General features: G+C 43.8%; 43 protein-coding genes and 1 pseudogene (2 of these 44 only partly in view). 17 read left to right on the top strand and 27 right to left on the bottom strand.

Annotated elements, in window-relative coordinates; all coding sequences use genetic code 11:
* The 4 genes in view from ccoP to ccoN are tightly spaced (at most 12 nt apart) and all read right to left on the bottom strand, a layout consistent with a single transcriptional unit that may run on beyond the window.
* Positions 1-717, bottom strand: partial view of a cytochrome-c oxidase, cbb3-type subunit III gene (gene ccoP / locus EDI28_RS04395; RefSeq protein WP_128782594.1) — the 5' portion only. It extends 264 nt beyond the left edge of the window; only the first 717 of its 981 coding nucleotides appear in the window; it begins with the start codon at positions 715-717; its stop codon lies off the left edge, out of view.
* A gap of 5 nt (positions 718-722) precedes the next feature.
* Positions 723-896: a cbb3-type cytochrome oxidase subunit 3 gene (locus tag EDI28_RS04390; protein WP_128782593.1), complete on the bottom strand. Its 174-nt coding sequence runs from the start codon at positions 894-896 to the stop codon at positions 723-725.
* A 9-nt stretch (positions 897-905) separates the two neighbouring features.
* A complete protein-coding gene (gene ccoO, locus EDI28_RS04385; protein ID WP_128782592.1) occupies positions 906-1,517 on the bottom strand; it encodes a cytochrome-c oxidase, cbb3-type subunit II in 612 nt (203 codons plus the stop codon).
* A gap of 12 nt (positions 1,518-1,529) precedes the next feature.
* Complete coding sequence (gene ccoN, locus EDI28_RS04380; RefSeq protein WP_128782591.1) at positions 1,530-2,957, bottom strand: cytochrome-c oxidase, cbb3-type subunit I; 1,428 nt, start codon at positions 2,955-2,957, stop codon at positions 1,530-1,532.
* Between the two features lie 273 nt (positions 2,958-3,230).
* Here ccoN and EDI28_RS04375 point away from each other — a divergent pair, with 273 nt between their 5' ends.
* Positions 3,231-3,674, top strand: coding sequence for a hypothetical protein (locus EDI28_RS04375; protein WP_128782590.1), 444 nt, complete (start codon positions 3,231-3,233; stop codon positions 3,672-3,674).
* A 73-nt stretch (positions 3,675-3,747) separates the two neighbouring features.
* Here the strand turns inward: EDI28_RS04375 and EDI28_RS04370 are convergent, their stop codons facing one another.
* Positions 3,748-4,473, bottom strand: a complete 726-nt coding sequence (locus tag EDI28_RS04370) for an SDR family oxidoreductase (RefSeq protein ID WP_128782589.1) — start codon at positions 4,471-4,473, stop codon at positions 3,748-3,750.
* Between the two features lie 157 nt (positions 4,474-4,630).
* On the opposite strand from EDI28_RS04370, the gene EDI28_RS04365 reads away from it, so the two are divergent.
* The 5 genes and pseudogenes from EDI28_RS04365 (at position 4,631) to EDI28_RS04345 (ending at position 11,820) form a co-directional block, all read left to right on the top strand.
* Positions 4,631-5,809: an FIST signal transduction protein gene (locus EDI28_RS04365; RefSeq protein WP_128782983.1), complete on the top strand. Its 1,179-nt coding sequence runs from the start codon at positions 4,631-4,633 to the stop codon at positions 5,807-5,809.
* A 3-nt stretch (positions 5,810-5,812) separates the two neighbouring features.
* A complete protein-coding gene (locus EDI28_RS04360) occupies positions 5,813-7,897 on the top strand; it encodes an ATP-binding protein (protein ID WP_128782588.1) in 2,085 nt (694 codons plus the stop codon).
* A gap of 479 nt (positions 7,898-8,376) precedes the next feature.
* Positions 8,377-9,043 (top strand): annotated as a pseudogene (locus EDI28_RS04355) (helix-turn-helix domain-containing protein); the annotation flags it as partial.
* 424 nt (positions 9,044-9,467) lie between these two features.
* Complete coding sequence (locus EDI28_RS04350; RefSeq protein ID WP_128782587.1) at positions 9,468-11,063, top strand: BCCT family transporter; 1,596 nt, start codon at positions 9,468-9,470, stop codon at positions 11,061-11,063.
* A 373-nt stretch (positions 11,064-11,436) separates the two neighbouring features.
* Positions 11,437-11,820 carry a response regulator gene (locus tag EDI28_RS04345; RefSeq protein WP_233353265.1) on the top strand — a complete coding sequence of 128 codons (384 nt, stop codon included), beginning with the start codon at positions 11,437-11,439 and terminating at the stop codon, positions 11,818-11,820.
* 280 nt (positions 11,821-12,100) lie between these two features.
* Here the strand turns inward: EDI28_RS04345 and EDI28_RS04340 are convergent, their stop codons facing one another.
* Complete coding sequence (locus EDI28_RS04340; RefSeq protein ID WP_233353264.1) at positions 12,101-12,820, bottom strand: PilZ domain-containing protein; 720 nt, start codon at positions 12,818-12,820, stop codon at positions 12,101-12,103.
* Between the two features lie 318 nt (positions 12,821-13,138).
* Here EDI28_RS04340 and EDI28_RS04335 point away from each other — a divergent pair, with 318 nt between their 5' ends.
* Complete coding sequence (locus EDI28_RS04335; RefSeq protein WP_128782585.1) at positions 13,139-13,384, top strand: hypothetical protein; 246 nt, start codon at positions 13,139-13,141, stop codon at positions 13,382-13,384.
* Positions 13,385-13,406: 22 nt separating this feature from the next.
* Here the strand turns inward: EDI28_RS04335 and EDI28_RS04330 are convergent, their stop codons facing one another.
* The 4 genes from EDI28_RS04330 to matP all read right to left on the bottom strand — a co-directional run bounded on the left by EDI28_RS04330 (position 13,407) and on the right by matP (position 15,342).
* On the bottom strand, positions 13,407-13,892 hold the full coding sequence (locus tag EDI28_RS04330) for a PaaI family thioesterase (RefSeq protein WP_128782584.1): 486 nt from the start codon (positions 13,890-13,892) through the stop codon (positions 13,407-13,409).
* 57 nt (positions 13,893-13,949) lie between these two features.
* Entirely contained in the window at positions 13,950-14,363 is a 414-nt protein-coding gene (locus EDI28_RS04325) for a PPC domain-containing DNA-binding protein (RefSeq protein ID WP_128782583.1), read from the bottom strand.
* A 122-nt stretch (positions 14,364-14,485) separates the two neighbouring features.
* Positions 14,486-14,791, bottom strand: a complete 306-nt coding sequence (locus EDI28_RS04320; protein WP_128782582.1) for a DUF3634 family protein — start codon at positions 14,789-14,791, stop codon at positions 14,486-14,488.
* Between the two features lie 92 nt (positions 14,792-14,883).
* Positions 14,884-15,342: a macrodomain Ter protein MatP gene (gene matP / locus EDI28_RS04315; protein WP_128782581.1), complete on the bottom strand. Its 459-nt coding sequence runs from the start codon at positions 15,340-15,342 to the stop codon at positions 14,884-14,886.
* Positions 15,343-15,657: 315 nt separating this feature from the next.
* On the opposite strand from matP, the gene EDI28_RS04310 reads away from it, so the two are divergent.
* The 3 genes from EDI28_RS04310 (at position 15,658) to EDI28_RS04300 (ending at position 18,753) form a co-directional block, all read left to right on the top strand.
* Complete coding sequence (locus tag EDI28_RS04310) at positions 15,658-17,367, top strand: AAA family ATPase (RefSeq protein WP_128782580.1); 1,710 nt, start codon at positions 15,658-15,660, stop codon at positions 17,365-17,367.
* A gap of 69 nt (positions 17,368-17,436) precedes the next feature.
* Positions 17,437-17,952 (top strand): bifunctional 3-hydroxydecanoyl-ACP dehydratase/trans-2-decenoyl-ACP isomerase, encoded by a 516-nt coding sequence (fabA, locus tag EDI28_RS04305; RefSeq protein ID WP_199287361.1) that lies wholly within the window; start codon positions 17,437-17,439, stop codon positions 17,950-17,952.
* 309 nt (positions 17,953-18,261) lie between these two features.
* Positions 18,262-18,753: a peptidylprolyl isomerase gene (locus tag EDI28_RS04300; RefSeq protein WP_128782578.1), complete on the top strand. Its 492-nt coding sequence runs from the start codon at positions 18,262-18,264 to the stop codon at positions 18,751-18,753.
* A gap of 87 nt (positions 18,754-18,840) precedes the next feature.
* On the opposite strand, the gene rmf is transcribed toward EDI28_RS04300, so the two are convergent.
* The 10 genes from rmf to pepN all read right to left on the bottom strand — a co-directional run bounded on the left by rmf (position 18,841) and on the right by pepN (position 37,006).
* Entirely contained in the window at positions 18,841-19,014 is a 174-nt protein-coding gene (gene rmf, locus EDI28_RS04295) for a ribosome modulation factor (RefSeq protein ID WP_128782577.1), read from the bottom strand.
* Between the two features lie 171 nt (positions 19,015-19,185).
* Positions 19,186-21,333 carry a DUF3466 family protein gene (locus tag EDI28_RS04290; RefSeq protein ID WP_128782576.1) on the bottom strand — a complete coding sequence of 716 codons (2,148 nt, stop codon included), beginning with the start codon at positions 21,331-21,333 and terminating at the stop codon, positions 19,186-19,188.
* Positions 21,333-23,261: an ATP-binding cassette ATPase Uup gene (uup, locus tag EDI28_RS04285; protein WP_128782575.1), complete on the bottom strand. Its 1,929-nt coding sequence runs from the start codon at positions 23,259-23,261 to the stop codon at positions 21,333-21,335. The genes EDI28_RS04290 and uup overlap by 1 nt, the downstream gene beginning before the upstream one ends.
* Positions 23,248-23,496, bottom strand: coding sequence for a glutaredoxin family protein (locus tag EDI28_RS04280; RefSeq protein WP_128782574.1), 249 nt, complete (start codon positions 23,494-23,496; stop codon positions 23,248-23,250). Before EDI28_RS04280 ends, uup begins: the two co-directional genes overlap by 14 nt.
* Positions 23,497-25,635 carry a bifunctional 23S rRNA (guanine(2069)-N(7))-methyltransferase RlmK/23S rRNA (guanine(2445)-N(2))-methyltransferase RlmL gene (gene rlmKL, locus EDI28_RS04275; RefSeq protein ID WP_128782573.1) on the bottom strand — a complete coding sequence of 713 codons (2,139 nt, stop codon included), beginning with the start codon at positions 25,633-25,635 and terminating at the stop codon, positions 23,497-23,499.
* Positions 25,636-26,726: 1,091 nt separating this feature from the next.
* Positions 26,727-27,266, bottom strand: coding sequence for a cell division protein ZapC (locus EDI28_RS04270; protein ID WP_128782572.1), 540 nt, complete (start codon positions 27,264-27,266; stop codon positions 26,727-26,729).
* Between the two features lie 246 nt (positions 27,267-27,512).
* Complete coding sequence (gene pyrD / locus EDI28_RS04265) at positions 27,513-28,523, bottom strand: quinone-dependent dihydroorotate dehydrogenase (RefSeq protein ID WP_128782571.1); 1,011 nt, start codon at positions 28,521-28,523, stop codon at positions 27,513-27,515.
* 282 nt (positions 28,524-28,805) lie between these two features.
* Positions 28,806-33,635, bottom strand: a complete 4,830-nt coding sequence (locus EDI28_RS04260) for an NAD-glutamate dehydrogenase (protein ID WP_128782570.1) — start codon at positions 33,633-33,635, stop codon at positions 28,806-28,808.
* 419 nt (positions 33,636-34,054) lie between these two features.
* Positions 34,055-34,276 (bottom strand): DUF2835 domain-containing protein, encoded by a 222-nt coding sequence (locus EDI28_RS04255; RefSeq protein WP_128782569.1) that lies wholly within the window; start codon positions 34,274-34,276, stop codon positions 34,055-34,057.
* Positions 34,277-34,381: 105 nt separating this feature from the next.
* On the bottom strand, positions 34,382-37,006 hold the full coding sequence (pepN, locus tag EDI28_RS04250; RefSeq protein ID WP_128782568.1) for an aminopeptidase N: 2,625 nt from the start codon (positions 37,004-37,006) through the stop codon (positions 34,382-34,384).
* Positions 37,007-37,504: 498 nt separating this feature from the next.
* Here pepN and pncB point away from each other — a divergent pair, with 498 nt between their 5' ends.
* Entirely contained in the window at positions 37,505-38,701 is a 1,197-nt protein-coding gene (pncB, locus tag EDI28_RS04245) for a nicotinate phosphoribosyltransferase (protein WP_128782567.1), read from the top strand.
* A gap of 85 nt (positions 38,702-38,786) precedes the next feature.
* Here the strand turns inward: pncB and EDI28_RS04240 are convergent, their stop codons facing one another.
* The 4 genes from EDI28_RS04240 to EDI28_RS04225 form a co-directional block, all read right to left on the bottom strand.
* On the bottom strand, positions 38,787-39,449 hold the full coding sequence (locus tag EDI28_RS04240; protein WP_128782566.1) for a hypothetical protein: 663 nt from the start codon (positions 39,447-39,449) through the stop codon (positions 38,787-38,789).
* A gap of 232 nt (positions 39,450-39,681) precedes the next feature.
* Positions 39,682-41,682 (bottom strand): carboxy terminal-processing peptidase, encoded by a 2,001-nt coding sequence (prc, locus tag EDI28_RS04235; protein ID WP_128782565.1) that lies wholly within the window; start codon positions 41,680-41,682, stop codon positions 39,682-39,684.
* Between the two features lie 17 nt (positions 41,683-41,699).
* A complete protein-coding gene (gene proQ, locus EDI28_RS04230) occupies positions 41,700-42,344 on the bottom strand; it encodes an RNA chaperone ProQ (protein ID WP_128782564.1) in 645 nt (214 codons plus the stop codon).
* A 109-nt stretch (positions 42,345-42,453) separates the two neighbouring features.
* Positions 42,454-42,912: a free L-methionine (R)-S-oxide reductase MsrC gene (locus EDI28_RS04225; protein ID WP_128782563.1), complete on the bottom strand. Its 459-nt coding sequence runs from the start codon at positions 42,910-42,912 to the stop codon at positions 42,454-42,456.
* Between the two features lie 84 nt (positions 42,913-42,996).
* Here EDI28_RS04225 and EDI28_RS04220 point away from each other — a divergent pair, with 84 nt between their 5' ends.
* The 5 genes from EDI28_RS04220 (at position 42,997) to EDI28_RS04200 (ending at position 51,409) form a co-directional block, all read left to right on the top strand.
* The gene (locus EDI28_RS04220; protein ID WP_128782562.1) at positions 42,997-44,829 is read left to right on the top strand and encodes an ABC transporter ATP-binding protein; all 1,833 of its coding nucleotides are present in this window, start codon (positions 42,997-42,999) and stop codon (positions 44,827-44,829) included.
* A 72-nt stretch (positions 44,830-44,901) separates the two neighbouring features.
* Positions 44,902-46,098, top strand: coding sequence for a paraquat-inducible protein A (locus EDI28_RS04215; protein WP_128782561.1), 1,197 nt, complete (start codon positions 44,902-44,904; stop codon positions 46,096-46,098).
* Positions 46,079-48,706 (top strand): MlaD family protein, encoded by a 2,628-nt coding sequence (locus EDI28_RS04210; protein WP_128782560.1) that lies wholly within the window; start codon positions 46,079-46,081, stop codon positions 48,704-48,706. The genes EDI28_RS04215 and EDI28_RS04210 overlap by 20 nt, the downstream gene beginning before the upstream one ends.
* A 176-nt stretch (positions 48,707-48,882) precedes the next feature.
* A complete protein-coding gene (gene rsmF, locus EDI28_RS04205; protein ID WP_128782559.1) occupies positions 48,883-50,313 on the top strand; it encodes a 16S rRNA (cytosine(1407)-C(5))-methyltransferase RsmF in 1,431 nt (476 codons plus the stop codon).
* A gap of 502 nt (positions 50,314-50,815) precedes the next feature.
* Positions 50,816-51,409, top strand: a complete 594-nt coding sequence (locus EDI28_RS04200) for an FMN-dependent NADH-azoreductase (RefSeq protein ID WP_128782558.1) — start codon at positions 50,816-50,818, stop codon at positions 51,407-51,409.
* A 94-nt stretch (positions 51,410-51,503) separates the two neighbouring features.
* On the opposite strand, the gene EDI28_RS04195 is transcribed toward EDI28_RS04200, so the two are convergent.
* Positions 51,504-52,763, bottom strand: coding sequence for a MipA/OmpV family protein (locus EDI28_RS04195; protein ID WP_233353292.1), 1,260 nt, complete (start codon positions 52,761-52,763; stop codon positions 51,504-51,506).
* A gap of 744 nt (positions 52,764-53,507) precedes the next feature.
* On the opposite strand from EDI28_RS04195, the gene EDI28_RS04190 reads away from it, so the two are divergent.
* The gene (locus EDI28_RS04190; protein ID WP_128782556.1) at positions 53,508-56,372 is read left to right on the top strand and encodes a C25 family cysteine peptidase; all 2,865 of its coding nucleotides are present in this window, start codon (positions 53,508-53,510) and stop codon (positions 56,370-56,372) included.
* 151 nt (positions 56,373-56,523) lie between these two features.
* On the opposite strand, the gene EDI28_RS04185 is transcribed toward EDI28_RS04190, so the two are convergent.
* On the bottom strand, positions 56,524-57,180 hold the full coding sequence (locus EDI28_RS04185; RefSeq protein WP_128782555.1) for a hypothetical protein: 657 nt from the start codon (positions 57,178-57,180) through the stop codon (positions 56,524-56,526).
* A 461-nt stretch (positions 57,181-57,641) separates the two neighbouring features.
* Positions 57,642-57,671, bottom strand: partial view of a carboxymuconolactone decarboxylase family protein gene (locus tag EDI28_RS04180; RefSeq protein ID WP_128782554.1) — the final stretch only. 315 nt of this gene lie beyond the right edge of the window; only the last 30 of its 345 coding nucleotides appear in the window; its start codon lies beyond the right edge, outside the window — the gene reads right to left on this strand; the stop codon is at positions 57,642-57,644.

Here is a 57,671-nt window from a genome sequence, read left to right as displayed (position 1 = left end):
GTTTACTTTACGTCCAGACATACCAAGCACATAGGTAGTAACTTCTTTGACACCATCTTTACCAAGTGAATCAATCCAAGCTGGCATTACACCATGGCGACCGGTCATGATAGTTGTTTTGATAGTTTCAGCTTCACCACCATACAGCCAAGCATTGTCAGTTAGGTTAGGATAACCTAGCTGACCACGAGCATCCGAACCATGACACTGTGCACAGTTTTGGATGAACAGGCGCTGGCCAACTTTAATCGCTTCTGAATTTGCGGCGATTTCAGTGATTGGACGAAGTACATTACCTGACTCGTCATAAGCCAATGTCTTAAAGGTTTCACCAAACTTAGCTTGCGCTTCATCTAGCTCTTTAGCGTACTGGTTCAGACGCTGCTCTTTTTGAGCATTAGCAATAGCCAGTTTCGATTCTTCAACAGAACGAACTGTTTGGTCAGAACTCTGCCATCCCAAGATACCTTTGTAGTTACCTAGACCCGGGTACAAGACTAAGTACAGAAGGCCGAAGATGATGGTGCCCCAAAACATATAGGACCACCATTTCGGTAGTGGGTTGTTGATTTCACGAATACCATCGTATTCGTGACCCATGTCTTCACCTTCCTCAACGCCCATTTTGTCTTTGCTACACCAGACGAGGATAGTAGCTATACCAAAAATGGTGCCAAGCGTGATGATTGTTATCCATAGACTCCAAAATGTAGTCATGCTTCCTAGCTCCTGTCTTTCTCACGCGTTGCCAAATCTTGCTCTTCATCAGCAAATATAAGGTTGGCTGCTTCATCGAAACGCGATTTTTGGCGTTTACTGTAAGCCCAAAGGACAATACCAATAAAGCTTGCGAACAGAATTACTGTCCAAATGCTATGAATGGTTCCAATATCCATGGTGCCTCCTTATTTCATTGCGTGACCAAGCGACTGAAGGTAAGCAATAATTGCATCCATTTCAGTCTTGCCCTTCACTTCTTCACCAGCATTCGCAACTTGTTCTTCGGTGTATGGAACTCCAAAGATGTCACGGAAAACAGCTAGCTTGTCGGAGGTTAACTTGCCATCAAGCACGTTTTCTTCCAACCAAGGGAAACCAGGCATATTTGACTCAGGAACTACTGCACGTGGATCACGAAGATGGACACGGTGCCAGTCGTCAGAGTAACGATCACCAACACGCGCCAGATCAGGACCTGTACGCTTTGAACCCCATAGGAAAGGGTGTTCCCATACACTTTCACCCGCAACAGAGTAGTGTCCGTAGCGTTCTGTTTCAGAACGGAAAGGACGAACCATCTGGCTGTGGCAAACGTTACAGCCTTCACGGATGTATATGTCACGACCTTCCATTTCTAACGCTGTGTAAGGGCGAAGATTTTCTACTGGTTCAGTAGTTTGGTCTTGATACAGTAGCGGCGTAATTTCTACCAGTGCACCAAAGCTAATAGCGATAACGATAAGTATCGCTAGAAGGCCGACATTTTTTTCTACAATTTCATGACGATTATTAGCCATTGTCGGAACTCCTTATGCTGGTTGCTCAGTTGCTTTTAGGCTTTCTTTTGGCGCAGAAATTGTCTTATAAGCGTTGTATGCCATTAGGAACATACCCGTTAGGAAGACCGCACCGCCCAAGAAACGAACGAAGTAGAATGGATAAGAAGCCTGTAGAGATTCCACGAAGCTGTAAGTCAATGTACCGTCAGTGTTAACCGCACGCCACATCAACCCCTGCATTACACCAGAAATCCACATTGCTACGATGTACAGAACTGTACCAATGGTTGCCAGCCAGAAGTGAACGTTGATCAACTTGACAGAGAACATACGCTCTTGGCCGAATAGCTTAGGAATTAGATGATAAACCGCACCGATAGAAACCATTGCAACCCAACCTAACGCACCAGAGTGAACGTGACCGATTGTCCAGTCAGTATAGTGAGAAAGGGCGTTTACTGTCTTAATAGACATCATCGGGCCTTCAAAGGTAGACATTCCGTAGAAAGACAGTGAAACCACCAAGAATCGTAGGATTGGGTCGTAGCGAAGTTTGTGCCATGCACCCGACAGCGTCATGATACCGTTGATCATACCACCCCAAGACGGAGCAAATAGGATCAGAGACATCACCATACCTAGAGACTGAGTCCAGTCAGGTAGAGCTGTATAGTGCAAGTGGTGAGGGCCGGCCCAGATATACAGGGATACCAATGCCCAAAAGTGTACGATAGACAGGCGGTAAGAGAATACTGGACGACCTGCCTGCTTAGGTACGAAGTAATACATCATACCCAGGAAACCGGCTGTCAGTAGGAAACCTACTGCGTTGTGTCCGTACCACCATTGAATCATCGCATCCACTGCACCGGAATAAATCGAATACGACTTAGTCATCGACACAGGGATAGCCATGCTGTTCACGATGTGAAGGACAGCTACCGTTAAAATAAAGGCACCAAAGAACCAGTTCGCAACATAAATGTGCGACGTGTTTCGTTTTATCATGGTACCGAAGAAGACAATGGCATAGGAAACCCAAACAACGGCAATAGCGATATCAATCGGCCATTCCAGTTCTGCGTATTCTTTACCAGACGTCCATCCCATAGGCAGCGAAATTGCTGCTGCTAGGATGATGGCTTGCCAACCCCAAAAGGTGAACGATGCCAACTTACCACCGAAGAGTCTTGCTTGACATGTACGCTGTACTACGTAGTAAGACGTAGCAAATAGTGCACTTGTACCGAATGCGAAAATCACTGCATTGGTATGCAGTGGACGCAAGCGGCTATATGTCAACCAAGGTAGGTCGAAGTTGAGCGCCGGCCACACCAGTTGAGCGGCAATCAATACACCAACGCCCATTCCAACAATTCCCCATAGTATTGTAACCAGGGTGAATTGACGAACGACCGTATAGTTGTAGTTTTGTTCAAGCTGCTTTACTTGGCTCATGTTGCATGCTTCCAATTTGAATTGTTCAACTACACTCTTTCCTTGTGCGAACAACTAGTTGTCGCAATGCCACCCAAAGCTTACTTAATTGCCATGTTGTTTTTTGAACAACTCAGCATTTAAATTGCTATTTTGTTGTAAAAGTGGCATTTTCATTACACATAATACTTTACTTAACAAGTGATTGACAGAGTCAAGCCCACACGATGTTTACGGTTAAGCAACATTTATGTGAAAACTTTGAACTCTGTAACACGGGAAGCACGGTAAATCATGGCTGCGGAGAAGCTAACAAAGGCGAGATTGGTTCAAATATTAATCTTGATGGCAGTATTAATAACAGCATTTGTATGGAGAACAGTCACCTACGATGAAAAGGTGTCTGTAGATGAAAGTACTACCGAATGCCGGATTACTGCAGAATATTGTACTGTTGAAGGTCAAAATCAGACACTGGAACTATCGCTCGCACCATTTCCGGTCATTGCAAATTCTGAAGTCGTTCTACAAATTAGTAACACAAATGTAAAGCCAGTTGCTACTATTGAAGGTGTAGATATGTATATGGGGGTAATTCCCGTCATATTTGAGCAACAAGCTGATCACTGGATAGGAACGTTTACTGTGCCTGACTGTGTACACGACACGATGGAGTGGGCTATTGAAGTGAAGCAAGGTAGTGACACTATAGTTGCAAAGTTCACTGTGAAAAAGTGATGTAAATTAACCACTTTTTCCTCAGGAGTTCATGTTTTGTAGGCTTGAATACTCAAGCCTACAAAACATGAAGTTATTCAGCATAAATCATTTTTTTTGTTATCCCACCATCGACTGTGAAATTCTGCCCTGTAATGAAGCTTGCATCAGTGCTAAGCAGGTATTTTATCATCGAAGCCACATCATTGGCCTGACCGACGCGGCCTGTTAGATGCTGGGCATGATCAACAGCACGTAGCTCTTCATTGCTTGTATCAATCCAGCCCGGAGAAACACAATTCACCCTTATATCGGGTCCCAAACTGGCGGCTAATGCATGTGAGAGGCTCACTAATCCACCTTTAGATGCACTATAGGCCTCTGTGTTGGGTTCGGATTGTGCCGCACGGGTAGAACTAATATTGACGATGGAACCTTTACTCTCCTTAAGCAATGGAAGGCATAATTTAGCTACCAGTAACGGCGCGGTAAGGTTGACTGCAATTATTTGATTCCAATCGTGTAACTCTAGAGATTCAACTGGTGCATTATAGGGGGTGGCAATAGCTGCATTGTTAACTAAGCCATCAAGTCTGCCAAATTGTGCCTGAATTTCTGTTATGACAGCTGATATTTCCGACTCGCTAGTGACATCAGCGCGGCGAAAGCGGATCCTTGGGTCATGAGCGACCAGTTCAAAACCAGCATCTTCATCAATATCGACAGCGACAACAGTTGCCTCGTTGCTAGCTAAAAGCTCGCAAATACCTCTGCCGATCCCCTTGGCTCCACCTGTTACTAAAATGACGTTGTTGATCATGCTTCCTTTCACTGCCCCTAAAATAAACAATTCTACATGTTAGCGGTAAAGCAGAGTCTGACTTTAGCCATAAATCGAGAAAAAAGGTGTCAGTTTGCTGATTACAAAAGTAAAAATGACTATGATGAGTGCAACGCATAACAATAATTACGGAAATATGGATATAGCCACAAGTTTTTCTGCTTTTCATGCATCGGAATACGCTGTTTCGGATGCAATTCGCAAACTGAAAAGTAAAATCGCAAATCCTAAACTTATTCTTGTGTACTTTTCTGAAAACTACGACGATCAACTTATCCAACAAGCATTAACGGCGGAATTTCCGAGTTCTCAGATCCTTGGCTGCTCCTCATGCCAGGGGGTGATGACAGACGAAGGGTATAATCGTGGTGAAGGCATTGCTTTATGGGCAATGTGTGATTATACCGGCGCTTTCGGTAGCGCTATCGTTTCAACCAACCAAAGCCCTTATGGTATGGCTAGGCAGGCATTGTTACGCGCAATTGAAAACAGCGGTCGCCCAGGTGAACTCCCGGCATTAATCTTGCTGCATTCAAGCCCAGGTCGCGAAGAAGAAGTCATTAAAGGTATTGAGGATGAGCTAGGTATTTCTGTCCCCATTATTGGAGGAAGCGCTGCTGACGATCATGTTCAGGGGAACTGGAGGTTGTTCACACATGAACAACGGTGCCAAGAGGGAGTTGGACTCTGCGTCTTATACCCATCTTGTAATATCAGCTACTCATTCCACTCTGGTTATGCCAGCTCGGGCATTAGTGCAATAGCCACTCGAACGGAAGGTCGAGAACTCGTTGAGCTTAACCATAAGCCAGCCATTGAGACTTATCAAGAATGGATAGGTCAGTTGCTTTCAGATGAAAATAGCATAATTTCGAAAAGTAGTCTGAATCCATTAGGACGTATTGCCGGTAAGGTTCATGATTTACCTTATTTTAAGTTGTCGCATCCGTTAAAAGTGACCCCAAGAGGTGGGATCGAGCTATTTGCAACAGTGGAAGAAGGTGAAGAGCTGTTTTTCATGGAAGGGACGGAAGAGCGGCTGATAACACGGGCGGGTAGGGTCATCGATTCAGCCTTTGATATAGGCAGTGCTAGCCGGGAGCTAGACCCAATTGGTGGAATTACTATTTACTGTGCAGGTTGCATGCTACGTGTACAGGAGCGAATGGAAGAGGTCGCACACTACGTGAATAAAGCAATGCACCATACCCCGTTTGTTTGTCCCTTTACATTTGGCGAGCAGGGGCAGTTTGTTGGTGGTGAAAATGCACATGGAAACCTCATGATTTCAGCTGTTTTATTTCATAGGGATTAACCAATGCCGAGTTTTGAGTCAGAAAAGCTTCAAGAGACATTGCTTGATCTGCTGCGCAGTCAAGAACGAGAGAAGCAGCTTCGAGATGAGAATGCGGCCATTCTGGCAGGTATGTCAGCCATGGCAGGGGCGAATAGTAAGAGACAGGTTTTCAATAGCCTGTTGTCGGTACTTCGAAAATACATAGGCTTTGAGCATGCCCTTGTTTTGACAAGAGAAGATGAAACGGCACCACTGCAAGAGCTTGTTACAACGTGTCGTTTTTTTGAATCAAGTATTTGGCCCGTTAGTAATACATTTATTCGCTGTATGAACGGTGAAAGCATTGCGTTGTTTGCTCCTAAACAAGTTTCTGAGTTCAAGGAGCTACCACACGAGATGCTCCATTATTGCCATTCAGTGTTGTTAACAGGGGTGAAGGTAAGTTCTGGCGATGCACTTCTGTTATTTCTTCATTCTGATCGCGGACAATTTACGCCACAGTGTCGTCGTGTACTTGAACGATTTAGACCTTTGCTTGAACGCGCTATTATCGATATAGATTATCGTGAAAGGTTGCAATCGTTGGTAACTGCGCGAACTCAGGAGCTTATTCACAGCCAGCAGAGATTTAAGGATTTTGCTAAAACGGTGGGCGATTGGTTTTGGGAAGTCGATACCGATTTACAATTTACCTATATCTCGTCACCAAATCTGGCAAACCATGTTGTTGATAACGATAGTATTCTTGACATATTTGATGAGCAAGCAACGCTGAAGAAAAAGCTCAAAATAAAATTCGAAATGAAAGAAGCCTTCGAAGATCTTGAGTGGCGGCTGCCTAAAAGTGAAGGGGGGTTATGGATAAGCTTTAGTGGAACGCCGTACTTTTCGAAGCAAGGTAAATTACTTGGCTACAGGGGCACTGCAAAAAATATCACAAATCGCAAAAAGCGCTTATTCGAATTGCAAGAAGCCAGAAAACAAGCCGAATCGGCAAATAAAGCGAAATCGCAGTTTTTGGCTATGATGAGCCATGAAATAAGAACGCCGCTAAATGCAGTTTTGGGGTTCATGGATACTTTGGCAGAGTCAGGGCTTAATCCGGATCAAGTTCACTGGGTAAGCCAAATGGATCAATCTGCCCAGCTATTATTAACGATCATTAATGATATTCTTGATTTGTCGCGGATAGAATCGGGGAATTTTGAGTTATTTAATACTGAGATGCAGTTAGAAGACAGTATTAACCTGGTTGTTAACCAATTGTGCGAGCAAGCAAATAAAAAGAATATCACACTAACAGCTGAGATATCACCGACAGTTCCCAAGACGATGGTCGGAGATAAAAATCGTATATCACAGGTCATGTTCAACTTGATAGGTAACGCACTTAAATTCACCAATCAGGGTTCAGTATCAGTAGATGTTAGCTGTAATAATAAATATGTAGTGATCGCTGTGACAGACACAGGAATTGGCATTTCATCTGAAGCCCAGAAGAATTTATTTAATCCATTCATTCAAGCTGATGGCAGTATTACAAGGCGCTATGGTGGTACAGGCCTTGGGCTGGCGATTAGCCAACACTTGATTGACAAAATGAATGGTAAGATAACGTTAAAAAGTACCTTAAATGAAGGTAGCTGTTTTACGGTTTATATTCCAATTGTACAGTCAGCTGAAGTATCAACATTTGAAGAACCTGTTATAGAAGCAAAAGTTGAACGGTCGCTGAGTATTTTGTTGGCAGAAGACAGCAATACAAATCAATTAGTCGCCAAGCTAATGTTGGAAAAACGGGGCCATCGAGTTGTGATTGCCAATAATGGTAAGGAAGCGATCGAAATCCTTGAGAATAACCGGAAGGAGTTTGACATTGTCCTGATGGATATTTCGATGCCAGTACTAGATGGATTGCAGGCAACAAAACTGCTGAGAGAAAATAATGTTGATATACCAATAATCGCATTAACCGCCAATGCAATGCATTCAGATCAAATCGAATATGAGAAAGCGGGTATGAATGGCTTTTTGGCGAAGCCAATTTTAGCGCCAGAGCTTAATGCAATGCTCAATAAGTACCAGACGTTGGCTATAACGGCATAAAATCTAGCTACAGACGCCAGACATATATTATGTCTGGCGTGCGAATTTGGATTCAGACATTCATAGTTAGCTTGGTTTTGTAAACCAAGCTGTAATTAACTCCTCATTTTGAAACACCAGGCAAACTGACCATTTGCAGCAGTGCTTAAAAATAGGTGTTAATTACCTATTTTATGGTAAATGCGATTATGTTCAATGAAGCTCATGGATTCCAATAACTGACTTTCATGAACTTATTGAAAGTACCAGAACCTAATATCATCAATGGGGAACAACTTAAGCTAAGTTATTGTTTTTAACTATCTCGTGAAGTTATCTCAAAACCCAACACATTTAACATAAGGTACATAATGCGCACTGAAGCTTGGGTTATGATTTAGAAGTGTCAGGTTTGAGCCAGTTAGAAATGTCATGTTGAACTAACTTCATAGCACTCTTTTCCTAGCGTGTTATCTAGAGCCTATGAGATGTTGTTGACCATGACTGACGATGAATTATTGCGGATTAAACTTATCCAAGACATTTGTGACAAACGGATTACAGGTGTTGAAGCTGCTCGTATTCTCAGCTTAAGCACTCGGCAAGTTTATCGCTTGGTAAAGCGTTTTCTTGAATTTGGTTCTAGCGGTTTACTCTTATTCAAACGTGGCCAGCCAGGTAATCATCGGCATGATGATAAATTAAAATTACGCATGCATATTAGCCTTAGTCCACGAATACTATGCTGACTTTGGGCCAACTCTGGCGCATGAGAAACTCACAGAACTTCACGGGATCCATGTCGCCGTTGAAACCCTGCGTCAATGGATGATCGCCGATGGCTTGTGGGTTCCCCATGCTAAGCGTAAGCCTCGTGTTTACCAGCCTCGTCATCGTCGCGACTGTCTTGGTGAACTGGTTCAGATTGACGGCTCTCATCATGACTGGTTTGAACCGCAGCGCCAAATGCTGCCTGTTGGTTTACATTGCACAGCACGGTAAACCAACGGCCTTCCTTTTACAGTGATCGTCATGCAGTCTTTCATGTCAGCAAGCGTGATGCTCAAACGGATCGGTCGGGTGTTAAGTGACCTAAACGTTGTACTGATTTGTGCCAACAGCTCACAAGCCAATACCTGGCTCCCCGACTTCATCGCTGATTTCAACCGTTGATTTGTTAAACTGGCGTATTGTCCTCCCAGTTTCTTATTGCGGCTTATATTCCACAGACCAATCGTGTCGTCAAACTGCGCCCCGGATTCACTGAGGGTGACAGCACCAGATACCTCGCTCAGCCAAAAGATCACCTTAAATGCTTAGAGGACAATTGACTTAAGTTTAGTGGCGCCCTACTGATAACCCGTCAAATAATTAGATATCTAACATTTTAATCTAAAGAAACAACCAATCATATGCATAAATACGCGTTTTTATTAGACAATTTCAGGGTGAATTTGGTTTTTATCCTCATGTTTGTTACTATCTTTCAAAATTTCATTAAGTACACTAAAGAATTTATCTTTGTCTCGTTACAAAAAACGAATTTAAAGCTTCTTAAAATGCTTAGTGTGCTAATCGAACAAGGACTAAAATGTCACAAGTTAGGGATAAGTACAGTATCGACAATACTGACTATACAGTCGGTCAGGACAACATCCAGAAATGGGGATTTGATGTACACAATCCAGTTTTTGGCATAAGTGCTGGACTGATCATCTTCTTTATTGTTGCGCTTCTTGCAACAGACCCCTCAACAGCAAAAGCTGCATTAGACGGTATCAAGTGGCAGATCATCAATAACTTTGATGGTTTGATCATGTGGTCTGGTAATATCTTCTTGATTTTCAGTTTAGCTTTGGTTGTCTCTCCTTTTGGTAAAATTCGTATCGGCGGAATAGACGCAAAACCGGAGCACTCCAACGCCTCTTGGTTTGCGATGTTATTTGCAGCAGGCATGGGTATCGGCCTTATGTTCTGGGGGGTTGCAGAGCCAGTGGCTTACTACACGGGCTGGTATGAAACCCCACTTGGTGTGGAAGCATATACACCTGAAGCTGCTAAAGTTGCCTTGGGCGCAACGATGTTCCATTGGGGGCTTCACCCATGGGCAATGTATGCAATAGTCGCGCTTTCGCTTGCTTTTTTCGCCTATAACAAAGGCCTGCCACTTTCAATGCGTTCCATTTTTTACCCTATCCTTGGTGACCGCACTTGGGGCTGGTTTGGCCACATTATTGATATATTGTCGGTTATCGCAACGCTGTTTGGCCTTGCGACATCACTCGGCTTAGGCGCACAGCAGGCAGCAAGTGGTATTAGTTACGTCTTTGGTATCGATGTTGGTATTGGCTTGCAAATTGGCGTAATTGTTTTTGTTACCTGTTTGGCCGTGATTTCGGTTGTTCGTGGTATCGATGGTGGTGTAAAAGTCCTAAGTAACGCAAACTTACTCATTGCATTTGCTTTGTTATTGTTTGTTACCCTTGTTGGTTTTGCAATTACACTTAATACACTGCCAACAACCCTTATGGGTTACATTGAAAACATTTTACCACTCAGTAATCCTCATGGCCGTGAAGATGAAACCTGGATGCATGGTTGGACTGTATTCTACTGGGCTTGGTGGATTTCCTGGTCTCCATGTGTAGGTATGTTTATTGCGCGTGTATCGAAAGGTCGTACTGTACGTGAGTTTATCGTTGCAGTGATCTTCATCCCTACCCTAATTACGCTAGTTTGGATGTCTGTATTTGGTGGTATTGCCATTGACCAGGTAGCTAACAAAGTGGGTGAACTCGGTGCAAATGGTTTAACAGATATCACTCTATCTTTGTTCAACGTCTATGAGGCGTTGCCGTTAACCACTATGCTTTCAGTGATCTCGATCATTCTAATCATGGTGTTCTTTATTACGTCTTCAGACTCCGCTTCTCTGGTAATCGACAGTATTACATCTGGCGGTAAAGTCGATGCCCCAGTTCCTCAACGTATTTTCTGGGCAACAATTGAAGGGGCAATCGCAGCCGTTCTGCTTTGGGTTGGTGGTACAGAGGCAATCCAAGCGCTACAAGCGGGGGCAATTTCCACAGCTCTGCCATTCACGATTATCTTATTAACAATGTGCGTGAGCCTGTTAATGGGGATGCGAACCGAAATGACTTACTACAACTTAGCCTATAAAAAGTAGTTAGCTTCATTATCCAAAGCAAAAACTCCACCGTTCGGTGGAGTTTTTGTATTCATTCAATTACATCGTAAACTTCGGCACATAGTTCACGAATTATTTGCAGCTGAGCCTGAAATGCCGACTACTGTCACATACGACTCCAGCCCCTGAATCATCAACTATCAATTTATTACCTTGTCACATCTGTCGACTTTCTCTTCATTCTTGCGGCTCAAATGACTTGAGCTATAAAATCAATTCGTGAAATTGAGTGTTTTGTTAGCTATGTATTAAACCTTGATAAGGGACTTGTTATGCTTGGCAGTGTGTTCTATCTTTATATGCAAGCAAATCAATATGATGTCAGTAGAGTTGGACTAAAATGAACAGATTTTTGATTATTGAAGATAATAAATTGATGGCAGAAGTTTTAGCTCAAATTATTAGAAAATGTATATCACCAAAGGAAATCATTAAGGTGAGCAACATCGCATCAGCCCAGAAGTTGATAATCGATTCTAGCTATAAAATTGATGCTATTTTTCTTGATTTGAATATTGAAAAACCCCTTGATGGCTTAGAATTGCTGAGCTATATAAAACGTACTCTACCTGATATGCCGGTTTCAATAATTACATCAGAAAATGAAACTGAGGTTGTTAAAAAAGTACTGTCTCACCAACCAACTGATTATTTGATTAAGCCCTTATCAGTTCAAAAAGTACAACGTAGTTTGGCTAAGTTTAATCGGAGTACAAATACTGAAGTGACAGATTGATCCGTAAAGCATTTACGATCTAACTCACTTGTATCATTCCATGAACGTTCAAAATCCCATTTATTAGTAAGTTCGAAGCAACTTGAATAATCATCATCTCTCCCTCCTTAACACATAATCACATGTAAGTTACGCGGTCACATACATGATAGACGTTAATTTTTTAGGATATGGTTTGGTTTTGTATGTTGGGATTAGTATGTGTTATTTGTAAAGAAGTGAAAAGTTATAGTGCGTTAGGGTGCTTTGTTACTCTATTTATACATCCCAAAAATTATCTTTACTTGCTATGCTTAAATGAAAGCTTTGAACCATCGAAGATCAGCTGTGCTAACAGTAATTTCACTTGTGTTTGACCTTCAAGGTCAAACATCATACCGTAATATTTCAGGATGCCCGCTTTATGAATACTTTTAACCAACCCAGTTAATCTAAATGTTTTTTTTGTTGACGGGTTTAGGATGACAATTTGAATATGGTTATCTTCTTCAATTTGCGGGCCATTCAAGTCTTGATGGAAGCAACAACCATTTTTGGAAAGATCTTTAAAATCCACCAGCAATTCTCGCTGAGTTAAGGCTATTTTTCCTTGCAGTTTAACATCATAGCGAGGCTCACTACGCAATTGCAGTAAGTTCATTGTCCGAGGGATGGATAGAATCAATAAACGAACAGGTTTATGGAGAGCATGGAGGATTTGAGTCTTGAAGTTTACGATCGCCCCCTCACCTTTATCCGAGATGGCCTTTACGGTCAGTAAGAACCCCTCGTCAAAGTACTCATCTAACACAGGTTTACTAAGCGCAGGAAGTTCTAGAAAAATCTCATCATTGCCATTGCTACCAATAAAAACGGTATCAACTCGGTATAGTCGCCCTAACGGCGTTTTCACACTAATAGTGACCTCACTCCCATGGCTGACCATAGCTATACCCTGCATACCTGGAACCGTTTTTTCTCTACTTTTCGTAGACAAAAGATACTTATTGAGCTGATTCAATCTCTACCCTGCGAGCGTGGCTATTATCACTAGTGTCAATGGATTCTAATACTAAGGCATAATATTACAAGTACTGTTGTTTTAAGCCTATTCTAAATGTTGGTTAATTAACCGATTCAACCGTTTTTACTCGTAAATAATTATTTTCAATAATCAATAGTTATAGTGCATTAGATTAAGCGATTCCTAATAACGCTATCAAAACTAAGATTTAAATTTGATAGACTCTCGGAAAGATGCAATCAAACCCCTTGATTGCCATTCTAATATCATTAAAATGCAATCTATCTTTAATTCACTCAATACCGAACCCTTTATATGGCGATAACAATAAGAGATACTGACAAACATTATTTTATGATTGAAGAGTTAAAAGCCCTGACTAACAGTAATGTCACGACTAAAGCCCTTATTCAAGGCGGTTATATGGCCGTTGAGTTAGGAAAACAATACGAAGAAGAAAAAGAAAAGCGTTTGAAAATAGAAGCAGAGCTAGCCACCTTGAAAGAAACCGTAAATCAATATTTATCGAGCCAGCAAGCTCTGATCAATGCGATCAACTAATGCCAAGATTATTTAATCCAGACTAGCCCTTCGCTTTCATCCACTCTTCACTAACCGCTATAGCAACCAGTGTCGCTTCGACACAAACAATATCATTGACCTTTAGCTTGCAAACGACTGTTGCCTTGCTATTCGTCACTGTCGTCACAGAAGCTTCCAAAACAACTTCCGTATCAATACCAACAGGGCGCTTGTAGCTAAGGGATAGCTCCCCTGTGACGAACCATACAGCAGCCCCCTGACCTATTTCTCGTCCTTGTAATTGATAAGCATATGCGATTGCCGTACAGATACAATGACAGTCAATAATCGTCGCTATCAACCCGCCATTGAGAAAATGTGTCGGTGCTGCGGTATGAAAAGGCTGAGGTGTGAAGTGACACACAGCTTTGTTCTCGGCAGCCCAATAGCTCTTAATGTGCAAGCCATGGGCGTTCTCCGTTCCACAACCATAACAGTGATTGCCTGAGAGTTTATCTTGGAAGTATTCGGGTAGAGAAGTTACCATCTTTGCCCCTCGTATATACTGACACCTATTCAGTGTATACCATGGGGAATCAAAGGCTTATTCGTTCGAGTCAGAGACATGCTCGACAACGAGCTCGTCAAAGCCAGTCGCAGAATCTCGTTCGCGTTTAAAGGTTAAGTTCTCATAGCTGGCCAGACAAATTTCCGTGGTATACAAAACCTCTGAACCATCCATTAGGTGCCCGCCATACACAGCCCCATTCTTATCTGCAACCGAAATGTGCAAGTGTACGTGCGTCGGGGTCAAGGTGCCGGCTAACGTCAGAATCTCTAAAGGCCCGGCCAAAGATAAAGACTGACTTTCATTGGCAAGGCGTATATTGGCTGACGCCAAGCAACCGACACCGCTAAGTAGCGATCCTGCCTGAATCGAATGGGTCTGAACAAAATTGAGGATGGCCAATTTGAGATCTGCGCCTTGTGTCAGACGAAATGCATAAGGTTTGAGCATATAGGGAAAGCCTAATTAAATGAATATGGTACGTCCAAAAACACAAATGGCTTCCTGAGAAGCCATTTGATTGAATATTACAGTTATTATAACGCTATTTATTATAACGCTTCCAACATAACCTATGCGCGTCGTCCACGCTTTTTACCTGTGCTGTTATGAGGGAACACATTGTGAATACGCTGTTTTACTTTGCTCGGTACCGTTTTGGAGAACACCAGTTTTGTTGCGAAACGATTTCGGTATACTTTGATTTTTCCGGAAAATGGCTGCTTGTGCGCAATATCTTTACAACCAATAAGGAAGCCGTTTGGAATGTTGCCCTTTGATTGTATTAGCTCGCCACCTTCAAACTTCAGCATCATTACAGGGCGATCTTTGAAAACGAGAAAGATCACAACAACGGCCAGTACAATGACATATTCCATTCACTCACTCCTTTAAGCGGTTTTCTATAAGCGTATATTAAAATGTTACATCTAGCAGTTTGACTATGTTCCCAAAAGGCAACACATAGACATCAGTCAAGATCAATATCTAACAGCTCGTGCAGGTCATTTTTGATGTCCAATACCTTCTTGCTAGCCATTTCTGTCTTATTGCTCTCACTCAGAAGGTATTCGATCGTGTCCGATAGCGTGCAGTCTAACTCTTTGGACTTCTCAGCCAACTTCTCCCAAACACGAAAATCGAGATCGATAGACTTTTTACGAGTATGAACCTGCTCGGCATTGAAATGGCGTTTACGCTTGGCACGGATGGCCTGTTTCAACTTCTTATCAAGTTCCGGAGACATGTGCTTACCAATCCATTTTATGACCCTTGTTGGCTCATGTTCGATGGCAAGCAAGTCTTGTACAGCCGCTTCGGCCTCACTGGTATCGATGTAGCAGGTGATCGCATCACCTTCCTTCCATTTTTTTACCAGGTACATCCATTTCCAACCGGCTTCGAGGTTTTCAAGCTGCTGATATTTCATATTCGTAGGAGATTCTCAAAAAGACTACACTTAACTGTGACAGTGTAACCGTTGACGTATAAAAGCTCAATTCTCTATTTGATATATTACTGATTGTTTTCAGAGTGTTCTGGGCCATTATCAACTTTTCATGAAAAAAATGATAGAGCGACCCTTTTCTTGACACTCTAAATCCTAAGTAAAGGCGACTGAAATAAATTGTAACGGTACTGAAAAGCGGCCACCAGAAAATATCATCAATATCTGCCTATTATGCGGCCATTGATTCCTTTATACTGCTGTCCTTTTCACAGTAACGAAATAAAGCTAAAGCCCATGCATGAAGAATCCTGGCGTACAATGACTCCAGACTACTCAAAGTTTCAAACCATCTTAGAGAAATATGACGATCTGACACCAGCTCAAACTGGCACATTACAAGATCGCCTAACGGATGCCGTACGTCGATTTACCTGTGTTGAAATGCAACCTCGGGTTCTTCGCATAACGGCACCGGACAACAAAGTCTATCGCGATTATGTTCTTGAATTGCTTACGCAACATGACGCTAAGAACAAGCAGGATAAAGGCGATAACACTGACTTAAGCCCAATCGTTATTGGCGAAAATGTTACTGAGCAAAGTCTCTTTGGTGCAGTCTACCCGCCGCTGGATGACAACAAAGTTACCAAGCAGCAAATTAAACATGGCCTTGTTCACCAGGCTAACAACGGCTATCTCGTATTATCAGTTACTAGCATTCTGAGTAACCCTAGCCTGTGGCCTCGCCTCAAAAGCGTTCTGATGAACGGTATGCTGGAATGGCAAGCTTCATCAAACAAAACACTGTACCCGCTACCTCCTGCAGAACAGCTAGATGTAAAACTAGTGTTGATTGGCGATCGCTACCTGATGGCTGAGCTTGAAAATGCGGAACCGGATCTCTCTTCTGGTTTCTCGATGTACGGCGAGTTTGAACAAGACCTTGTTCTGAGTGAAGAGAGCTTGCCTTTATATCTTTCTTACCTAAAAGCAATCACCCGCAAGGCACAACTACCGGACTTGTCCGATCATGAAGCCCTGAAAATCTTGCTGAAGACGGGTGCTCGACATGCCGAGGACCAAACTCGTGTACCGCTATGCCCTATCTGGCACCAGAGCCTACTGTGTGAAGCGGCAATAGAGTCCCAAGGACAGAAAATTACCGCACAACATCTAACTGACTCCCTCAAAGCCCGTGAGTATCGCGAATCCTATTTGCCTGAACGCGCCATTGAGGATATTCACTATGGCCAGGTTGTCATTAACTGCCAAGGTGAAGAAATTGGCCAGGTAAATGGCCTAACGGTTGTCGAGGTGCCCGGGCACCCCTCTGCGTACGGTGAGCCTGCTCGAATCTCCTGTGTCGTTCATTTTGGTGACGGTGATATTTCGGATGTCGAGCGTAAAGTCGATCTTGGCGGCAATCTTCATGCGAAAGGTATGATGATCATGCAGGCGTTTGTCAGTGCCGCACTAGACTTGGACCAGCCACTCCCTTATTCCGCCTCAATTGTATTTGAGCAATCATACTGTGAAGTTGATGGAGACAGTGCTTCGCTAGCTGAGCTATGCTCATTAGTATCAGCGCTTGCCATTCAACCAATCAATCAGCAGATCGCAGTAACGGGCGCAGTAGACCAATTTGGTCGTGTACAGGCAGTGGGGGGTATCAATGAGAAGATTGAAGGTTTCTATAAGGTTTGTGCCTTCCGTGGTCTAACAGGCCATCAGGGTGTCATATTACCGAAAACAAACCAGAGCAATCTATGTCTCAACGATGAGGTTATCGAAGCGATTAAAGCGGGCAAATTCCATTTATGGACCGTTGAAAGCGTTGATGAGGCCCTACCTTTGTTAACAGGCAAAGCTTTCCGTGGTGAGAAAGACGACTCCGAAACGTTACTAGCCAAGATTGCGCAACGCATAGATCACTTTCACCATGGTGATCTTGACAGTGAAGTCAGTTGGTTAGCGCGTATCCGTAACTGGTTTGTCCAGTACTGATCCGAGTTGTTTAGCGTACAGGTGTAAGCTAAATTGCCTCCATACTTTTCAAGGAGCTAAATAAGTCTGATGAAACGCCAGCAATCTTATAATTACGAAGAACTAGTTGCATGTGGTAAAGGCGAACTACACGGTCCTGCTTTCCCATCTTTACCATCTGACAACATGTTGATGATTGACCGTATCATTGAAATCTCTGACGAAGGCGGTGAGCACGGAAAAGGTTTCATCCACGCTGAATTGGATATTAACCCGGACCTTTGGTTCTTTGACTGCCACTTCAAAGGTGACCCTGTAATGCCAGGTTGCCTTGGTCTTGATGCGATGTGGCAGCTCGTTGGTTTCTTCCTTGGCTGGGCCGGTGGCGAAGGTAAAGGGCGCGCACTGGGTGTTGGCGAAGTGAAGTTCACAGGTCAGATCCTTCCGGAAGCGAAGAAAGTGACTTATGACATTCAGTTGAAGCGCGTTATCAACCGTAAACTTATCATGGGCGTTGCAGATGGGCGCGTTCTGGTAGACGGTAAAGAAATCTACGTTGCGAAAGATTTGAAAGTTGGTCTGTTCAAAGATACGTCTGCTTTCTAAATCACAGTAAGCTCGAATAAAAGGCCGCTTTTGCGGCCTTTTTTGTGACCATGTAACAACTGCCCTCCTCTCATTATCCATCGGTCCTAATCCACCTTGTAATAGTACACCCAGTGATGCGGCAAGCTGTGACAGCGTCACTCACTGTAGCTGAAATCCACCAGCCATAACATGTATAGCGGAATACAACATGCGTACCTATCGCCCAAGCAATGACCTAAATTTAAACAGCCGCTAAGTACTACATTTTAATTTTCTGATTACGTATACTTCACCCCCTAAATTGATACCAACACGGTTACAACTAAGATGATCATTTTCACAACTAACTTTGGCAATATCGAAATTGAACTAAATATGGACAAAGCACCTGTCAGTTCTAAGAATTTTTTAAAGTATTGCCAAGATGGTTTCTATGAAGGCACTATTTTTCATCGAGTAATTAAAGGCTTTATGATACAAGGCGGTGGATTTACTGAAAGCATGCAAGAAAAGACGACTCGCGCCCCTATTGCCAATGAAGCTAACCGTGGGCTTAAAAACGTTATCGGCACTATCGCAATGGCGCGTACCGATGCACCGCACTCGGCTACAGCCCAATTTTTTATCAACTTAGAAGACAATGAGTTTCTTGATCACACTGCCACAACGAATAAAGGTTGGGGTTACGCTGTCTTTGGTACAGTCACTGCGGGTATGGATGTCGTTAATGCCATTGCTATTGCTAATACAACATCGAAATATGGCCACGACGATGTGCCATGCGAGACAATTATTGTAGAAAAAGTGACGATTAAATAATGTCATGAATGTTAGAAATAGGCGGCCCTAAAAAGCAAAAGCCCCTTCTCCTGAAAGGGGCTCAATAAGGGTGATATGAAGGGAGTGTTATTTATAAAGGCCAGTTTGGCGTTCTTCTCTTGCTTCACGCCAACCACCTAGCCAATTAGTACGGGCATCCGGAGATTGATACGGACATTCTTCACTAGAATGACCATTTATACCTGCTTTATAGCCACGAGCCTGTGCACGTTCCAAACGATCCCGCTTTTGTCTCTTCATAGTTCGATCCTCATCCTTATCAGAGTTTCTTTCATTACAGTTTCATAATGATGGAGTTTATGTGACTCCACTTATAAGAATTAGCCAAACCGAACTATTGATCAACCCCTGAAACAACTCAGGCTCACAATTTGTGAGCCTGAGTGAAAAATAAGCAATTTTGACAAAAATTTACTTACGGCGTCTGAAACCAATCAAACCAAGGAGTGTCAAAGCAAACATACCTAATGAAGCCCCTTCACGCTCGATGGTCGACTGAGCGACTGGGCGCTGCTCAATCTCGCCGCCAACGATAGGTATCAACTTAACAGCCACCACCTTCTCATCCGCGCTACACTGCGAGTCTTTTGTAAGGTCTTTATAACCACCCTCACACTTAAATGCTGTTGCGGAGATAACACCGGCGTCATTGACATCAGTAGCATGTGCGATACGGAACGCATTGTTCTCGGTACTCAAGCTTCCGCCATTAGTCAAATCATCCAGCATCCACGCTTTATTCGCTTGAAGTGGTGAACCTGCAATATCAGCTCCAGCCATATAAGTGAATCCGCGCTGGCGTCGCTGACGACCGTTTACCTGATTGACGCTTTCCGAATCAACCCAACCAACAAGCTGATCTTTGTTATTGATAGCAGATGGAAAACCGTTAGAGCCTTGGAAGAAGATAGTCGGGTCTATCGATGTATCTAGTTTCGTCAGTGTACCGGCAGTATTGTCGTACACAAACATCTTTTCAGAATAAGAGCGATTTTCAGAATTGATGTTCTTGCTAAATCCAATCACCTTATTGTTGGTATTGATATCCGTCGCCATCGAGAAGCGAAGCTTACGATCGTTGCCTTCCTCGATATCAAGCCCAGGGATGATCTTTCTCTCCCATTGTTTAGAACCAACGGTAAAACCAGGTTTAGGGGTATAGATAGCAGCACGTACGGCGTAATAATCACCATCGATAGTATTGACTGAGTTATTGGCAATAGAATCTGTCGAGAAACCTACCGCAACAGGCTGGCCACCGACCAACGTTATAGCGCGTGCCGATGCCTGGAAAGAACGAACTTGGTCACCATCTGGGTCAAGCTCTGGATAAGTTCTTTGCTGACTATCAACTCGAGCAGCCAAACGCTCAGCATTGGTGGATGCAGCACCAGTACTATCAACTGTCCAGAAAACAGCATCATTGGCAAATACCGAGAACTGGCACTCCCACTTGGTGTATAGGTTGTTCACATCACCAGCTGTTGTCGAACAGTTCTCAAATTCGCCGTTGTTAAATGAAAGGCGATTCTTCCCATCACCATCAGACGGAAGCTTATTGCTGTCTGATAACTTACTCGGGCTGAATGAGGCACTACCGACAACCAATAATTTGCCATCATATACAACAGCATCCCATGCCAATGTCTGACCCAGGTTATCAACAATCGGTTTGGAAGCTAAATCATCGTCATCTGGTGATGCTGGAACCAAAGCTGATTTCGAAGTACTACTATCAATATTAACAAAACCACGTTTGTTAAACTGGCGAGCATAGCGATTGTTATTCTCGAAAAAAGCCGAACTAGTTATTCCTAGCTGGTAGTCAACATTTTCACATGTGCTTCCTGAAGGACACTCAGATACAAATTTATTATTCGTTGTATCCCTGATAACAATGTCACTCTGATTAACAACCCCATTAGTCGTTTCATGTGTTGAGACTTTATTACCCAGAGCGGCAGCCGTGGTCGAATCATAACCGGATACATCTTCAGCAAAAGATTTGACACGTGATAGCGAACCTGCGGTCGCTTCCGTTAACGGGAAGGCATTGGAATAAAAGTTTTCATTCCAGGCAACCTGCTCGCGGTGCAGGCCACCAAAACCACTTCCGTCCTGAGCGTTTTCTTCGTTGAAGCCTATACCGTAGTATGCAACATTCGCCCAATCATCACAGGTATTGAATCCAAGGTTATTGACACAGTAGGAACGCAAACGCGAAAAGTCATTAACTTCCTGGCGGTTATCACTAATGAATGGCACTTCATCGCGATAATTAATCCCATCGCTTCCAAAACGGCTTTCACCAAAAATGGCATAACTAGATGCAGTACAACTTTGGGTAAAGCAGTTTTCTGAACCAGAGCTCACTACACCCTGAGCATAAAACTCGACACGTTTCTGAACATCAGACGTGTTTTTACTGTAATACTGAAGCGAGCCGACACCACTGCTGGTACCTTCTACTTCCACAACCTGATAAACAGCTGCATTTGCCTGAGTGACACTGGCAATTATCATCGCCAGTGTCGATAACTTTAACGTCTTATGTTGCATTAGGATTCCTTCTGCATTGCCTCTAGCTCTTCCCAGCGCTCAAATGCCTGCTCAAACTCTTCTTCGACCGCCGCTAAACGGTTAAGAGTCGCCTGAGTATCATTCTTCACATCCTGGAAGAACGCAGGATCGTTAATCGATTCCTGCAGCTGTGCAATTTCATTTTCTAGTTCTTCGATTTTTTTCGGCAGGTCTTCAAGCTCTTTCTGAAGCTTATACGATAGCTTCTTACCTGAGCGTGAACGCGTTTCCTGACGCTGATTACTCTCGTCTTTTTTCTTCTTGGCAGCTTCAATTTGAGCCGCCTGCTCTTTCGCAATTTGTGTCAGCGAATTCGCACGTTGTTCTTGAGCGTCATGGTAACCACCCACGTATTCGTCGATGACACCGTTACCTTCAAAGAGCCAGCTCGTTGTTGCTGTGTTATCAACAAATTGACGATCGTGGCTAACTAAAAGTAATGTCCCCTGATAGTTGGCAAGAATTTCTTCCAAAAGTTCCAACGTTTCGATATCTAAATCGTTAGTTGGTTCATCGAGCACCAATAAATTATTTGGCTTTAGGAATAACTTGGCCAATAACAAACGGTTCTTCTCGCCTCCCGACAACGCTTTCACAGGAGTTCGCGCACGACGAGGATGGAAAAGGAAATCTTGCAAATAGCCCAAAGCGTGACGAGTACGACCATTAACAGTGACTTCCTGCTTACCGTCTGCAAGGTTGTCCATTACTGTTTTTTCAGGATCTAGTACTTCACGATACTGATCAAAGTACGCCGCTTCGATTTTCGTTCCGCAATGGAAGTGACCCTGTGTCGCTTCAAGTTTACCCAGCATCACTTTTAGCAAAGTACTCTTACCGCAACCGTTAGGCCCAATCAGTGCAATACGATCACCACGCATAACATTAAAGCTAAAGTCATTAATAATTGGCTTGTCACCGTAACTGTAAGAAATATGCTCAGCTTCAAAAACAATCTTGCCAGAACGATTGGCGTCCTGAAGCTTCATATCGGCTTTACCTACCACTTCACGTCGCTCGCTGCGCTCACGGCGTAGCTGTTTCAAAGCGCGGACTCGGCCTTCGTTACGTGTACGACGTGCTTTAATTCCCTGTCGGATCCACACCTCTTCCTGAGCAAGCTTTTTATCAAACTCGGCATTCTGCTCCGCCTCTACACGCAGCATCTCTTCTTTCGCTTCCAGGTAATTATCATAATCACCCGGGAAAGAAGCCAGCTGACCGCGATCCAAATCAACAATACGGGTCGACATTGAACGGATAAATGCACGGTCGTGAGAAATAAAGATGATTGAACCACGGAACTCTTTCAGGAAACCTTCAAGCCATTCAATGGTTGAAACATCCAGGTGGTTGGTCGGCTCATCAAGCAACAGAATATCTGGATCACACACGAGAGCTCGTGCCAGGGCCGCTTTTCGCTGCCAGCCACCAGAAAGGTCTTTAAGTAGCGTCTGAGCGTCTAGCTGAAGATGCTCTAGTACAGAGGCAATCTTATTGTCAAACTGCCAAGCATTGGCATGATCAATCTTACTCTGAGCACGTGCCAGCTTGTTGATATTTGATTCAGATGGATCAACCGCAATAAGATCCAACAAGTGATGGTATTCACGAAGCACCTGGCCAATTTCAGCCAAGCCTTCAGCGACATAATCAAATACTGTCCCCTCGGCATTGCGAGGCGGATCCTGTTCGAGACGTGACACTGTAAGTTCTGACTGACGCTGGATAGTACCGTCATCAAGAAGCACCTCACCGTCGATGACCTTCATCAACGTCGATTTACCGGCACCGTTTCGGCCTACCAGACATACACGTTCATTGGGTTGAAGTAAAAATTCCGCACGATCAAGTAATGCATGATCGCCATACGCTAACTGCGCGTTACTAATTTTAATTAATGCCATTGTTATTTAACCATGCTGCAAGCTCGGCTGAATCAAACGGCCAGCCAAGTTCGGAGATTGAATCGGGATGTTGGATAGAAAGTACGGGGATAGTGACGCCGTAACGTGAAAAAAGCGCGTCATCAAAGGCGATATCCACCACTTGAACGCGCTCCTGTACACCCGCATCAATGAGCAGGCTATAAGCCTGCTCACAGAGATGACATCCTTCTGTGCTATATAGCGTAATTAGCACTTAGTCTTCCTTGTGTGTAATTATCCAGCAGTTATGGATTTGCTTGTTACGTGCAAAGTCCATTGGTAACGTTTTGTCTGAGATATTTTTAGCCTGTAGCCCCAACTCAGCCAGCTTGTCAAAATCCATCTTGAAATGACGCTTGTTGTTTGAGAAAACAATCTGCCCTTCAGGGCGCAGCATGCGCTTCAAGTTTTCCATCAGCATCATATGATCACGCTGTACATCAAAACTCTGGTTCATACGCTTAGAGTTCGAGAATGTCGGCGGATCGATGAAGATCAAATCAAAGTTCTCGTCAACTTCCTGCAACCACTGCAAACAGTCGGCCTGAACAAACTGGTGCTGACGGCCCACTTGTCCATTCAGCTCCATATTCTCCTGTGCCCAACGCAAGTAGGTATTTGACATGTCGACTGTTGTTGTTGATTTAGCACCACCACAAGCCGCGTGAACCGATGCAGAGCCGGTATAGGCAAACAAGTTCAAGAAGTCTTTACCTGCGGCCATTTCGCCCAGCTTACGACGTGTTATACGGTGATCAAGGAACAGGCCTGTATCAAGGTAATCGTATAGATTGACCTTAAGCTGAACACCATACTCATTCACTGTCATGTGACGTTCTGCACTTGATAGCTTCTGGTACTGGCTCTTACCTTTCTGACGCTCACGGACCTTCAGGATCACTTTACTGTTATCGACACCCGTAACCTGAATAGTCGCACGTAGAATATCCATAATACGGCGGCGGGCGGTTTCCTCAGGAACCGACTTCGGCGCAGCGTATTCCTGGATAACCAAGTAATCACTGTACTGATCGATCGCAGCATTATAGTTTGGCAAGTCAGCATCGTAGATACGATAACACTCAACACCTTCTTTCTTCGCCCACTTCTGCAGCTTGGTAATGTTCTTCTTCAGGCGATTGGCAAAATCCGGTGCAACTTGAGCTTCTTCAAGCTTTCCTTCTTTTTCACCTTCAACCTGTTTAACCGCACCACCTGTGATTAAATAGCTCTTTAGCACACAATCCAAGGCACCGTTACGTAACTTGAACTGCTTATCAGCACGCATACGCAGGCAGCTTAGCAACTCGCTAGAAGCCGAGTAGATTGCCGCCGTTGAACCGGCGAAGGCCAATTTCAAACGAGTACCAAAATCACTGTATAGGGAAATAAGCTCTGGTGTTGTACCCAGACGTTCACCGTAAGGAGGGTTACAGATGATTACGCCATTTTCAAACCCTTCAGGGCAAATTAGCTGCGTTACATCACCATACTCGAAATCAATCAGATCTTTCACACCGGCACGCCCTGCATTGTCACGGGCAATTGTTAGTATGCGGCGATCCATTTCACGGCCGAAGAACTTGGTTTCCACTTTCGCGGGTCCACGACGAGCTTTCACTGTCGCTTCTGCATGAATTTCAAGCCAAGCATCTTTGTTGAAGTCTTTAATAGCTTCGAAGCCCCAACGTTTGCGTTTAATACCAGGGGCAATATCCGCAGCCATTAACGCAGCTTCAATCAACAAAGTACCGGAGCCACACATTGGATCGAGTAGAGGCTTGTCAATAGTCCAGCCACTTTTCATCACCAAAGCCGCGGCATGCGTTTCACGTAACGGTGCTTTACCCGCTTCGGTTCGGTAGCCGCGCTGGTGCAAGCCACTGCCTGCCATATCAAGACCCAACACCCCTTTCTCACCGGAAAGACGCATATGAATACGCAGCTCTGGGTTTTCGCGGTCAATGCTTGGACGACGAAGATCTGCTTTGGTAAAGCTGTCAACAATCGCATCTTTTACTTTCATCGCGCCGTATTGACTATTACGGATTTCACGGTTGGTACCGTTAAAGTCAACAATGATACGTGTATCGTTGGTGAAATAATTTGGCCAGTTAATCGCCACAGCACCAAGATATAGGTCCATATCATCACGGACATTGAACTCACTTAGTACCTGAATGATTCGTGACGAGATACGAGTCCACAAACAGCAGCGATAAGCTGTTGATTGTTCAGCTCGGAAACGCACGCCGGCATGGACAACTTGGATCTGTTCTGCACCAAGTTGTTCTAATTCTTCTGCAAGGAGGTTCTCAAGACCTCGGGAAGTGATAGCTAGATATTGATTCATGGATTTCTTTTCGCACTTATGTTGCCAAGAATTATAACCGAAAACAGCGTAAATACCTCGCCCTAAAGGCTTTCATTACGGTTATTTAGCTAAATAAACATCAAAAAATAGCCAGCTATTTGACCAACCATTTCTCGTCAACGTCCTCTCAGGCAATTAAAGCTCATAAAACATCCAATTAGTTACCTTTTTAATTAAACATAATCTGCATACGTCAGCCATTCCTGATATTAGAAGTGATGACTTTGCGACTTGGTTACCGATGACTTGTAACTAGCTACTTTCAGAGACAGTAAGTAGTTACACAGGACTTTGTTTACCAGTGGAAACAGACTATAGCTATTAATTCGCCCCACCATTATCAATGATGCGCACCAGACAAGAGAAGTGACTGTTTACTTACGGAAACTGTCTTCATAAATCATTGTTTTTATTGTATTTAACCTAAATTCATCAGCTACACCCATAAGCAAACACCCCGCATGGAGTGATACTCCACACGTTGATTTTAGCTTTAATAATTTAGTGCATACCCACTCTTTCCTATATGGAAATTATTTCCAGCTAGGAAATAATCCGTATGTAGGGAAATTTCACAAACGAGGAAAATGAGGAAGATCTTCATGGAAATTTTTAAATTTCACTGTTAAAACATGGTCATTTTTTGTCTTTTTATGGCAAAAAGAGGCAAAAAATAATTGCTAATTAATTGATATTTTTCGATTAGAATCACTTATTTCGCACAAGAATCATCCACTTGCCTTTCAAAATAAGCGGTCTATGCAGCAAGCGTTATCTTGTCAGCTGACAGTGCTTTACTCGCATGCCTTTCTGTAATCGCCACGACCTAACCGCATCAGATGCTCTTCGTATTAACGCAATACTAACTGGGAATAATGGAAGAGGAATTAAGCGTACTGGTTGGAAGAATGTTTAGAGGGGTGACTTGTGCGTTTAACAGGCAGGTGTATCAGTACGACCTTGCTGGTTTAAATACAGGATGAGAGGAAATAGAAAATGAGAGTGAGAGAGTGTGAATAAGGTAGCCTAGAGAAGCCCACAACAACAAATTGTGAAACTCTAACTTGTGACTACCCTACTAGAGCAAAATTGAGTGGCAGTTCGTTCACGAATGCTTGCATACGGTCGTTCATAACCTTAATAGTATCGCAGAAGGCCATTTCTTTGGTTGATGTAAGAGCGTGGGGCTCAACGTCTGCCAACATACACAGGCTGGCACAGCCGCTGTTCTCAATCACTAGGTATTTTGCATCGCCAAATTCGGATTGCAATGTAATGAGATCACCATTTTCAGGCTTGCAATCACCCTGCTGAGTTTCAAAGAACCAACTTTTCGGCATCATTGGCTTATGAAAACGACTCGCAGCGACAGCGTTCAAAGCCAATTCGGCTTTTCGTGGCTCAGAAAGATCTAACTGGGCAATGCTCTCCCTGTAGTCTAGGAAGACACTTGCATCATCCACGGTAAAAACAGTGCGCTCATAGGCGGACGTCACAAGATGCTTGGTGGGTATGGAAACGCGGAAAAGCATTTCTTCCCCCAAATCTAGCATCAGGGAGTCATCCTTATGGTCGTAATACCATGTCCATGAATTAGTAGGCTTCAGCATGTAAGTGCTCCAAAATCAGTTCTTTATACTGCTTATCCAACGATATAGAAAAAACTTTAGGAGAATTTTACTGTGCTGATGACAAAATAAAAGGGGAAATAAGTGACTGATCTTGTGACGGTTGGGCTGAAAGTTTGACAAAAAACGTGATTCATAAAAGTGTAATAAATAGCAGCAATAAAAAAGTACCTGCCCAGGATCCCCGAAACAGGTACTTTTAGAAGATTAAGTGGTTGTCTTTACTACTTATAGATTAGTAACAATATCTTTAACCAACTTAGGGCCGTGATAGATGAAACCAGAGTAAATCTGCACCAACTGTGCCCCTGCTATCATCTTCTCGCGTGCAGATATAGCAGAATCGATACCACCGACCCCAATAATTGGCAAAGCTCCGTCAAGTTCCTCAGCCAACAGGCGGATAACCTCGGTACTGCGGCTCTGTAGAGGGCGACCACTTAACCCCCCCGCTTCATCGCAGTGCGGCATATCTTTTACCAATGTGCGATCCAGCGTCGTGTTAGTACCTATAACGCCATCAATATCATTGCGGATCAATGATTCAGCAATCTGGACGATTTCCTGATCTTCGAGATCCGGCGCGATCTTCAATGCCAGCGGTACATACTTGCCATGTTTCTCGGTCAACTCTTTCTGTTTCTCTTTCAGCTGAGAAAGCAGATCATCTAGCGCATCACCGTATTGTAGTGAACGAAGCCCCGGAGTATTAGGTGAAGAAATGTTTACCGCAATATAACCAGCATATGGGTATACCTTCTCCATACAGATCAGGTAGTCTTCTGCGCCCTTCTCTACCGGCGTATCTTTGTTCTTACCGATATTGATACCGATAACACCGTCATACTTGGCTTTTTTAACATTCTCTATCAGATTATCAACACCGAGGTTGTTAAAACCAAATCGGTTAATAATTCCTTCTGCAGGAATGACGCGGAAAAGACGAGGTTTATCGTTGCCTGGTTGCGGACGCGGCGTCACGGTACCGACTTCAACAAAGCCAAAACCCATCGCGCCGAATGCATCAATGCATTCACCGTTTTTATCAAGGCCTGCGGCCAAACCAACTGGGTTTTTAAACTTGATTCCCATAACTTCTACGGGATGATCAGGAACATGTTGACGATAGAAGAGATCGAGAGGAGTGCCAGTAAAGCGAGAAAAGTTCTGAATAGCTAGATCATGTGCTTTTTCAGCGTCAAGCTTGAAAATTGCAGATCGAGCGAGGCGGTAAATCATTGTACCTCCTTAAAAAAGCCCCGTGTAAACGGGAGAACATTATTCACAGTTTGGCCCGCTTATTCAAATGATATTTTCAAAATTCCATTATAAAAACAGTCACTTCTTTGGTTTACAAGGGATTAGGTAACAAAATAAATTGTTAGTACCCATACAAAATGCAATCGATTTCGTTTTCAAGTTAACAATCGTTTAAAACATACGCAATAAAAAAGGCCATTACACCTAGTGGCATAATGACCTTCTACATCATGTTGCTAACCTCACAACATGATTATCGGTTTACAACGTTGGATGACAGTTCAGGTTAAGTAACATTAGCTCTCGTAGTGCTACTGAGAACTTGGCAAACTCATGAGTTGTACCTACCTTGAATTCAGCAAGAACAGTATCCCAACGGTGGATAGCGGCTTTATGCTGATCCATCCAGTTCTCAATCAGCTCCTCTGCCACCTTCCCTTCAGGACAAGTCGTGATAACCGCTGATGTTAGCTGACGCTGCTGCCAATCAAGATCTTCTCGGAACGATGCTCGAGCCAATGCCTGCCAATGGTTTTCAACCGGTTGGTTGTGAACTTGCTTCAGGAACCAGTGCAGTGAGAGATCTGCCCCAACAACAAAGTACACACGAGAGATAAAGTCGATGTCTCTGTCCATTTCTTTCGCAATCTGGGCAATATCCATAGCAGAGTACAAGCTGCTCAGGCGCGCAATATTATGCGCCAGTGCTTCCGGTACACCCTCTTGAATCATGCTGTTAGCTTGATCATTGTGTTCCTGAACCTCTTCCGTTACAAGGTAACTTTCAAGGTTATCCCGTAACTTTTGTACAATTGGCTGATAGAAGGTAATTTGCTGCTCGATACCCAATTTACGATCGCGATTACGTAAAATCCAGCGAGTAACGCGTCGCAGCATACGACGACAGCGATAAAGCATCTCATACTGTACTTCAGCCGAGATAACATTATCTAGTTCACGGATCTGGATAAAGAACTGATCAAAATTAAATATCTCACGCCCTACTGCATAAGCTGACGAAATCTCGACAATCGTCGAACCCGTTTCTTCTTGCAAACGAGTAACGAAGTTGCAGCCCATCTCATTCGACATCTGGTTCGCCAGCGATGTCGCAATCAGCTGATGTTTCAGCGGATGAAGATCCATCTGCGAGCGGTATTTTTCATGGAGCTCCTGCGGGAAATATGCAGGCAACAAACGTGCATGATACGGATCATTGGCAATCTCATCAGTTACCATATCCTCTTTCAGTACCATCTTGCCGTAAGCAACCAGTACTGCCAGCTCTGGACGGGTTAGTCCCAAACCTGATTTTTCACGCTCAGCTAATGTATCATCATCTGGGAGGTATTCCAGAGCACGATCCAACTTGCCTTCTTTCTCTAGGTGGTGAATGAAACGGATCTGTTCTTTCAACAGCTGAACTTGCTGCTGCTGAGTCACAGAAATCGATTCACTCTGGCAGTAGGCATTGTCCAGGACAATCTCACCCACTTCATCTTCCATACGCTCCAGCAACTCATTTCGCTGCTTATAGGTTAGATCGCCACCAGCAACAAGGCTGTTCAATAGGATCTTGATGTTTACTTCATTATCCGAGCAATCAACACCACCAACATTGTCGATAAAGTCAGTATTAACCAGGCCTCCTTTCGCAGCAAACTCCACACGACCCAGCTGGGTCATCCCCAAGTTTCCGCCCTCGCCTACAATTTTGGCACGTAGCTCACTACCATCAATCCGAAGAGCATCATTGGCGCGGTCACCTACATCCGTATGTGTTTCGCTCTGTGCTTTCACATACGTACCAATACCACCGTTCCATAACAGATCCACTTCCATCTGCAGGATCATACGAATCAGCTCGTTTGGCGGTACACTCTGCTTGCGCGTGCCCAGTAACTTCTGAATTTGTGGTGTTAGCTTGATAGACTTACTACGACGCGAGAAGATCCCGCCGCCTTCAGAGATCAGGCTTTGATCATAATCTTCCCAGCTTGATCGAGGGAGATTGAACAGACGATCACGCTCTTCCCAGCTTATTGCCGAATCCGGATTTGGATCCAGGAAGATGTGCATATGGTTAAAGGCAGCAACCAAACGGATATGCTTTGACAGCAACATACCGTTGCCAAATACATCACCCGCCATATCACCAACACCAGCACAGGTAAAGTCAGTCGTCTGGCAATTAATACCCAGTTCACGGAAGTGGCGCTTCACTGACTCCCAGCCGCCTCTAGCAGTAATACCCATTTTCTTATGGTCATAACCGTTAGAGCCACCCGAAGCGAATGCGTCGCCTAGCCAGAAATTATAATCATCTGATACCGAGTTCGCCAAATCGGAGAAGGTCGCAGTTCCCTTATCGGCTGCAACAACCAAATACGGGTCATCTTCATCATGACGGACAACATTGGCTGGTGGAAGTAGATCGCCATCAACAATATTATCGGTAATATCAAGCAAGGCACGAATGAAGCGCTTGTAACAGCGTTGGCCTTCTGCCCATATCTCCTCTCGTGTCGACATTTGCGGCTGACGTTTACAAACAAAGCCACCTTTCGCACCTACCGGCACAATCACAGTGTTCTTAACTTGCTGTGCTTTAACCAGACCAAGGATCTCAGTACGGAAATCTTCTTGGCGATCTGACCAGCGAAGGCCACCTCGAGCCACTTTTCCGCCCCGAAGGTGGACACCTTCAATGTCAGGCGCGTAGACAAAGATCTCGAAAAACGGTACCGGTGCTGGAATTTCAGGGATTTCAGATGGACGCAGCTTAAGAGAAAGCCAAGGCTTAGCATTGCCCTGCTCATCTTTCTGATAATAGTTGGTACGCTGCGTCGCCATGATCATATCCATGTAGCGACGAATGATCCTGTCATCATCCAGGCTTTCTACTTTATCGAGCTTCTTGTTCAGTTTCTTGATCAGCTCTTGTTCCGCTTTTTCTGAATGCTTCTTCGCCGGATTAAAACGCAGAGCAAACAATGCAACCAAATCACGCGCTAAATCGCTATGGCTTGATAATGTTTCTTCAATGTAATGCTGACTAAACGGAAAACCAACCTGACGCATATAACGAGCAAAGCTACGCAAAATCGTAATTTCACGGCCTGTTAATCCTGCACAGAGTACTAAACGGTTAAAGCCGTCACTTTCGATCTCACTGTGCCAAATAGCCGAAAATGCTTCTTGGAAACGATCGCGTGCCTCACTAAGATCAATCCCAGTACAAGCGTTGTGCAACATTGCAAAATCAAGGATCCAATATACCGTTCCATTGGCGGTGACAACTTGATATGGCGACTCACCAATCACACGTAAACCCAAGTTTTCCAGCATCGGCATGACATCAGAAAGGTGAATCGGTTGCTCGCGATGGAATAATTTCAATTTCACAAAATGAGAATCAACTGCCTCTTCCTGCGGACGGTAGAACAACATACCCAGCTTATTACTTTCACTTAAGCTTTCAAGCTGTTCAATATCGGCGACGGCCGAACCAGGCAGCATCTGATCTTTATAAGAGCGAGGGAATGCTCGCGCATAGTTTTTCGCCAGCACCGTTCCTTGGCTTTCACCGAAATTTGCAACTAAAGAAGCACTTAGACGATCTTCCCATGCAGAAGCTGCTTCAACCAAGTTATGTTCGATAGCTTTTACATCAACATCAAAGTTATTGTTTTCTACTCGCACTATATAATGAGTTCTCGCCAATGGACTTTCCGAAAAAAAAGTAGTGAATTCTACGTTTTGATCGGATCCAAAACACTCCTTTAGAACATCCTGGGTCTTTCTTCGCAACTCAGTGTTGTAGCGCTCCTTGGTGACATACACCATGCAGGAGAAGAAACGGCCAAACGGGTCACGACGCACAAATAGGCGAAGCAAGTCGCGATCTTGCATTTGTACTACACCACAGCCGACATCCAGCATTTCTTTTTCATTTGCCTGGATCAGCTCATCTCGCGGGTAGGTTTCTAGTAGATTATTTAGAGCTTTCCATGAGTGAGAACCTGCAGAGTAGCCACTCGCCTCAAGGATACGTGACATTTTGTTGCTGATAAGTGGAATATTCATTGCAGTCTGATGATAAGCCGTAGATGCATACAAACCAGTGAAACGGTGCTCACCAATCACATTTCCTTGTTTATCGAAACGTCTAATCCCGATGTAATCTGTGTACGCGGGACGGTGGATTTTCGATTTACCGTTGCTCTTGGTCAAGATCAGCAATTCCGGCTTACGTGCTTCAAAACGTGCCGATTCCGGTAACTCTGAAAGCTTGAGCGTTCTTCCCTTCTTCGACTTTCTTAGCAGGCCCAGCCCTTGTTCGCTGCATGACCGCAACTCATAATCACCTTCAATAGGTACTAAGTCATATTGATGGTAACCCATAAAGGTAAAGTTATGACGGTTCACCCAATCAAGAAATGCTATGGCTTCTTCACGGTGAGCTTCATCAACAGGTAGTGCTGCTGTTTTCAGCTCTTTGACAATGTCCTGCATTTTGTTTTGCATTTCTTGCCAGTCGTTTACGACTAAATCCACATCTTGCAGCACTTGTTCTAGTTCTTCTTTTAGTGCTTTCATCTCTTCTTTTTCGTGAAGACGATCCACTTCAATATGAAAAAGAGTCTGAAGATCACCGTCTTTACCGCATGCTTCACTGATCACACCGTTTTCATTTCGCTTGAAAAAATACGGGCCATTCAGCATAAGGTGACTGGTGATACCAAGGCGGGTTAAGGTCATGCGGACAGAATCCACAAGAAAAGGACGGTCAGGAGTTACAATTTCAACGACGGTATGGGTTGATTGCCAGCCATAACGGCTAAGCGTCGGATTATATACACGTACTGAAATTTGATCCGGTTTGTTTTGCACAAGATGGTGCCACAAGCTCAACACAGCACCATATAAGTCAGATTCATTCCGTTGAAGCAGATCATCATCTGCCAGTTGACCTAATAATCTTTGAGCAAAAACTTCTACTAATGACTGCTGAGGCGTCTCAATCTTATCCTGGATTAAGCCATAAACTTTCTCAAGCAGTACCGGCACTATAGGGTCAGGTGCGGTCATAGCAAATGCTCCATTGTTATATCTATTATCGATCTAGTATAGGGTTTTATATCAATCCCATGTGCCATTTGGGGACTTTGGCTCACGGTATCGGTATTCTTTTTCGTGAGAGCTATTGTAGGGTGTTTTGTTGCGGATTGGTTACGTTAATAACACTGTATCGGGAAGAAAAAATCGAATATGTGACTAAGGTTAAGATTTTGACTGGTTGGAATATCTGACATTGATGAAAAGTGAAGCTACCGCTGCTCATTATTCTGCAAATTGGTCTAACCAATTATTTCTACTATTATTTTTTCTCATATGAAAACATACTTTTACTTGAATACCCTTACAGAATAATCGAGTTTAGTGAAACTAAAAAGTGATGTGCCAGCCAGCGAATGTTAATGGCACGTAAATACACAATAACGGAATAATTATCCAATTCTTTCCAACACATCTAATCGATTTTGGTTGTTTACCGTGATACGGAAACGCCCCTTCACTCCAAGCTGGCTTAAAAACGGTCTAAAACGAGATGCGGGAAGCTGTAGCTTCAAGCCATTATCGGTAACTACCACGACTGTGCTGGCAGCCCCAGAGTAATGATTGAGATATGACTGATAGGAGATATAGACTGAAAAAGTATATGATTTCATAGTTATAGGAAGTTAATTTCTGGGTGACAAGGTACTTGAAGAAGCTAAAAGCCGAGTTTCGAGCGACTAAAAACTAGTTACCCGAAACTCGTTAGACATATGTACTTACTGTTCTAGTGCTTTGTGTACTTTCTCAAACAGATCTTTGGCCAAGTTATCTAACTGTGACAGTTTCTCTAACTCTGCTCGCATTAGCGCCTGACGTTGCTCATCATACTGGCGATATTTCAAGAACGGTTCAATCAAACGAGAAGCCAACTGGGGGTTGCTTGTATTTAGCGTCATCAAGATCTCAGTCAGATATTGATACCCAGAGCCGTCTATTGCATGGAAACGCACTGGGTTATTTGCGCAGAAACTCGCGACCAGACTACGGGTACGGTTCGGGTTCTTCAGATCAAAAGCGGCATGCGACATGGTATTGCGCACATTTTCCAGTGCATTTTCTACCGGATTCTTACCCTGCAAAATAAACCACTTGTCCATAACCAAACCATCATGCGTCCATTTATCACTAAAGTCAGACATTTGCAGCTCGCGACAACCAAGAGCTGCATTGTTGGCTGCTGACATTGCAGCCATGGTGTCAGTCATGTTGTCTGATTGCTGGTACTGCGCTGAAACTAGCTTGTCACCATGCTCAGTGTTAGCCAGGTATGCCAAACAAGTGTTACGCAATGCTCGTTTCGCCATCGCTTCATGAGAAAGACTGTACTCGGCCTGAGCAAGGCAATGATACATTGCCGACAGTTCATCTTCCATTTCACTTGCCAGAACATTCTCTAGCTGACTCACTACCTCATGGATCGCATCAACATCGACGGTTTTATACCAACCTGCAATTTCATTCTCGCTCGGAAGTGTCAGCATCTCAGCAATAAACGCCGGGTCTAGTTTTTCATCCAACAGCACCCCGCGGAATGCATCGACAACAGAAGCTGGTAATTCAAATGCCTCACCCTGTTGTGCACGTTTCACATTGTCACGAATATATTTTGCCAGCAAAATCTGACCGGCATCCCAGCGAGCAAACTCATTACGGGCATGGACCATCAGGAAAGCGAGCTCGTCATCTGAGTAATCATATTCAAGCACAACAGGAGCCGAGAATTCGCGCAGCATTGAAATTACTGGCTTCTCGTCAATACCATCAAAATTAAAGACTTGCTCAGCTTCAGTTACATCAAGTACATGATGGATCTTTTTACCGTTACATTGTAACTCAAGAACCTCACCACGGCTGTTGTATAGCTCAATATCAAACGGAATATGCAAGGGAAGTTTCTCTTCCTGACCTGCTGTTGACGCAGTATGCTGTTTAACTGTGACGCGGTAACACTTATGTCCAGCATCATAATCAGTAGCTACATTCACAACTGGCGTACCCGCTTGGCTGTACCAACGACGGAATCGAACCAGGTCAACACCAGAAGCATCTTCCATTGCCTGTACAAAATCATCACAGGTCGCGGCTGTGCCATCATGACGTTTAAAATACAACTTCATCCCCGCCTGGAAGTTTTGCTCTCCCAGTAAGGTATGCATCATACGGATAACTTCACTGCCCTTCTCATACACAGTCAGCGTATAGAAGTTATTCATCTCAATGACTTTTTCAGGGCGAATTGGATGAGACATCGGGCCACGGTCTTCTGCGAACTGAGGACCTCGAACAACACGGACATTATTGATACGGTTCACCGGACGTGAACCCAGATCTGATGAGAACTCCTGGTCACGGAATACTGTCAGCCCTTCTTTTAGACTCAGTTGGAACCAGTCACGACAAGTAATGCGGTTGCCCGTCCAGTTATGGAAATATTCATGGCCAATGACAGCCTCGATGCCTTGATAATCAGTATCAGTTGCTGTCTTGGCATTAGCCAGAACATACTTAGAGTTAAAAACGTTAAGGCCTTTGTTTTCCATTGCACCCATGTTGAAGAAATCAACAGCCACAATCATATAAATATCGAGATCGTATTCAAGGCCGAAACGCTCTTCATCCCACTTCATCGAGTTGATTAGCGATGTCATCGCATAGTCCGCACGATCTAGGTTCCCTTTGTCGACAAAGATCTCTAGCTCAACATTGCGACCATTCATTGTTGTATAACTATCACGAAGAACGTCAAAATCACCGGCCACAAGCGCAAACAAATAGCTTGGTTTCGGGAACGGGTCTTGCCACTGTACCCAATGACGACCATTATCAAGATCGCCCGAATCAACACGGTTACCATTGCTCAGCAGGAACGGGAATGCAGCCTTATCAGCAATAACCTTCGTCGTGAAACGAGCCAAAACGTCAGGGCGATCCAAGTAGAAGGTAATACGACGGAAGCCTTCCGCTTCACACTGCGTGCAGAAACCACCACCAGATTTATACAACCCTTCCAATAGCGTATTCGCTTCTGGATCCACTTCGGTTTCGATGGTCAGCTCAAACTCAGCTGGAACACCGTTGATAGTCAAACCAGCTTCCGTTTCGACATAGTCTTTCCATGTCTCTCCATTTACCTCTACACGAACAAGTTTCAGGCCACCGCCATCCAGCACTAAAGGTACTTGCTTGTCTGCAAGGCGCTTGACTTGACTAACAGCAACAACATGCGTTTCCGTGTTGTGGAGATCGAACTCAAGGGCAATATCGGTAATGGTGTATTCTGGAGCCTGATAATCAGCTCGGTATTTTGCAGTCGGCTGTGTAGTTGTTGGTTGTTCGGCCATCTTGGTTTCCTTAATTATCCGCATTGGGCATTTATGCCATTGGTAAGCGGCTGACACCTGTCATTATTCTGCCTTTAGGGCATTCAAACAAGAGTAACCCCTTGTTTCTATGAGAAGCTTAACGCAAAGCCAGATAAGCTGGTGAAGATCCAAACAATTTGACGAAGTCTATGTCTTACAGCGTCTTCACACATCGCCTAGCTGTAACGGCTGATGTCATCTACCCCACTCATAATATGGTTATTAGTTTTAACTATACTTTCAAAAGTAATCTTAAATCTCATCAACGTCTGACTTTCCAGTATCACTGGCTAGTTTAAGAGCATTATTTGTAGATGATTACTCTTTATTAAAATAATATGGTGAGCAGACTTGTTGTTTTCAAGGTTTCGGCGTAAGGTACGGCCCTATTTTTTTAGTCTATTTTGAATGGTTTCGGACAAATTAGGCTCAAAATAATGTAATATTCTCGGATTGCGATAGACAACTACATTAGCTATGACTCATACAGGACACACTGGGGTTATCGACTCCCTGCTTGATACGGATGCATATAAACTACATATGCAGCAAGCGATTTTTCATCAATACCCAAATATTGAAGCGGTTGCGGAGTTCCATTGCCGAAGCCAAGAAGACCTCCGTCCTTACTGTAATGACATCCAGGCACAGATTAACCATCTTGCTGACCTTTCCTTTACAGAGGAAGAGCTGGATTATCTAGCAACGCTACCTTTCTTCAAAGCAGACTACTTAAACTATTTACAAAGCTTCAAGCTAGATAGCAGCCAAGTTGAGATTGATGCCTCCGGTGAACAACTTGCAATTAAAATTACTGGTAAATGGATTGATGTCATTCTGTGGGAAGTACCTCTACTAGCTATCATCAGCGAAGTACGATCATCAAAATGCTATCCAAATTCATCGGCGGATGACGCGATTAAGCAGTTAAAACATAAGCTTAAAGAATTCTATAGCAAAGCTGAAGATACCGATTTAAGCCAGTTCGCTTTGGTCGATTTTGGTAGCCGCAGACGTTTCTCTAAAGATGTTCACCACGAAGTGGTTGATTTTCTAAAAGACAACATGCCTGAATTCAAAGGTACGTCGAACTATCATCTCGCTCGCACTCGTGGCCTAACACCTGTTGGCACACAAGCACATGAATGGTTCCAGGCACATCAGCAGCTGGCCGGTGAACTGGCCGACTCACAACAACTAGCACTCAACCGCTGGTTGCAGGAATATCCAGACTCGTTGGGTATTGCACTAACAGATTGCATCAATATGGACGCTTTTTTGCGTGATTTTGATTTGCGTCTGTCAGAACGCTTTACTGGCCTTCGTCATGATAGTGCCGATCCTATTGCCTGGGGCGAGAAGGCAATCAAACATTATGAATCGCTTGGCATTGATCCGAAGACAAAAACATTAGTCTTTTCAGATAGCCTGACTCTTGATAAAGCGCTAACTATCTATAAGCACTTTGCACACCGTGCCAACGTCAGCTTTGGTATCGGTACCCAGCTAACATGTGATCTTCCCGATGTAAAAACCTTAAATATCGTTATCAAGCTAACTGAATGTGAAAGACGTCCAGTCGCAAAAATATCTGATGAACCAGGCAAGAGTATCTGCAGAGATGAAGACTACCTCTCGCAATTACGCCAAGCATTTAAGATTGTGAACAACTAGTTTCTCGTTAAGGCTATAAAGGCTTGCGAAATCGCAAGCCTTTATATTTTCACTCATAGCAAAAACCACAAACACAATAAACGTCCTACTCTCTTCTCATTACAGCTTCCATTCCGAATTGCTTATTGGATAATGTTAACGTGTCCGAGCCAAGCAAAAACTGGCTATCATGCTGTCCGTCTTCGTAAATTAAAACAATACGATCATCTTCTATAAAATAGATTCCCTGATGCTCTTTTTTCTTGCCATTCGAACCTGATACTTCGGCAGAGAATAAAAAGTCAGGTCGTAAAGAGATTGATAATTCAGACACACCATCTCCGACATCACTGCCAGAAATACGTGATGAACGCCAAGTTCCAGGTAGATTCTCAGGTGCTAATTTAGTAAACCTTGCACCATCCAACAAGAACTGATTATAGCTCAACATATAGCTATGTTGCTGTTCTGGCTGACCTTTTGAGAGAAATGTTACTGTGCTTTCGTCAATGTCATATTTACCATCCCATTCCTCTACAGTACCATCTACCTGAAGTAATCGTATTACAAATCGATATGAGGACTTAAACTTTATGTTCATTGCACGATAGTTTCCACCTTCACTATCTACACCTGTTTCAGAATTACTGAACCAGTACCAATCTCCTAACAACAGAGGGTAATCAAACTCTGTTAAATCATCGGCATACAAATGAGAAGTAAATGAACTAAAGAATAATACAATCGCAACCAGAAATGATTTAAACATAGCACTACCCCAACTACGTAATAAAGCTCTTCTTAAACCCTAGCTTGCAATGCTATTCTGCGCTTAGAAATATGATTAATCTCACATAATTTAGCCCACCGTCTCAACTATGAGACATGATGAAAGGAAGATGATTTACTCGGCAATAAAAAGTAAATTGGCGTTTAAACAATCATATAGATATAAAAAAGGCACCATATGAATAGTGCCATTTTTAAGAACAAAATTTAATTTAGCTTGATACTTTAACTAAATCAGCTGTTATTGCTACAGCCTCATCAAGATAAGCATCAGGCGCTTCATAGTCTTTTGGAATATCATCCAAAGAAGCAAATGTTTTCTTACCTAATGCTTTTTGACGCTTATTCAAACGTGCTAAACGATCAACTTCGCCTTTATCTTGCTCAGCTATACGCTTTTTCTCATTCAGCGAGATAGTATTAATATCTTTGTCTTTCTTATACTGAAGAATATCTTCTTGTATAAAACCGAACTCCATATCTTTACGGATACGCGCTTCATGTTTTGATTTCAAAGATGGCAGCATTGCAGAGAAATTATAAATCTTCTGATAACTTGCTGGTTTGATACTATCCCACGGCAGTGCATTGTCCTCGACACTTTCACCGGTTTCCGCCGGATCAATTGCTGTTGGGAATGGCACGTCAGGCACAACACCCAAGTTTTGAGTACTGCCGCCATTAATACGATAGAATTTCTGAATCGTATACTGAACATGACCAAGAGGCTTATCAAACAAATCATAAATATGGTTCAAAGAACGATGTTGTTGAACCGTCCCCTTACCAAAGGATTGTTCGCCAAGAACCACAGCGCGACCGTAATCTTGCATCGCAGCAGCAAAGATCTCTGAAGCCGATGCACTATATCGGTTAACCAATACCGTTAAAGGACTATCGAAGTAAACGCGATCGTCAGAATCACCATTCACTTTTACTCGACCATAACTATCGCGAACCTGAACAACAGGGCCACTATTAATAAACAGTCCGGTTAACGCCGTCGCCTCAGTCAGAGCTCCACCGCCATTGTTACGCAAATCGATAACAATGCCATCAACCTGCTGCTCATTCAGCTTACCAATTTCTTTCTTGGTATCTTCTGACAAGCCAACATAAAAACTAGGGACTTCAATAACACCTACTTTTCTGCCTTGTGAGAATTTAACCGAAGATTTCACAGCACGATCTTCGAGGCGGATCTTGTCACGGACAATTGTTACATCGTAACTTTTTGAATTCTTGCCTTCGGGTAAGATTTCCAGTTTAACCTTGCTTCCCTTCGGACCTTTGATTAACTGAACAACATCGTCAAGACGCCAGCCGATCACATCGACCATATCATTACCGTCTTGAGCGACTCCGACAATTCGATCACCCGCAGCAAGCTTTTTCGAAGCAGAAGCCGGACCACCAGCAACCAAAGAACGGATCACGGTATAGTCATCGACAACTTGCAGTACAGCCCCGATCCCTTCAAGAGAAAGGTTCATCTCTGCCTGAAACTGTTCAGCATTACGTGGCGATAAATAACTGGTATGAGGATCAACTTCACGAGCAAATGCATTCATATAAATCTGAAATACATCTTCGTTGTGAGTCTGGGTTAAACGTTTCAACGCATTGTTATAACGCTTGCCCAAGGTCTCTTTGATTTCCTTCCACTCTTTACCCGCAAGCTTCAAGTTTAGCGCATCGTACTTAACTCGTTTACGCCACAACTCATTTAATGCATTACGATCTTTTGCCCAGTCAAGTTCTGAGCGATCAAGAGTAAAGTCCTCATCAATATCGAACTTTATTTCTCTGTCTAATAACGTCAATGCATACTGATAACGGTCATAACGACGTTCAAGCAACTTATTGAATATGTCAAACGCTGCTGTTGATTCACCTCTTTTGAGTTGATCATCCAGCTGGTTTTCCCACTTATCAAATTGCCTGATATCAGAAGCAGTAAGGAAGCTTTTATTGAAGTCCAGCATTTCGATATAGCGATCGAAGACACTGGCTGAGAACTGGTCGTCAAGAGAGAACTGCTTATAATGCGATCGAGTGAATCGCGAAGCAATCCTTTTACTTGCAGTAGCATGCTGCTTTTCAGGCGCAAGCTGCGGCAAATCACTTAACGAATACTTAGCCTCTAGGGCTTGTGCTGAAGCTGCTAGCATCATGCCAGCAGCGATCAGTGAGAAACGGAATCGACATTTCATACGTCGAGCATTCTCCTTTACGAACGAAGGTACTCCGCTTTAACTACCATGGTTAGACCATTGGTTAAACGAACACGCACATCGTCCTTATTAATTTCAACGATTGTCGCCGGCATGTTTCCGTTGCCCATATTAACACTAACGTTCTTGCCAACTTTCACTTCGTCAGCTGTCAGTGCACGGGTCGTTTCTGCAGGCTTTTTATTTAGCTTAGTCGTTTTTGGCTTAGTGCTCTTTGGTTTAGGCGATTTTGCACGAATTTTTTTCGCTTTCGCTTCACCATCTTTGCTTGCAGCAGCTTTCGCCTCTGCCTGCTCTTTACGACGAATGCGTACTTTAGCCTTGCTCTCTTCAAGTGCTTTCTTAGCGTGTTCTACGTGTTCTTCTTCCAACACGCCACACTCGTTACCATCAAGGTCGACACGACTTGCACCAGCTTTAACACCATGAAGGTAACGCCAGGAAGAAGTATATTGACGCAGAGCTGTACGCAACTGAGTTTTACTTACTTTTGGATCTTCATTCAAACGCTCAGCGAGCTCTTGGAAGATACCAATTTTTAGAGGCTTTGCTTCACCTTCAACAGTAAAACATTTTGGGAAACGCTCAGCAATGTATGCAATCACTTCTTTACTGTTCGTTAGCTTTTCAGAGTTTTCCATGGACTTTCCTGACAAATGCGAGTGAGACTCGCCGTTAGTACTTTGATCAAAAAGAAATAGTCTCGCTATTATAGTTACCTAACGCTGAAAAACCACCGAAAGCATGCAATTAGAGCCTTTTTTGTAGTTCCTCTACCAAAGTAACCAGCCCATCTTCATCTGATTGGTCAAATCTTGATAAATTTGGACTATCTATATCCAAAACGCCGCATAGTTCCCCATTTACTGTAAACGGGATCACTATCTCGGAATTGCTGGCAGCATCGCAGGCAATGTGCCCTTCAAACTCATGTACATCAGCAATACGCTGCACACTATTTTCCGAAATCGCCGTTCCGCATACTCCTCGACCAACGGGAATACGGACACAGGCCGGATTTCCCTGGAACGGCCCCAATACTAGCTGGTCATTTTTTAAAAAATAGAAGCCAGCCCAGTTAATATCTTCTAACTCCATATAGAGTAACGCACTAATATTAGAAATATTAGCGATGAGATCTGACTCGCCCTCGATCAGTGACACTGCTTGTTTCGTGAGTCGTTTGTAAAACGCTGCTTTTTTATCCATGGCTTACTCCTTTTATAGCCGTTAGAATGGTAACTCTTGCCGATAATAGGAATCTTTATCACTGTGAAAGGCAATTCGAACCAAATGATTAACTGGTCTTGGCTTATAAAGCAAGCAAAACATCATCGTCCTAGACTGGTTGCGGCAAATATCATCGCCCTACTCGCTACATTAATCAGCGTGCCTATCCCGCTGCTAATGCCGTTAATGGTTGATGAAATTTTGCTGGAAAAACCTGCAGGGGGTATTCAATTTCTCAATGTTTTTCTGCCTGAGTCACTACATCAACCGACGGCCTATATCTTCCTGGTTCTCTTGCTTGTCGTGCTAATGCGGGTCGGCAGTCAGGCCTTGAATATTCTCCAGAGCCGTCAATTTACGCTGGTTGCCAAAGATATCACCTACAAAATGCGCCAGCATCTCATTGATAAGCTTGGCCGTATCAGCATGCGTCAATATGAAGAGCGAGGCAGTGGTGGTATCACGTCTCACTTAATCACCGATGTGGAAACCATTGATAAGTTCGTCGGAGATACTTTAAGCCGCTTTCTCATCGGCTTACTTACGGTTATCGGTACTGCCGCTATCCTTCTCTGGCTTAACTGGCAACTGGGCTTATTCATTCTGCTGGTCAATCCGATTGTCGTCTATGCCTCTCGCATGATGGGAAGCCGCGTTAAAACTCTAAAGAAAAAGGAAAATCAAGCTTTTGAGAAATTCCAACAAAGGCTAGTTGAAACGTTAGACGGGATCTACCAGCTTCGAGCAGCAAATCGAGAACGAGAATTCCTCAACCAACTAAAATCAAGCGCAGACGACATTCGACACGATGCCGATAAGTATGCCTGGCAATCTGAAGCGGCTGGCCGGATTTCATTTCTTCTGTTCTTGGTTGGTTTCGAGCTGTTCCGGGCAATGGCTATGCTAATGGTCCTGTTTAGTGATTTGACCATTGGCCAGATGTTTGCTGTCTTTGGTTATCTATGGTTCATGCTAGGTCCTGTGCAAGAGCTACTGGGTATTCAATTTGCTTGGTACAGCGCATCGGCTGCCATGCAGCGCCTAAATGGGCTGATTTCACTTGAGGAAGAAGTTCGTCCGATACAGAAAGTTGATCCTTTTAATGCTGGAGAAACCCTTCAGATTGATGTCAGGGATCTTCACTTTGCCTATGATGAAGACAAAGAAGTCCTCCGCGGGCTCAATCTGACGATTCCGTCAGGTAAGCGTGTTGCGCTAGTCGGCTCATCAGGCGGCGGTAAATCGACGCTCATCCAACTACTATTAGGTATTTACCAAAAGGATCAGGGAGACATCTTCATCAATGGCTACCCTATCGAAGATGTTGGCTATGAAGCCCTGCGCGATAAAATGGCCGTTGTTCTGCAACACCCTGTTTTGTTCAATGACACACTAAGACATAACTTAAGCTTGGGTGCCCATTTCAGTGATCAGGATTTGTGGCAAGCGCTGGAAATAGCCCAAATGGCCGATGTTACTCAGCGCCTGACCAACGGGCTAGATACAGAAATAGGCCGCCAGGGTATTCGTTTATCAGGAGGACAACGCCAGCGCCTGGCGATTGCCCGCATGATCCTCGCCAACCCTGAGTTTGTGATTTTGGACGAAGCCACATCGGCGCTAGACACTGCCACCGAAGCCGCTTTGCACGCCGCCCTCAATCAGTTTTTAGCTAACAGAACCACATTAATTGTGGCCCACCGTTTATCTGCGGTTAAGGAAGCTGATTTAATCTACGTGCTCGAAGACGGCCAAGTTAGCCAAACTGGAACCCACTCTGAACTGGTAAATGAAGAAGGGTTATATCAAACGCTATATGGGTCGGTGCAATCGGCAGATCCTCCGACTTCTACCTCTGGGGAACAACTATCTGTAGCCAGATTGAATGTAAAATAATATAGTGTTCATTTTTTATGGCTCAGGTCAAAAGCTGCTTAGTTTTTGATCTATATAAAGGATTAAACAACCATGTCTATGGCAAGACTCTGTCCCGGTTGCGACTTGCCTGTAATGCCTCAGGTCGCCCTTCAAGGACAAAGTGCCTATTGCCCTCGCTGCAATACTCGCCTCTATCGCGGTGGAAGAACTCGCTTTAGTAGTGAGCTGGCCATTGCGTTGACGTGTTTAATTCTTTTCATTCCGGCGCATTTTTTTCCACTGATCACTATTCGCCTGTTTGGGGTTATGATCCCTGCCACTCTTCCGTCGGGCACATTAACGTTAGCCTCAAATTTCCCGGCCGTCGCTGTATTGATCCTGTTCTGCAGTACCATCGCGCCACTCCTGGTTTGTTTATCAGTACTTGGTGCCCAGGCAGGGTTAAAGTTCAGACGTTTTCAGCTATTCCGTACATCCCTTTGGATTGTCGAACACCTAAAGTACTGGGCTATGTTTGATGTTTTTCTTGTCAGTCTTGCTATTTCCTGTTTCAAAGTACAAGACTATGCTGACATTTACGTCGGCCCCGGACTATATTCTCTAATAATACTGCAAGTCCTTATGTCACTGCTTATCACCCGTATCAGTGTCAACCGCTACTGGGAAGCCTGGCAGCCAGAAACCGAACACAAAAGAAATGAGCTGAAGGCCCATTGCCACACCTGCCACCTAACGCAGGCACATACTGATACATGTGTTCGCTGTGCTTCGCCGCTATACCTCCGTATGCCACATTCTATTCAAAAAACGTGGGCACTCCTTATTGCTGCGGCGGTTTTCATTTTCCCTGCAAATCTCTTCCCGATCTCTATTTTTCTAAATAACGGCAAACGGGTTGAAGACACAATTTTTTCTGGTGTAGCCTCCCTGATAAAAACAGATATGACAGGCATTGCCATTATCATCTTTGTCGCCAGTATCGTGGTTCCTGTCGCCAAAATTCTTGGCTTGGCCTACCTACTTCTGGCCATTCAGTTTAAACGCAAAATTAATCACCTCCACCGTATGAAGCTCTATCGTGTCATACAGTGGATTGGAAAGTGGTCGGTGATGGACCTTTTTGTTATCTCTCTTATGGTAGCCTTAATCGACCGCGACCAAATCCTTGATTTTACACCCGGTCCGGGGGCAATTGCCTTCGGGGTTGTGGTGGTTCTCACGATGCTTGCAGCAGAAAGTTTAGATTCTCGTCTGATATGGGACAACTATGAACAACGGACCAAATAACCAACAACCAGAACCGGTAAACATAAAACGCGACCGCGGAATATCTCCATTGTGGATCCTCCCGCTACTTGCACTTGTTCTTGCTGGCTGGCTCGTATTTAAAGCCGTCAATGAAGCAGGACAAAGAATAAAGATCCACTTCAGTGATGCGGCAGGCTTAACTGCGGGACGGACCACTATTCGTTATCAAGGTCTGGAAGTTGGTATAGTTCGCGATGTAAACCTGTCAGACGATCTCCAAAGTATCTATGCTGAAGCCGATATTTACCCTGAAGCCGTTCGAATCCTCAAGGAAGGTACGCGCTTCTGGCTCGTAAAACCTAAGGCATCAATCACCGGTATCTCCGGCCTCGATGCACTGGTATCGGGTAACTATATCGCGCTGCAACCTGGTGAAGGCAAAGCGGCCTATGAATTTTCGGCTCTCGACACCCAGCCATCAGATACACCGTTGGGGCAAGGCTTAAAAATACAGCTGCGGTCTCCAAACTTAGGCTCTGTCAGTATTGGATCTCAGGTACTGTATAAGAAAATTCCTGTGGGTGAAGTCTACAGCTACACCCTTAGCAATAATCGAAAACGGGTGTTGATTGATATTCTGATCAAGCCACAGTTTGCCGAGCTGGTAACCAATAAAAGCCGTTTCTGGAATGTGAGCGGCATGAGTGCCAATGTTGGATTCAACGGCATCGATGTGCAGTTTGAAAGCCTATCTGCGATGATTGGTGGTGCAATAGCCTTTGACTCTCCCGATGAAGGCAAAACAATCGAACCCAACCACCTCTTCCGTCTCTATCCCAATTTGAATACCGCCGGTCGAGGTATCGCAATTACTATCGATCTTCCTGATGGTAATAATGTCAGTACTAGTGGTGCCCCAATCATCTATCGCGGGTTAGAAATTGGTCAAATTTCTGCTCTTCGTCTAGATGAAGAAAGACAAAAGATCGTAGCACACGCAGCGATAGAGCCAAGTATGAGTGATTTGCTGACAACAGGTTCTCGTATGCTACTAGAAGAAGCCGAGGTCTCGCTTACTGGCGTGAAAAATATTGGTAACCTGCTCCGAGGGAATTATCTAACCCTGATCCCAGGTGAAGGCGACAAGGCTCGTCAATTCAAGGCGATTACCCAAGACGAATTGCAAGAACAGCAGCCAGGTGTCGCAAACTTCTCACTGTATGCCGATAGCAGCCACGGTATCGAACGTGGTACTAAGCTTAAGCATCGTGGCATTGAAGTAGGCCGGGTTAAAAAAGTCTTACTTGATGGTAAACGTGTCCGCTTTGATGTCATTGTCATGCCAGGGCACACTTCTCTGGTTCGCTCGGCCAGCAGGTTCTACCTTGATGGCGGCATTCAGGCCAATATCAGCTCTAAAGGCCTTGACATAAACGTACCACCAGCAGACCAACTCATCAGCCAAAATATTAGCTTCACCAGTACAGGTAATTCAAAGATTCAAAAAAGCTATCCGCTTTACAAAAATAAGCAGCTTGCCAAGTTGGCTGCCGATAGCCTAAACGGCGTCGCAAAAATGACGTTGTTTGCTGATGAGCTTCCTCCTGTTTCTGAAGGAAGTCCTATCCTTTATCGAAATCTACAAGTCGGTGAGGTGAAAAGTTACGCCCTTACCCGTGACGGTGTCACAATATCTATAGCCATTGAGAATAAATATCGGCATTTGATCAAACCAGACACAGTGTTCTGGAACCGTTCCGGTGTTGAGGTTGAAGCAGGTTTAGACGGTGTCAGTATCAAGGCAGACCCAATCAGCACACTGATTAAAGGCGGAATTGCTTTCGATGAGCTCGCAGGTGTATCGAACAAAGCCGGTAAACGCTTTAAGCTCTACCCTAGCCTAAAAGACGCCAAAGACTTTGGCCTGCTCATCACACTGACGGCAGACAATGCCAAGGCCATTTCTATCAATTCGGATATCCGTTACCAAGGCGTCAATGTCGGCAAGATTATAGATACAACCCCCGACTTTACGGCTGGCAATGTGAAAATTACCGCCCGCCTATTTCCTAGATATGCAGAGCTACTGGCAAAGTCCAACAGTTATTTCTGGGTTGTCACTCCAAAGATCAGCCTCACCGGTGCCAAAAACCTAGATACATTATTGAGCAGCTATATCGCCGTAGCGCCGGGTGACGGTCATTACTCCCAAACATTTGACCTTGGAACGGCAGAGATCGCCAAGTCAGGCCTAACTGTTATCCTGGAGAGTGAAGATCGTGGTTCTATCAACGAAGGCACACCATTGCTATATCGCGATATTCAAGTCGGCCAAGTTGTGAAAGTATCACTGGGTGAGTTAGCTGATCGTGTTATTCTCGAAGCGCAGGTTGAGCAAGAGTATAGCCATCTAGTTCGTACTGACACGGTTTTCTGGAATGTATCTGGTCTCGATGTCACTATCGGGCTGACAGGTGCTTCTGTTCAAACAGGAACCGTCGACAGCTTGATACGTGGTGGAATTGCATTTGCGACCCCAGAGAAACAACCATTATCGTCGAAGGCCAAACAGGAAACCCACTACCTGTTGAATAAACAAGCCAAACCAGAATGGAAAACCTGGCGAACAGCGATACCTCGCCATTAGCAATAAACTCTTATCAAACCAAGTTGTTGTTATCAAAGGAGCGCCTAGCGCTCCTTTTTCTTCTACGCCACGCCTCCAATATAAGTCAAGCCTTGCCCTGAGCTAAGCAGACATCGATTATTCACACCGTTTGTTATAGAATCTCGCCCCATTGCTAGTTAAACGAGATAGTCCCCTTGCATCCTAATATTCACATCCCAGAAGCCTTCATCGAACAAATCCGCCAGATCATGCCAGAGCATCTCAATCTGGATGAGTTTATTGCCAGCTGTAAGACACCATTACGCCGCAGTATCCGGGTTAATACACTGAAAATCAGTGTGGAAGATTTTCTGGCCCGTGTCGCCGACAAAGACTGGACACTGACTCCTGTTCCATGGTGCGAGACAGGTTTTTGGATTGAGCGTGAAGATGAAGAGACTGTTTCGCTGGGTAATACTGCCGAACATATGGCCGGTTTATTCTATATTCAGGAAGCCAGCTCAATGATGCCGGTTACGGCCCTGTTGAAAGACAACAATGCGCTAGATTGTGTATTGGACATGGCCTCTGCGCCAGGTTCGAAAACAACTCAAATTGCCTGTGCAATGAAAAACAAAGGCGCCCTGGTTGCCAACGAACTAGCCGCAAGCCGAATCAAAGTGCTTCACTCTAACCTTCAGCGTTGCGGTGTTTACAACGCTTCTCTGACTCATTTTGACGGATGTGTCTTTGGCGGCTGGGCACCAGAATCATTCGATTCAATTTTGCTTGATGCGCCGTGTTCAGGTGAAGGTGCGATTCGTAAAGATGATGATGCAATGGAAAACTGGAGCCTAGAGTCAGTTGAAGAAATTGCCGCCGTTCAGCGAAACCTTATTATTAGCGCCTTCCAGGCACTAAAACCTGGCGGTGTTATGGTGTACTCGACCTGCACCTTGAATTTGAGCGAAAACCAGCATGTCTGCCATTTCCTAAAAGAAACCTTCGGGGATGCAGTTGAGTTTGAGCCATTGAATACTCTGTTTAGTGGTGCAGAAAAAGCCCTCACTGAAGATGGTTTCCTGCATGTTTATCCGCAGGTCTTCGACAGCGAAGGCTTCTTCGTTGCCCGTATCCGCAAGCTTCAGTCTGTTGAGTCACCCATCGTAAAAAAGCGTATGGGCAAATTCCCTTTCAGCCTAGCAAAAGACAAAGATCAACAGACTATCGCGGAGAGCATTGCTGCCGACCTTGATATTACCCTGCCTGATGATAGTGAGATATGGACCCGAGATAAGGAAGTGTGGTTATTCCCTTCTAAACTTCGCGATCTGATTGGTGAAATCCGGTTCCAACGCATTGGTATCAAACTGGCTGAACAACATAAGAAAGGATACCGTTGGCAGCACGAAGCCATTATGTCTCTAGCCACAGGAGATGAGAAAGTCGCGATTGCCCTCAGTTCTGAGCAGGCAAAAGAATGGTTCATGGGACGAGATATACGCCCCGAAGACCTGTCAGGTAAAGGTGAAGTTGTTGTCACTTACCGTGACTACCCAATTGGTATTGGTAAATGGGTAGGAAATCGTATCAAGAACGGCCTACCTCGTGAGTTAGTTAGGGATAACAATTTATTCGATATCTAATTGGTCAAATGCTGCAAGCAGTAAAACAGAACTTTCAGCATAAAATAAATGGCATCAATAAGATATGGAAGCGACGTCAGAAGCGAATGACATTCTCAGAGCTTAAACTGGCAAATTGTACTGCTTGAACTACCATTGATAGTGTAATTGATCTCCATTTACTAACCAGTTAGCGCAAGGCTCTCACGAGCCATTCCCCTAAGCCCGAGACAGGAGTCGTTTCGGGCTATTTTTTTGTCTGCGTTTTACAGGAACTAAACCGTTAACGGTATTGACCAATATTTTCTAACATACCTTGAACTAACGACTGAACACCACTCTGTAGAATACAAATCAAGGCTGGCACCCCCCCACCTAATACATTGATAAAAAAATATAAAAGCAATTCAACGCTAACCGTTCAGCTTTTTCGAACAACATGCACGAGTTTTTCCGCTATCTTCGTTCTCCCAAGTTCAATATATTTATTCCCAAGCCAAATCAACGCGCAAAGGAAATTACCATGTCAAACGTACTTGTTTTGAAATCAAGCATTCTCGGCGATTATTCTCAGTCAAACAGTTTAATTGAGCACTTAGTCGCGTCATGGGAAGCTCAAACTAGCTCTGTTATCGAACGTGATTTAGCGGCAAATCCCCTGCCGGTACTCGATGGTGAAATTGCTGGCGGTCTTCGCGGTGGCGATAACTTAACTGCCCGTCAGGTAGAAACACTTGCACTATCAGATCAATTGATTGAAGAAGTAAAGGCAAGTGATACGCTAGTCATCGCTGCACCAATGTATAACTTCACGATCCCGACTCAACTTAAAAACTGGTTTGATTTAATCGCCCGTGCTGGTGTGACATTTTCTTATACTGAAACTGGTCCGGTGGGATTATTAACAGGCAAGAAAGTCGTTGTAGTGACAACTCGAGGTGGTATCCACAAGGACGGCGCAACCGACCTTATGGTGCCGTACCTAAAAACAATTCTTGGCTTTGTCGGCTTAACAGACGTTGAGTTTGTTTATAGCGAAGCGCTTGCAATGGGTGACGAATTTGCAGCCAAAGGCATCGCCGACGCAAAATCTGAACTTGAAAAAATAACGGCTTAACCTATTTATCATTCGCATTCACTGCACCTTGCCTTTTCATTTTGCTATTTAGCTTCTGGCCTTACCTGTTACCGTCAACAGGTAAGGTCCTTTTCTAAAAATCAAACTGAAGATAAACGGTATTGTAATTACTGCCCCCTTTAATTCGACCAAACTGTGAGGCATTTTCAAAAATAGCAGACCGATGATGCAGACTGTAACCTAACCACACTTTATCCAAAGGCTTATGGTTAAATAAATCACCTAGATTAACATCAAATGAAAAATCTAAGTAGTTCAGCAAATTGCTTGGTTCATAGCCCTTTCGATCCATCTCACTTTGCTCAATGTAAGATATATTATCTATATAAGACAGGCCCTCTGCCACACCAAAGCGCCACTTTACAGGCCACTCAAGCGTATAATAAGCCTTCACGGCCACAACATACTCTTGCGTTGTACTCTGAACATCAGAACTCCAGTGCCAAACAAAACCCGGCGTCAGGTAAATATCGAGTGGAATGCCGAAAAGCTCATCGGTCAGAGGATGTCCATAGAACAATGATGTCAGCTGGTTATTGAACTCATCTTTTACCCTATTGAAAGAGAAGATATCGCCAATATTTGAAGGGGTAGCCCAACCATGGGCAACTCGTAAATAAGGGCTGTTACGCAATGATGATTTACGGGGCTTTTCACCATCATTAAAGAACCCGAACCCTAGAAATACCTCACCCTGCCAATCTGAGTTAACGATTTCAGAATCACGAATATTGCTATCAAAGTATGTTGCATGCGCACCACCAAGGAGATAGAGGTTTGACGTGACATGGTAACTTGCTGACGCACCAAGTTTGAGATCCACACCAGCATTGATCGACTCAAGAGTCAGGCCATAGTAATAACTGTTATAGTCAGATTCCTTCCAAAGTAGTGATGCTTCTGGTCTAAAACTCCAATTATCGTACTTGTATACACCACCAACGGACACCAGGGAACTCACCCTACCATCGGGATCCGATAGCAATTCCAGTTCACTATATACTTTCTCATCTAGCTGGTACTTAAACTGAAAACCGATATCACCTGTATCGCCACCAATTTGGTTCTGGAACGAAGAAGGAATATCAATGAAATGCATTCGGACCAATGCATTTAACTCCCATTCATCCATACGATATAGATTTATTCCACCTTCAATACCATTAAGAAAGAACCGATCGCCTTGATAAAACATCATCGGCACAAATGTTGATACCGTCGAGTCCGCTACAACCTTTTCTGTTGCATATGGTATTGAGGCATTTCGAACAACCGCAGCTAAGCCCCAAGTTTGCTCTCCATCCCGCTTCATACGTAGATTGTCAACGGAGATAAAACCATTAGGTCTACTTTCTTTAAGGCCACCCTGCACATCTTCGCTGCCAGCAAAAGCGATAACCGGAATACAAAAGGCAACCCCCGTCCAAAACTTCAACAAACTCTTTCCCCACCATATTTATCATTTTAGTCATAATAATTTAGCGTATTTATTCGTGATAAGTACAACTTTTTGATTGAAAGTCTCATACTTTATCTCTTCCTAATAGCAATAAAGTGCAGCAAACAATACTAGCAAATAGACAATTCGACGAATATAAGTGTCACATATGGATAACTGATAAAATGCTAAATAAATATTTCTGCGAGGAATGTCAAATTTGTATTACAAAACAATCAAGCACCTGCATTTTCTTGCGGCGTATTTTTAAATTCGTGATATATATACATCAACCACCAAACATAATTAACTTAATTAAATTGGTTATTTAAAAAGCATCAATAAATAACAAAACAATCAGCAGTGAATAAAGATACATCTAGCACAGTACTGAAGCATTACTTATAAAGTATATGCATAAATGTCACTAAATCAAATCCATAGAAATGGAGATATAGACGTGCATAAAGAAATAAGAAAAAATCATCATTGTTTTGAGGTTACTTTTCAGCGAAAACACAAACAGTTAACGCATACAAAATAATCAATAATCGTTTTCACATTTATTAATCTTTATCAAACTGCATATTTTTGCAGTACTTTCCCCTTTCCAAAACACAACTCGTACAGGAGAAAAAAATGAAACTAAATAAAACGAGGCTTCTCATAACCCTCGCTCTATTTTCACATTCCACTTTTGCCGTTGAACACGTTGATGCATCTATTTTTGATCAACGAGTTATCAACTTTGAACAACCAATCGATGTCGCTCCTACTGCAGAATCAGTGCAATCAAGCCAATACTTTTCGCTGATGACGCTTGATAGCAAGAGAGCTATATTTGAGGCCAAGCTGACTTCACTTACAATGGCTAAAGTGAAAATGGCTGATGGCAATATATATGACCGCATCATATTGCCAGATGGTGGCAGTCCTGCTGAGCCAGGAAAACCAAACTTAACAGGATACCGGCAGTTAATCCGCATTCCCGATGGTGCCCAACTTAATATCATTGTGGACCATGTTGAATGGTCTGAAACGTTTACAGATACCATTGTCGACCCAGTACAATTACCTTTCCCTGATGTTGTCGAAATGGATGGTACTCGTCCAGACCAAAATATGCCTTTCGTAAAAGACGAAGCCGCCTATGGGTTGATTACAGATAGCAAAACACAGCCAGTGACTGTCGTCGAAACTGTCCGTGTACGTGGTAAAAGTTACGCGGTTATTTCATATCGACCAATAGAGTTTAGTCCAGTTGAAAAGACCGTCCGTTTCGCGAAAAAGGTACGCTTTCACGTCAACTACATTCTGCCTGAAAGCAACGAGTCCCGCACTAAGCGCAATGACAGTCTAGGATTTGATGCTCCGGCAGATTCGGTTATCGATATACGCACCAAAGCAAACCAAGCAACGGATCCGGCTTTAAGCTCAACCGACACTGATGCCACGTTGACACCTGCGCAAAAGGCTGATTATTTAATCATTACAGCAGACCGGTTCAAAGACACGATTGAACCACTAGCGGCATGGAAACGTCAGAAAGGCTACAAGGTCCACGTTGCTACAGTCACAGAAACCGGTAATACTCAGGAACAAATAAAGAACTACATCACCAATTCATACAGCAAAGGGACAATGACGTCTTATGTCTTGTTTGTTGGTGATCATGAAGATATTCCTGGCTGGGAAATCGTTGGTCACGGTTATCACGGCAAGGATCACAAATGGCATACTGACTTCGAATATACCTTAGTAGACGGCGAAGACACTTATCCGGATTTGGTTCTAGGTCGCTTCCCAGGCGATACCGAAGCCCAGATTACCAGTATGGTTGCTCGTACTTTAAGTTACGAAAAAACACCTGTCGACTCTGATCGTTACAATAACATTCTGCTTGCCGGGCAATATCAAGATAACGACGGCAACAGAGTCGCCGATAGAATGTTCATGGAAGATCTACACCGAGTAGCTGACTTCTTGGGCCCTGACTATAACTTCTTTGGTGGGCCTGGCGACCTGTTCAATAAAGGTTATCAAATCCACACAGCCCTACAATGGGACGCAGATTTAACTAAAGAGTTGAAGTATGGTGGCTGGGATTACGGTAGTGCCAGAGCTACGCCGCCAAGCCCAATTCCACAAGTTTGGAAAAACCAAGGCAATGGTAACCATGTTCAAATATCCGATACCATAAACCAAGGTGTTGGCTTGGTTCTGCACCGAGATCATGGATATGGTAACGGCTCTGGTTGGGCAGATCCGCGCTACACTGCTACTGAAGTCAGTGCACTGGCCAATGGCAACATGTCACCGGTTGTATTTAGTCTGAACTGTGCAACAGGTTGGTTTGACGGGAAGGATTCATTTGCAGAATCCTGGATGCGTAACCCCAATGGTGGTGCTATTGGCTTTACAGGTGCAGCGCGTGTAAGCTACTCGGGTTACAACGACTTGATGCACGCGGCAATTATGGATAGTTTCTGGGATGATTACGACGGCAACTGGTCTAGTAATATTTATCCAGTATCTTGGCGCCCGGCAATGGCTATGAACCGTGCAAAACACCGCCTGTTTAACCATTACGGAACCAGCGGTACAGCGCTTTCAACAGCTCGTTTCTTTAGTTGGTTTGGGGATCCTGAACTAGAATTACGTACACAACGCCCTCAGGCATTAACCGTTACATATCCTGATAACATTTCAAGTGAAAGCAATGCTTCATTCGATGTAGTCGTCCAAAGTGGAGATAACACACTCAAAGATGCACGTGTAGCACTAGTATCAACGTCAGGCGAATCCCATGTAATGACAACCGATGAAAATGGTGTGGCGCACTTTGAACTGACATCCAACGAGCCAATGACTCTTACAGTGACAGAACATAACGCCCCTGCTTATGAAGGGAAAATATCTGTTGGTGGTAATAGCATTGTTGCTAAGGTCAGTGATACTCAAACAGCACCAGCCCGTCAATGGGTTATGCTAGATGGTACCAAGTCGATTGTCGCGGAAGGATCTAATGTTCACTATCAATGGACACAGATCCAAGGTCCACAGGTACGTATCGATTACGCTGATAATAACTACGCCTATGCGGTCACGCCTAATTACAGTACCACTCTCAAGTTTAAGCTAACAATTACAGATGAAGATGGCCACAGTGATTCAGCGATTCAGACCGTTATTGTAAAAGCTGGAGACGAGGACAAAAACAAAGCACCTATAGCAAACGTAGCTAAGGAGCAGGTTGCATCTTTCTCTCAATGGGCTGCCCTCGATGGTACAAAATCATCAGATCCTGATGGTTCTATTGCCAAATATCAATGGAGCCAAGTTGCAGGGCCTGTCGTCAAAATGGCCTACCCGTCGAACAGCTATGCTTACGCATTAACGCCTGAGAAAAATACAACACTTAAGTTCAAGTTAACCGTCACTGACGACAAAGGGAAAACCTCATCGTCAATCCATTCCATTGTCGTAAAAGGGACAAACCTATAATTTAGTCCGGATGTAAAATCATCTCGTTGTATTGAATTATATTCATGTAAATTAGAAGGGAGGCTACAAGTAGTCTCCCTTTTATATATCCAATCAAATAAATAATAATGCAAAGATAGAAATCATTGTATTATTCGATGGTAGACAAGCCCTAAACTGCACTACTTTCTTCTTGAAGAAACTTTTCGACTTGTTCTTTAAACAAAGTCAGTGAACCTCCAAACTCTGGCATTATTGTAAAAGTCCTAGAGCTTGATTGATAACGCCCGATCTGACGTTGTTCTGGACGGAATGTAAATATGATATCGCCCTGCTCTTCGCTAACATAAAACTCATCATCACGATATTGCTTTTGTCCATCACTAAAGCAACGGTCAAAAAATTGGAGCAGCTCGTGGGCTTGAGGCGATTTAAAGAACTGATCACCAATTGTTGCACCGTTTGAGTCTGAAACTAAAACACGGTAACTATGCTCGCTGTACTTCATGATCTCAAATAGCTTACGGCGTTGTAACTGTGTCGGCTTTACCGCCACATGCACTCGTCCTCTTGCTTCATAACGGATAATCCCTGTTGCCGTCATAAGATTCACGATCGTTATCTCGTCGCAGATACCATGCATTTCTTTCGGCAACAGTGCAGCAACTGCTCGATGGTATTGACGATTATCCATATCGGAACGTTGCAAGTTGAGTAAACTGCCATCCTGCAGTATATATCCACCATCCTTACTAAAACGCGTAACCCCAAAATGTGCTATCAGCTTATCTAATAACGCTTTGTTAACTTCCTGTTCTTGTTGAATCATACTACTCATCTATTAAAAAGCGGCGTAATGCTGCAGATGTTCTTATGATTCACCAGGGCTATAAAAAAATCAGTGCGTAAACTCTCATTATACAAATAAGGCATACTAAGCAATGAGTTAGTAGCGCGCCACGGGCAAGATAATCCTCGGAAAACTAAGGTAAATGCAGAATATTCTTTCACATTAAGAACTGGACGCTCGCTGAAGCTGAACTATAATAAATATTGAAAAGCGTTTCTTTCTGCCAATAGGTCTTTTGAGATGAGGGGAAAGAGTAGCAACTATGCCAGTTTCTGGGCTTGTAGCATGGTCAACGAGAGAGAAGCAGAACCCTGTAATAGCTAACTCTCGACGCGCTTTTCATAACCCTATTGTATTCGGAATGTACGAAGAAACCCGCCTGTATCGCGGGTTTTTTAATGTCTGTCGGTTACCAACTAGACAGACCATATCTAGTCACATCACACTTCCCAATCCGGATCCGTAGGCTC

The organism is Photobacterium chitinilyticum, assembly GCF_004104355.1.
GTDB lineage: Bacteria > Pseudomonadota > Gammaproteobacteria > Enterobacterales > Vibrionaceae > Photobacterium > Photobacterium chitinilyticum.
Note: the sequence above shows the minus strand (reverse complement) of the source record. Positions and strands in the feature narration are given on the sequence as shown.

Coding starts and splice junctions, on each gene's coding strand:
- EDI28_RS04390 (WP_128782593.1), bottom strand. CDS start 896: ATGGATATTGGAACCATTCATAGCATTTGGACAGTAATTCTGTTCGCA.
- ccoO (WP_128782592.1), bottom strand. CDS start 1,517: ATGGCTAATAATCGTCATGAAATTGTAGAAAAAAATGTCGGCCTTCTA.
- ccoN (WP_128782591.1), bottom strand. CDS start 2,957: ATGAGCCAAGTAAAGCAGCTTGAACAAAACTACAACTATACGGTCGTT.
- EDI28_RS04375 (WP_128782590.1), top strand. CDS start 3,231: ATGGCTGCGGAGAAGCTAACAAAGGCGAGATTGGTTCAAATATTAATC.
- EDI28_RS04370 (WP_128782589.1), bottom strand. CDS start 4,473: ATGATCAACAACGTCATTTTAGTAACAGGTGGAGCCAAGGGGATCGGC.
- EDI28_RS04365 (WP_128782983.1), top strand. CDS start 4,631: ATGGATATAGCCACAAGTTTTTCTGCTTTTCATGCATCGGAATACGCT.
- EDI28_RS04360 (WP_128782588.1), top strand. CDS start 5,813: ATGCCGAGTTTTGAGTCAGAAAAGCTTCAAGAGACATTGCTTGATCTG.
- EDI28_RS04350 (WP_128782587.1), top strand. CDS start 9,468: ATGTCACAAGTTAGGGATAAGTACAGTATCGACAATACTGACTATACA.
- EDI28_RS04335 (WP_128782585.1), top strand. CDS start 13,139: ATGGCGATAACAATAAGAGATACTGACAAACATTATTTTATGATTGAA.
- EDI28_RS04330 (WP_128782584.1), bottom strand. CDS start 13,892: ATGGTAACTTCTCTACCCGAATACTTCCAAGATAAACTCTCAGGCAAT.
- EDI28_RS04325 (WP_128782583.1), bottom strand. CDS start 14,363: ATGCTCAAACCTTATGCATTTCGTCTGACACAAGGCGCAGATCTCAAA.
- EDI28_RS04320 (WP_128782582.1), bottom strand. CDS start 14,791: ATGGAATATGTCATTGTACTGGCCGTTGTTGTGATCTTTCTCGTTTTC.
- matP (WP_128782581.1), bottom strand. CDS start 15,342: ATGAAATATCAGCAGCTTGAAAACCTCGAAGCCGGTTGGAAATGGATG.
- EDI28_RS04310 (WP_128782580.1), top strand. CDS start 15,658: ATGCATGAAGAATCCTGGCGTACAATGACTCCAGACTACTCAAAGTTT.
- fabA (WP_199287361.1), top strand. CDS start 17,437: ATGAAACGCCAGCAATCTTATAATTACGAAGAACTAGTTGCATGTGGT.
- EDI28_RS04300 (WP_128782578.1), top strand. CDS start 18,262: ATGATCATTTTCACAACTAACTTTGGCAATATCGAAATTGAACTAAAT.
- rmf (WP_128782577.1), bottom strand. CDS start 19,014: ATGAAGAGACAAAAGCGGGATCGTTTGGAACGTGCACAGGCTCGTGGC.
- EDI28_RS04290 (WP_128782576.1), bottom strand. CDS start 21,333: ATGCAACATAAGACGTTAAAGTTATCGACACTGGCGATGATAATTGCC.
- uup (WP_128782575.1), bottom strand. CDS start 23,261: ATGGCATTAATTAAAATTAGTAACGCGCAGTTAGCGTATGGCGATCAT.
- rlmKL (WP_128782573.1), bottom strand. CDS start 25,635: ATGAATCAATATCTAGCTATCACTTCCCGAGGTCTTGAGAACCTCCTT.
- EDI28_RS04270 (WP_128782572.1), bottom strand. CDS start 27,266: ATGCTGAAGCCTACTAATTCATGGACATGGTATTACGACCATAAGGAT.
- pyrD (WP_128782571.1), bottom strand. CDS start 28,523: ATGATTTACCGCCTCGCTCGATCTGCAATTTTCAAGCTTGACGCTGAA.
- EDI28_RS04260 (WP_128782570.1), bottom strand. CDS start 33,635: ATGACCGCACCTGACCCTATAGTGCCGGTACTGCTTGAGAAAGTTTAT.
- EDI28_RS04255 (WP_128782569.1), bottom strand. CDS start 34,276: ATGAAATCATATACTTTTTCAGTCTATATCTCCTATCAGTCATATCTC.
- pepN (WP_128782568.1), bottom strand. CDS start 37,006: ATGGCCGAACAACCAACAACTACACAGCCGACTGCAAAATACCGAGCT.
- pncB (WP_128782567.1), top strand. CDS start 37,505: ATGACTCATACAGGACACACTGGGGTTATCGACTCCCTGCTTGATACG.
- EDI28_RS04240 (WP_128782566.1), bottom strand. CDS start 39,449: ATGTTTAAATCATTTCTGGTTGCGATTGTATTATTCTTTAGTTCATTT.
- prc (WP_128782565.1), bottom strand. CDS start 41,682: ATGAAATGTCGATTCCGTTTCTCACTGATCGCTGCTGGCATGATGCTA.
- proQ (WP_128782564.1), bottom strand. CDS start 42,344: ATGGAAAACTCTGAAAAGCTAACGAACAGTAAAGAAGTGATTGCATAC.
- EDI28_RS04225 (WP_128782563.1), bottom strand. CDS start 42,912: ATGGATAAAAAAGCAGCGTTTTACAAACGACTCACGAAACAAGCAGTG.
- EDI28_RS04220 (WP_128782562.1), top strand. CDS start 42,997: ATGATTAACTGGTCTTGGCTTATAAAGCAAGCAAAACATCATCGTCCT.
- EDI28_RS04215 (WP_128782561.1), top strand. CDS start 44,902: ATGTCTATGGCAAGACTCTGTCCCGGTTGCGACTTGCCTGTAATGCCT.
- EDI28_RS04210 (WP_128782560.1), top strand. CDS start 46,079: ATGAACAACGGACCAAATAACCAACAACCAGAACCGGTAAACATAAAA.
- EDI28_RS04200 (WP_128782558.1), top strand. CDS start 50,816: ATGTCAAACGTACTTGTTTTGAAATCAAGCATTCTCGGCGATTATTCT.
- EDI28_RS04190 (WP_128782556.1), top strand. CDS start 53,508: ATGAAACTAAATAAAACGAGGCTTCTCATAACCCTCGCTCTATTTTCA.
- EDI28_RS04185 (WP_128782555.1), bottom strand. CDS start 57,180: ATGATTCAACAAGAACAGGAAGTTAACAAAGCGTTATTAGATAAGCTG.